This window comes from Acinetobacter sp. 479375, assembly GCF_000581715.1.
Taxonomy (GTDB): domain Bacteria; phylum Pseudomonadota; class Gammaproteobacteria; order Pseudomonadales; family Moraxellaceae; genus Acinetobacter; species Acinetobacter ursingii.
Window position 1 is genome coordinate 1 of sequence record NZ_JEZN01000021.1, and the last position, 47981, is coordinate 47981.

At 39.8% G+C, this 47981-nt stretch carries 43 protein-coding genes; 18 read left to right on the forward strand and 25 right to left on the reverse strand.

What is annotated here, in order from left to right; translation table 11 throughout:
• Positions 1-511 precede the first annotated feature (511 nt).
• Both J500_RS13745 and tyrS read right to left on the reverse strand, forming a co-directional pair.
• Positions 512-775 carry a hypothetical protein gene (locus tag J500_RS13745; RefSeq protein WP_004994615.1) on the reverse strand — a complete coding sequence of 88 codons (264 nt, stop codon included), beginning with the start codon at positions 773-775 and terminating at the stop codon, positions 512-514.
• A gap of 387 nt (positions 776-1162) precedes the next feature.
• Positions 1163-2395, reverse strand: a complete 1233-nt coding sequence (gene tyrS / locus J500_RS13750; protein WP_125625198.1) for a tyrosine--tRNA ligase — start codon at positions 2393-2395, stop codon at positions 1163-1165.
• A gap of 61 nt (positions 2396-2456) precedes the next feature.
• Here tyrS and J500_RS13755 point away from each other — a divergent pair, with 61 nt between their 5' ends.
• Positions 2457-3587, forward strand: a complete 1131-nt coding sequence (locus J500_RS13755; protein WP_004994609.1) for an anhydro-N-acetylmuramic acid kinase — start codon at positions 2457-2459, stop codon at positions 3585-3587.
• A 70-nt stretch (positions 3588-3657) separates the two neighbouring features.
• On the opposite strand, the gene erpA is transcribed toward J500_RS13755, so the two are convergent.
• From erpA to J500_RS13775, 4 genes are all read right to left on the reverse strand, one after another.
• Entirely contained in the window at positions 3658-3993 is a 336-nt protein-coding gene (gene erpA, locus J500_RS13760) for an iron-sulfur cluster insertion protein ErpA (protein WP_004986186.1), read from the reverse strand.
• A 120-nt stretch (positions 3994-4113) separates the two neighbouring features.
• On the reverse strand, positions 4114-5118 hold the full coding sequence (locus J500_RS13765; protein ID WP_004986189.1) for a putative solute-binding protein: 1005 nt from the start codon (positions 5116-5118) through the stop codon (positions 4114-4116).
• Positions 5119-5408: 290 nt separating this feature from the next.
• Entirely contained in the window at positions 5409-6413 is a 1005-nt protein-coding gene (locus J500_RS13770; protein WP_004994605.1) for a putative solute-binding protein, read from the reverse strand.
• Positions 6414-6678: 265 nt separating this feature from the next.
• A complete protein-coding gene (locus tag J500_RS13775) occupies positions 6679-7686 on the reverse strand; it encodes a putative solute-binding protein (RefSeq protein WP_010588977.1) in 1008 nt (335 codons plus the stop codon).
• Between the two features lie 262 nt (positions 7687-7948).
• Between J500_RS13775 and J500_RS13780 the strand changes: the two genes are divergently transcribed.
• Both J500_RS13780 and J500_RS13785 read left to right on the forward strand, forming a co-directional pair.
• Complete coding sequence (locus tag J500_RS13780; RefSeq protein ID WP_004986195.1) at positions 7949-9883, forward strand: ATP-binding cassette domain-containing protein; 1935 nt, start codon at positions 7949-7951, stop codon at positions 9881-9883.
• A gap of 386 nt (positions 9884-10269) precedes the next feature.
• On the forward strand, positions 10270-10506 hold the full coding sequence (locus tag J500_RS13785; RefSeq protein ID WP_004986196.1) for a DUF2171 domain-containing protein: 237 nt from the start codon (positions 10270-10272) through the stop codon (positions 10504-10506).
• A gap of 86 nt (positions 10507-10592) precedes the next feature.
• Here the strand turns inward: J500_RS13785 and gyrB are convergent, their stop codons facing one another.
• The 4 genes from gyrB to dnaA form a co-directional block, all read right to left on the reverse strand.
• The gene (gene gyrB / locus J500_RS13790) at positions 10593-13061 is read right to left on the reverse strand and encodes a DNA topoisomerase (ATP-hydrolyzing) subunit B (RefSeq protein WP_004986198.1); all 2469 of its coding nucleotides are present in this window, start codon (positions 13059-13061) and stop codon (positions 10593-10595) included.
• A 47-nt stretch (positions 13062-13108) separates the two neighbouring features.
• On the reverse strand, positions 13109-14191 hold the full coding sequence (recF, locus tag J500_RS13795; protein WP_004986200.1) for a DNA replication/repair protein RecF: 1083 nt from the start codon (positions 14189-14191) through the stop codon (positions 13109-13111).
• A 15-nt stretch (positions 14192-14206) separates the two neighbouring features.
• A complete protein-coding gene (gene dnaN / locus J500_RS17740; protein ID WP_004986202.1) occupies positions 14207-15355 on the reverse strand; it encodes a DNA polymerase III subunit beta in 1149 nt (382 codons plus the stop codon).
• Positions 15356-15446: 91 nt separating this feature from the next.
• Positions 15447-16841, reverse strand: coding sequence for a chromosomal replication initiator protein DnaA (gene dnaA, locus J500_RS13805; RefSeq protein WP_004986203.1), 1395 nt, complete (start codon positions 16839-16841; stop codon positions 15447-15449).
• A gap of 663 nt (positions 16842-17504) precedes the next feature.
• Here dnaA and rpmH point away from each other — a divergent pair.
• The 6 genes from rpmH (at position 17505) to J500_RS13835 (ending at position 22591) form a co-directional block, all read left to right on the forward strand.
• Positions 17505-17639, forward strand: coding sequence for a 50S ribosomal protein L34 (gene rpmH / locus J500_RS13810; RefSeq protein ID WP_000831329.1), 135 nt, complete (start codon positions 17505-17507; stop codon positions 17637-17639).
• Between the two features lie 36 nt (positions 17640-17675).
• Positions 17676-18068 (forward strand): ribonuclease P protein component, encoded by a 393-nt coding sequence (rnpA, locus tag J500_RS13815; RefSeq protein WP_004986204.1) that lies wholly within the window; start codon positions 17676-17678, stop codon positions 18066-18068.
• A 9-nt stretch (positions 18069-18077) separates the two neighbouring features.
• Complete coding sequence (yidD, locus tag J500_RS13820) at positions 18078-18398, forward strand: membrane protein insertion efficiency factor YidD (protein ID WP_004986206.1); 321 nt, start codon at positions 18078-18080, stop codon at positions 18396-18398.
• A 5-nt stretch (positions 18399-18403) separates the two neighbouring features.
• A complete protein-coding gene (gene yidC, locus J500_RS13825; protein ID WP_004986209.1) occupies positions 18404-20152 on the forward strand; it encodes a membrane protein insertase YidC in 1749 nt (582 codons plus the stop codon).
• A 100-nt stretch (positions 20153-20252) separates the two neighbouring features.
• Positions 20253-21608 carry a tRNA uridine-5-carboxymethylaminomethyl(34) synthesis GTPase MnmE gene (gene mnmE, locus J500_RS13830; RefSeq protein WP_034700124.1) on the forward strand — a complete coding sequence of 452 codons (1356 nt, stop codon included), beginning with the start codon at positions 20253-20255 and terminating at the stop codon, positions 21606-21608.
• 281 nt (positions 21609-21889) lie between these two features.
• Entirely contained in the window at positions 21890-22591 is a 702-nt protein-coding gene (locus J500_RS13835; RefSeq protein ID WP_004986213.1) for a DsbC family protein, read from the forward strand.
• 117 nt (positions 22592-22708) lie between these two features.
• Here J500_RS13835 and J500_RS13840 read toward each other — a convergent pair whose 3' ends face one another.
• The 3 genes from J500_RS13840 to guaD form a co-directional block, all read right to left on the reverse strand.
• Entirely contained in the window at positions 22709-22963 is a 255-nt protein-coding gene (locus J500_RS13840; protein ID WP_004986215.1) for a GlsB/YeaQ/YmgE family stress response membrane protein, read from the reverse strand.
• 172 nt (positions 22964-23135) lie between these two features.
• The gene (hpt, locus tag J500_RS13845; RefSeq protein WP_004986218.1) at positions 23136-23663 is read right to left on the reverse strand and encodes a hypoxanthine phosphoribosyltransferase; all 528 of its coding nucleotides are present in this window, start codon (positions 23661-23663) and stop codon (positions 23136-23138) included.
• A 235-nt stretch (positions 23664-23898) separates the two neighbouring features.
• A complete protein-coding gene (gene guaD / locus J500_RS13850) occupies positions 23899-25218 on the reverse strand; it encodes a guanine deaminase (RefSeq protein ID WP_004986219.1) in 1320 nt (439 codons plus the stop codon).
• Between the two features lie 207 nt (positions 25219-25425).
• Between guaD and J500_RS13855 the strand changes: the two genes are divergently transcribed.
• Positions 25426-25956 (forward strand): nucleotidyltransferase family protein, encoded by a 531-nt coding sequence (locus J500_RS13855; RefSeq protein WP_004986222.1) that lies wholly within the window; start codon positions 25426-25428, stop codon positions 25954-25956.
• 119 nt (positions 25957-26075) lie between these two features.
• Here J500_RS13855 and J500_RS13860 read toward each other — a convergent pair whose 3' ends face one another.
• From J500_RS13860 to mpl, 6 genes are all read right to left on the reverse strand, one after another.
• On the reverse strand, positions 26076-27035 hold the full coding sequence (locus J500_RS13860; RefSeq protein ID WP_004986225.1) for a TerC family protein: 960 nt from the start codon (positions 27033-27035) through the stop codon (positions 26076-26078).
• Positions 27036-27541: 506 nt separating this feature from the next.
• On the reverse strand, positions 27542-27949 hold the full coding sequence (locus tag J500_RS13865; protein ID WP_004986228.1) for a hypothetical protein: 408 nt from the start codon (positions 27947-27949) through the stop codon (positions 27542-27544).
• 11 nt (positions 27950-27960) lie between these two features.
• The gene (locus J500_RS13870; RefSeq protein ID WP_004994595.1) at positions 27961-30249 is read right to left on the reverse strand and encodes a fimbria/pilus outer membrane usher protein; all 2289 of its coding nucleotides are present in this window, start codon (positions 30247-30249) and stop codon (positions 27961-27963) included.
• Positions 30250-30254: 5 nt separating this feature from the next.
• Positions 30255-30968, reverse strand: coding sequence for a molecular chaperone (locus J500_RS13875; protein ID WP_004986230.1), 714 nt, complete (start codon positions 30966-30968; stop codon positions 30255-30257).
• Between the two features lie 138 nt (positions 30969-31106).
• Entirely contained in the window at positions 31107-31649 is a 543-nt protein-coding gene (locus J500_RS13880; protein WP_004986231.1) for a hypothetical protein, read from the reverse strand.
• Between the two features lie 754 nt (positions 31650-32403).
• Positions 32404-33765, reverse strand: coding sequence for a UDP-N-acetylmuramate:L-alanyl-gamma-D-glutamyl-meso-diaminopimelate ligase (gene mpl / locus J500_RS13885; RefSeq protein WP_034700129.1), 1362 nt, complete (start codon positions 33763-33765; stop codon positions 32404-32406).
• Positions 33766-34015: 250 nt separating this feature from the next.
• Here mpl and J500_RS13890 point away from each other — a divergent pair, with 250 nt between their 5' ends.
• From J500_RS13890 to J500_RS13905, 4 genes are all read left to right on the forward strand, one after another.
• Positions 34016-34378, forward strand: a complete 363-nt coding sequence (locus J500_RS13890; RefSeq protein ID WP_125625200.1) for a DMT family protein — start codon at positions 34016-34018, stop codon at positions 34376-34378.
• Positions 34379-34807: 429 nt separating this feature from the next.
• Positions 34808-35323 carry a 5-(carboxyamino)imidazole ribonucleotide mutase gene (gene purE, locus J500_RS13895; RefSeq protein ID WP_005005447.1) on the forward strand — a complete coding sequence of 172 codons (516 nt, stop codon included), beginning with the start codon at positions 34808-34810 and terminating at the stop codon, positions 35321-35323.
• A gap of 10 nt (positions 35324-35333) precedes the next feature.
• Positions 35334-36455, forward strand: coding sequence for a 5-(carboxyamino)imidazole ribonucleotide synthase (locus tag J500_RS13900; protein ID WP_004994591.1), 1122 nt, complete (start codon positions 35334-35336; stop codon positions 36453-36455).
• A 774-nt stretch (positions 36456-37229) separates the two neighbouring features.
• Positions 37230-38516: a lytic murein transglycosylase gene (locus tag J500_RS13905; protein ID WP_034700135.1), complete on the forward strand. Its 1287-nt coding sequence runs from the start codon at positions 37230-37232 to the stop codon at positions 38514-38516.
• Positions 38517-38585: 69 nt separating this feature from the next.
• Here the strand turns inward: J500_RS13905 and J500_RS13910 are convergent, their stop codons facing one another.
• From J500_RS13910 to J500_RS13930, 5 genes are all read right to left on the reverse strand, one after another.
• On the reverse strand, positions 38586-38975 hold the full coding sequence (locus J500_RS13910; protein WP_162897706.1) for a hypothetical protein: 390 nt from the start codon (positions 38973-38975) through the stop codon (positions 38586-38588).
• Between the two features lie 120 nt (positions 38976-39095).
• Positions 39096-39596, reverse strand: coding sequence for an FUSC family protein (locus tag J500_RS13915; RefSeq protein ID WP_004994587.1), 501 nt, complete (start codon positions 39594-39596; stop codon positions 39096-39098).
• Between the two features lie 100 nt (positions 39597-39696).
• Positions 39697-41640, reverse strand: coding sequence for a molecular chaperone DnaK (gene dnaK / locus J500_RS13920; RefSeq protein ID WP_004986251.1), 1944 nt, complete (start codon positions 41638-41640; stop codon positions 39697-39699).
• Positions 41641-41758: 118 nt separating this feature from the next.
• Positions 41759-42304: a nucleotide exchange factor GrpE gene (gene grpE, locus J500_RS13925; RefSeq protein ID WP_004994585.1), complete on the reverse strand. Its 546-nt coding sequence runs from the start codon at positions 42302-42304 to the stop codon at positions 41759-41761.
• Positions 42305-42462: 158 nt separating this feature from the next.
• Positions 42463-43356: a LysR family transcriptional regulator gene (locus J500_RS13930; protein ID WP_034700137.1), complete on the reverse strand. Its 894-nt coding sequence runs from the start codon at positions 43354-43356 to the stop codon at positions 42463-42465.
• Positions 43357-43462: 106 nt separating this feature from the next.
• Here J500_RS13930 and J500_RS13935 point away from each other — a divergent pair, with 106 nt between their 5' ends.
• Both J500_RS13935 and J500_RS13940 read left to right on the forward strand, forming a co-directional pair.
• Positions 43463-44323: an MBL fold metallo-hydrolase gene (locus tag J500_RS13935; RefSeq protein ID WP_004994583.1), complete on the forward strand. Its 861-nt coding sequence runs from the start codon at positions 43463-43465 to the stop codon at positions 44321-44323.
• A gap of 407 nt (positions 44324-44730) precedes the next feature.
• Positions 44731-44967 (forward strand): hypothetical protein, encoded by a 237-nt coding sequence (locus J500_RS13940; RefSeq protein WP_004986255.1) that lies wholly within the window; start codon positions 44731-44733, stop codon positions 44965-44967.
• A gap of 320 nt (positions 44968-45287) precedes the next feature.
• Here the strand turns inward: J500_RS13940 and J500_RS13945 are convergent, their stop codons facing one another.
• Positions 45288-45491 carry a hypothetical protein gene (locus tag J500_RS13945; protein ID WP_004994582.1) on the reverse strand — a complete coding sequence of 68 codons (204 nt, stop codon included), beginning with the start codon at positions 45489-45491 and terminating at the stop codon, positions 45288-45290.
• Positions 45492-45698: 207 nt separating this feature from the next.
• On the opposite strand from J500_RS13945, the gene J500_RS13950 reads away from it, so the two are divergent.
• Together J500_RS13950 and J500_RS13955 are read left to right on the forward strand one after the other, a co-directional pair.
• Positions 45699-46769, forward strand: a complete 1071-nt coding sequence (locus J500_RS13950) for an alpha/beta hydrolase (protein WP_004994580.1) — start codon at positions 45699-45701, stop codon at positions 46767-46769.
• Between the two features lie 153 nt (positions 46770-46922).
• Positions 46923-47489, forward strand: coding sequence for a peptidylprolyl isomerase A (locus J500_RS13955; RefSeq protein WP_004986258.1), 567 nt, complete (start codon positions 46923-46925; stop codon positions 47487-47489).
• Positions 47490-47981 lie beyond the last annotated feature (492 nt).

Genomic DNA, 47981 nt, shown 5'->3' on the forward strand with positions numbered 1-47981 from the left:
GTTAAGCCTGCCGCCAGCGTTCAATCTGAGCCATGATCAAACTCTTCAGTTAAAATCATTTTGCGTCTTTCTTAAAGAACAAGACGCCAATTCTGGCTCATCAATTACTGACAAATTCTCTCAAATAAACTTCGAGTAATTTAAACCAATTAATTAATGATAATATTTCGATCAATCAATTGGTAAAAATCCACACAAGTTGTTCTTCTATTTTCTTAATGATCTATTCCTTACCTCGTCAGTAAGAAATTCAACTCAATACAAATCCTTCAACCTTAACCCTAAAAGCCAAGATCTTCATCGTGTATCGCGTCGGGATGCTGCGTATTCTATACAGTTTTTAAAGCAACGCAAGCCCTGAAAGCATTTATTTTCAATAGATGCACTTTTTTTCAGCAATTTAGCCTTGAGCGTTCAACAAATAAACATAAATTGATTATTCTTCAAACTTGGCATTAAAAAAAGTACATGCAAGCATGTACTTTTAGCATAAATGGAATCTTAGACGTCTTCAGTGAATATGGTAATTACCGCGTACATCAATCACTTCTCGAATCATTTGCTGTCTTCCCATATAACTTTCCCCAAAGAAAAATAGTTTTGCTCGATAAGGTAATCTGGACATGACCATGCTTGATAATTGGTAATTTTCAACAACATCTAATTTATCTAGATAATAATGCGCTAATAAATACTGTTCTTCTTCAATAGCACTAGGATCTGTGTCAAATAAAAAAGTGATAAGCCAGTTGAGGTGTTGTTGATCAAATCCCATGGATAGCTCTCCTCTCGTTGTTTTTATCTACTAAGATGTAGTTTCTATTAGGTAAATATCATTTTTACTGATGAATGCGGGTTTATCTATAATGGTTCGCGAGGACGCTCTCCTTAAACTTAAACATGTCATGAATTTTTTGTTTAATCTATTTATACCGTAGTTTTTTCTGTTGTACAGGATTTATTTGCCTTTTCCCAAAAGAATGCGATTGTGATCATTTTACTGTTTGTTTGACTTATTTTTATGTATTTATGCGGATAAACAAAGTGATACTCACCATAGTTGTACAGCTCATATTCATAATTTAACAAAGCTTGAATTGGAATATAAAGAAAAAGCAGACACGAGGTCTGCTTTAGAAATATCACAAAAATTTTGTACGTATTAGTCAATGAAAGTGACTCGAGCAATGGCTTTTTTGCCTGCTTGTATAATGTAGGTCTGGTTCTCTTTGACAGAGAAATTGGCATCGACCACGTTCCAGTCTACTTTCACGGCGCCACGAGCAACCGCATCTTTAGCTTGAGCTGCATTTTTGGTGAGTCCTGCCAAGCGAAGAATAGAGGCAATAAAAATTTCTCCTCCAAATTCTTCACGAGATATCGTCACTTCTGGCGTATCTTCTGGAATTTCACCTTCAGTAATAATATTACCCGCACCTTTATGCGCATTGGCGGCGGCTTCCGCGCCATGAAAACGCTCCACCAACTCAATCGCCAGAATCTTTTTCAGCTCTTGCGGATTACGACCGTCAGCCATTTCTTTGAGCAGAGCTTGAACCTCATCCATGGATTTAAAGCTGAGTAATTCGAAATATCGCTCAATCAGGGTGTCAGGCATCGATAGGACTTTTTGATACATCGCACCGGGTGCATCAAATACGCCAATATAATTGCCTAACGACTTAGACATTTTATTGACGCCATCCAAACCTTCAAGAATTGGTACCGTAATACACACTTGTGATTCTTGTCCGTAACGGCTTTGTAAGGTACGACCCATCAGCAAGTTGAAGGTTTGGTCTGTTCCACCAAGCTCCACATCTGCTTCAAGTGCAATTGAATCGTAGCCTTGAACCAGTGGATATAAAAATTCGTGAATCGCAATCGGCTGATGGCTGTTATAGCGCTTGGTGAAATCATCACGTTCTAGCATGCGTGAAACCGTTTGCTGACTGGCCAATTGAATCAAATCTGCCGCAGATCGTTGATTAAACCACTCTGAATTAAAACGCACTTTGGTTTTACTGGGATCAAGAATTTTAAAAACCTGTTCCTGATAAGTTTTGGCATTGGCTTCGACCTGTTCACGGGTTAACGGCGGACGTGTCGCACTTTTACCCGTTGGATCGCCAATCATAGCCGTATAGTCACCAATCAAGAAGGTCACTTCATGCCCAAGATCCTGAAAAGTTTTAAGCTTATTGATCAATACGGTATGGCCAAAATGTAAATCTGGCGCAGTTGGATCAAAACCTGCCTTAATTTTTAAAGGACGATTTTCCTTGAGTTTCTTGAGCAGATCCTCTACAGAGATAATTTCATGAGTGCCTCGTTGAATGAGGGCAAGCTGTTCTTCAGCAGGCAAGAAATTTGACATCACAAAACCTAAACACATCAGTTATTCAATTTGTGCGATATACTAACACTTTTTCAGCAGATTGCAGGCGAAGTTAATCATGACATCGATCTATATTGGGGTAATGACCGGTACCAGCATGGATGGGGTCGATTTGGTTGCTGCTTCATTTGATCCTTTACATCTTCATGCCACTTTAACCATTCCTTTTGAACCTGAGTTACGTGATGAGCTGATGGCGCTGACCTTGCCGGACGATAATGAAATTGATCGCATGGGTAAAGCTGATGTCACCCTAGCGAAGTTGATTGGTCATGGGATTAATGAGCTGATTGAAAAAAACCATTTAGATCGCAGTCAAATCAAAGCTATCGGTTCACATGGACAAACCATTCGCCATCGTCCTGAACATGGCTTTACCTTGCAAATTGGCGATCCGAATATCATTACAGAAATTACAAAAATTCCTGTAATTTCAGATTTTAGGCGTCGTGATATGGCCGCTGGCGGGCAAGGTGCGCCCTTGGTTCCTGCATTTCATCAGGCCATTTTTCAACATTCCAGTATTCATCGGGTGATTTTAAACTTAGGCGGCATTGCCAATGTCAGTCTGCTTCCCGCAGGTCGTCCAGAGGATGTTTATGGTTTTGATACAGGCCCTGCCAATATTTTAATGGATGCGTGGTGCGAACGTTATACAGGTCATCCTTATGACGAAAATGGCAATTGGGCAGCCTATGGCCATCCTATTCGCGGGTTATTAGAACGCTTGCAAGCGCATGATTTTTTTTCCAAAGAACCGCCAAAAAGTACGGGCCGTGAAGACTTTAATATCGACTGGCTGGATGATCAACTTGCTGACTGGCGTAATGATGAACTGGAATATGACGAGTTAGAAGATACCCCTGAAAATGTACAGGCAACCTTACTTAAACTCACCACACGCGCGATTAAAAAAGCTATTTATCGCTCTGATCTGGATACAGGTGAAGTCTATGTTTGCGGTGGCGGTGCTTATAATTCACATTTACTGGAACAACTACGCTGGCGTTTGCGCAAACATAATTGGTCGGTGCAGAGTACCAGTGTGCTTGGATTATCGCCGACATGGGTTGAAGCTACGGCGTTTGCATGGCTGTCCATGCGTTTTATGACGCAGCAAAGCGGTAACTTGCCGTCAGTCACTGGTGCAGAAGGATTTCGGGTATTAGGAACCATGACCTGTGTTTAGAAAGGCATGATCCTTTGAGCCCTTTCTAACTAAAAAATCCCCTATTGGGGATTTTTTTATGCATCAAATTTTAGATCGAAAATGAAGAACCACAACCACAAGTCGTGGTTGCATTTGGATTTTGTACCACAAAACGTGAACCTTCCAAACCTTCAAGATAGTCTACTACTGAACCAACCAGATATTGATAGCTTAAAGAATCGACCAACATGGTGACATCACCATTTTCAAACTTGGCATCATCTTCATTGGCACTTTCAGCAAAATTAAAACCGTAAGAAAAACCAGAACAACCACCACCCGTCACGTAAACACGTAACATTAAATCCTGATTCCCTTCGCTGTCACGGAGTTGGCGCACTTTTTTGGCAGCATTATCTGAGATAACAAGAGCTTGGGCATTCATGATGGGGTCCTCAACCTAAATCTGATGTCTTATAAAGAACAAGACCATATACAGTATAACATACACAATATATGGTCAGTTCTGGAAGTTTAAACTTTATTCAGACTATTTGTATCAGGATTATTTATAATTTTCATCCTGCAACGCGCATTCAAAGTTTTTCGGATTTTCCTTACAACGGAATTGCCACAATAGTTTCATCATGCGTTTATCGTAAATGCCTTTTTTGGTCAGGTTTATACGCGATTCACGCATCAACTTTTGATAGCCAGGTTTGTCTGCCTCAGGAACATCCATCCAGTACTTTTGAGGAATATCCGCCTTCATTTTACCTAAAATAGTAAAAGAACGCGGCAACTGGGTTTTAACCCAATCACGTGATTTTTGACCAAATCCCGCAGGGAATTTATCAGGACGAATAATCAGGTTACCTGTGACCTGTAAAATAGGATAATTCACAATTGCACCCTTTGTACCCAAACCTTTATGTAGCTCAAGTGCTTTAAAGGCGGCGGCAGGTGCACCAATGATATCCACCTGATGGTTATTAAATTTTGCACCAAAATTAGTGACATCCGCACTCACCGCTTGCGCACCAATTTGTTGAACCATAATTTTTTGTGCTTCATCGTAATCTAAAACGGCAATTTTTTTACCTGCGGCTTTGGCAACCGTATTGATATTGCGGTCATTGACCAGCAAATACGCATCACCAATTGGAATGACCCCCACCACTTCATATTGACCTTGAGTCATATATTTGGCAAATGTAGGACTTGAAAGACCTTGCATGATCTTCACTGCAAGTTTTAAATCAGGAATGGCGCCAATGGCGTCTAAAGAACCCGTAAATGCATTGAACTGTCGACCGCGTAAGCCTGTGATACTGACGCCATCACATTTACCTGCTTTAAAATCATCCGCAATCACACTTTCATTTTGACTGACTTTAAGCTCGATATCCGCGCCCCAGTTTTTGGCGGCCAATTGATAGTCTTTCATTACACTATAGACATCGCCATTTTTTCCAACCAAGTCAAAAACACAAATGGTTTGTTTTGCTTGTACCCCCATAGATGCCGCCAATAATCCAGCTGTCACTGCGAGAGTTTTTGACCATTTCATATATTTACCTTCCATTATGAGCGTTGTTGTTTTTGTTTGCTGATCATACAGATGCACTCCAGCACCTGATCATGTTTCAATCCCGTTCAATCGATAAGTTCACATGTCGAGTAAATCACGTATCTAAAACCCTTTAGGTTTCAGTTTAAGTCTTCGTGATCACTGATCCATGTGAAGTTATTGTTTAATTTTAGATTATCAACTTTATACACAGTATCAATGGCTGAACTGACAGTATTTTAGAAATAAAAAACTCGGAAATTATTCCGAGTTTTTTAGCAAAATCAATATTATTCGCCAGCCATCGAACATTCAAAATTGGCTTTATCTACTGAACAGCGCGCTTTTTTCAGTACAGACATCATACTAGCATCGTACACACCACGTTTAGTCAAATCGATACGACCATCACGCAGTAGTTTTTGATATTTTAATTTGTCTTCTGGTGTCAAGTTCATCTTGTATTTCGCAGGAATTTGCGCTTCAAGACGGTTGATCATTGCAAAGCTCTTTGGTAATTGCTTCACAAACCAATCACGTGATTTTTGACCAAAATCAGCAGGGAATTTTTCTGGACGAATTACCAAATCAGCAGTGACGTGCAAAACCGGGAAGTTCATCATTGCACCATTGGTACCCAAACCTTTATTTAACTCAAGTGGCTTGTAGGCGTAGGCTGGCGCACCCACCATATCAACCTGACCATTGTTAAATTTTGCAGCAAAGTTAGAAATATCAGATAAAACAGCTTGTGCACCTACACGTTGAACCATGATTTTTTGCGCATCGTCATAACCCAATACCGCAAACTTTTTACCCGCTGCTTTTTCTACCGAGTTAATGCTCTTGTCACGTACAAAAATAAAAGCTGAACCTAATGGTGCAATCCCTGCAACTTCGTATTTTTTACCACCAAGATTCGAAGTTAATTTTGCAGCGTTACGTGCATCTAACACATAAGTAATCGCACGTTGCGCAATCTGGTTATTAGGTACACCACCTAAAGAGTCGATTGAACCAGCAAATTTATTGTATTGACGAGCACGCATTGCAGTCATGGTTACTGCATCACATTTACCTGCTTTAAAATCATTGTCTGCAACAGCTTCGTCCTGACGCGGAACCAACGTAATGTCAGCACCCCAGCCTTTGGCTGCCAATGCCCATTCTTCCATCATTTTATACGACTCGCCTGATTTCCCTAGCAAATCGAATACACATACTGTTGCAGCTTGAGCTGTTACCGAAACACCAGCTAAAGTGGTAGCGGCCAGAGCGAATGCAATTTTTTTCATATTGTTGTTCCTTTGTACATAATTTCCAGTTAGGAGTATCCTTACACGGCAAATATTAATCGGGTTATTTAAAAAAAATAGAGTATTTACTCCACTTTTTGTGGAAAAATGAATATTTATTGTACAAAATCGTGAATGATTTCTTATTTTTAGTAAAATTCAATTAAAGATACATAAATAAAATATTAAAAGATAAAGAGTTTTCTTAAAATTTATTTTTTTAATCGAAAAAGAAAACTCTTTAGGTCATTTTAAGATTTTTTGTTTATTCTCCGCCTAATGAACATTCAAAATTAGTACGCTCTACTGTACAGCGCGCCCGCTTTAATACTGTCATCATATTGGGATCATAAATTCCCTGTTTTGCCAAATCGATACGCCCATCTCGCAATAGTTTTTGATATTTGACTTTTTCCTCATTACTTAAATTAATTTTGTATTTATCTGGGATACCTGCCTCTAAACGGCGTACCATCGCAAAATTTTTCGGTAATTGATTTAGAAACCAATGACGTGATTGTTGACCAAAATTAGTCGGAAATTTATTTTGTCGAATAATCAGATCAGCCGTAATATTTGCGACAGGAAAGTTAATCATCGCCCCATTATTGCCTAAGCCTTTTTGAATTTCGAGAGGTTTATAGGCATAGGCAGGTGCGGGGACAATATCGACTTGTCCGCTGTTAAATCGAGCGACGAAATTGGAAATATCTGAAGCGACAGGAACAGCGCCCACACGCTGACTCATAATTTTTTGGGCTTCATCATAATGCAAGATTGCAATTTTTTTGCCTTTGACACGTTCAAGATTATTAATATTGCGATCACGTACAAATAAATACGCCTGACCAATCTGAACAATTCCCGCTACCTCATATTTATCTCCATCAATCGTAGTGGTTAAACGATGATTATTGCGTTTGTCCAAGACGAAACTAATGGCTTTTTGTGCGATTGAGTTATTTGGAACTGCACCTAATGCATCAACTGAGCCAGCAAATTTATTGTAAGGACGTGCACGCATGGAAGTTATATAAACAGCATCGCACTTGCCTTCGCGAAAATCTTTTTCTGCTTGGGCTTCATCCTGACGCGGTATGAGATTAATATCTGCATTCCATGCTTTGGCCGCCAGCGCCCATTCCTCTAACATTTTGTAGGAGTCACCTGCTTTTCCCAATAAATCAAAAGCACAGACATTAATTTGAGCATGAGCAGTTGTCATCCATCCAGACAACACGGTCGCCCCCAGTATCGAAAGTCCTTTATTCATCATCGCATTCCTTATCCGACTTTTTTGCTTAGTTTTTGTTCTCTATTGATTACTATACTCATTATCTTAAGCCTGACTCAATCAAAAATAGAGCTTTAGCTCTAAAAAAGCGTAAATCCTGCCAGTTTTCTGACGAAATGCATCATTTTTTCGACACAATTCAAGTTTCTGTAAAATAGATAACACTGACTAAAACTTTGTCTTATTTTGCATATCCCTTTAAAATGGTCGCCTTTCTTTATGATGTAGCGTGTTCATTTCCATGATTCAGCTTGACCAGTTTTCAATTCGCCGCGGCGGACGTGTTTTATTTCAAAAAGCATCGATGCAACTGCATCCAGGCTGGAAAATTGGGTTGACTGGCGTCAATGGTGCAGGAAAATCCACTTTATTTTCTGCATTATTGGGGGGAATGGAAGCAGATAGTGGCAGCTTAAGCCGTCCAAATGTATGGACTGTGGCTCACATGGCACAAGAAATTAAAGCCTTAGACATGAAGGCGATTGATTTTGTGCTATCAGGAGATGAAGAGTACTGGACAATTCAGCATCAGCTTGAACATCCAGAACAACTCAGCAATGATGAATTGGCGCATCTGTATAGTCGATTTGATGAAATTAATGGCTATTCTGCCTCAGCCAAAGCTTCACAATTAATGGCAGGGCTGGGGTTTTTTGAACACCAATCTCAACTGGACGTATCCAGTTTCTCAGGGGGTTGGCGGATGCGCCTGAATCTGGCAAGAACCTTGATGAGTCGTTCAGATTTACTGTTGTTGGATGAACCGACTAACCATTTGGATTTAGATGCGATTTTATGGCTGGAAGACTGGCTCAATAGCTATGAAGGCACATTAGTCCTGATTTCACATGACCGTGATTTTTTAGATGCAATTACCGATCATATTTTACATATTGAAAATCAGGAACTCACCCTATATACAGGCAACTATTCGACCTTTGAAACCACCCGTGCCGAACGTTTAGCGCAACAACAACAAGCTTTTGAAAAACAGCAAGAAACTCGCGCGCATTTACAAAAATATATTGATCGATTTAAAGCACAAGCCACCAAAGCACGTCAGGCGCAAAGTCGAATTAAACAACTGGAAAGAATGCAAGAGCTAGCACCTGCGCATGTGGATACGCCGTTTACCTTTAGTTTTCGTGAACCAAGTAAAATGAGTTCACCACTTTTGGCTTTAGAACACGCTGATATTGGCTATGCAAGCAAACTGATTGTGACCAATGTTAATTTACAAATCACCCCGACCAGTCGAATCGGTTTATTGGGGATGAATGGTGCTGGAAAATCAACGCTGATTAAATCTTTAGTGGGGGATCTTCCATTGATTCAGGGGCAACGCTACGCCTCAGAATTACTCAATATTGGTTACTTTGCCCAGCATCAGATGGATGCACTAGATGGCAATGCCAGCCCGATGCTACAACTATCCCGCATTGCCGATAAAAAAATCAGTGATGCGACTCTACGTGCCTTTTTAGGCAGCTTTGGCTTTAGTGGCGAACGCATGGACACGCCAAGTGAAAGCTTTTCTGGGGGCGAACGGGCGCGTTTGGCATTGGCATTAATTGTCTGGCAGCGTCCGAATGTGCTGATTTTGGATGAACCGACCAACCATTTAGATCTAGATATGCGCCATGCCTTAACCATGGCCTTGCAAGATTTTGAAGGCGCGGTGGTGCTGGTTTCACATGAACGTCAGTTAATTGCCAGCGTCTGTGATGAGTTGATTCTAGTTCACAATGGTCATAGTCAAAGTTTTGATGGTGATCTCAATGATTATGCCAACTGGCTACGTCAAGCACGCAACGACATGATCAAAAAAGGCCAGCAACCTGCTGCCCCTGTGATTTCAGAAGTGACTGCCTCACCTACAACCTCGAAACTGGATAAAGAAGCCTTACGTAAAGAAGCTGCTCAACGTCGTGAACAAACCCGACCGATTCGTAAAAATATTGAAAAATGCGAAACTCAGATCGAAAAATTTCAATCACGTTTAGTTGCCATTGAAACATTACTTGCAGATAGCTCACTCTATGAGGCAAATCGTAAGGATGATCTGCTTAAACTCATGAATGAACAAACTGATCTGAAACAAAAACTAGAACAAGCGGAAGAGCAACTTTTGGAACTCATGATGCAATTGGAAGAGCTGGAAAGTTCTTTTGATTAAGATATGCTCTGAGCATTTAAATATTGGGCTGTAGCTTTACAGCCCGACACATTCATTTGCCTAATCTTACAAGTCGACTATTTTTTTCAGTCTTTTAAAAAATATAGCGTTCTCTTTTTATTAAATTTTTACTTTATAAAAAAATTAATTCCTTGATTTTAAATAAAAATATAAATTAACAGACCTCACCAGCAAAGCTTGATCTTTTGATGAAATCGCTATAAAGGCTTACATAAGCACTGCACACCTGTTTTAAAAAACCCTTAGGCTGGATGTTAAGGCACAGCACTGATGCTGTTTTAAGTTTGATTTAATGACTTGCCTGCTTGATACAAAGATCAAGTCAATAACATGAAACATCATGAAATATATGAGGGACAATACTCATGGCAACTATCAATGTACAAGATATTCAACAACATGCCGAAGTCGTCGGTTCAGATCATCAACATGTTGGTACAGTCGATCATTTAGATGGTCAGGACAAGATCAAATTGGCTAAAAATGATCAATCTGCAAATGGTCAGCATCATTATATTCCAACTCAATGGGTACAACAGATTCAGGGTAATCAGGTAGTACTCAATAAAACAGCAGATCAAGTTTTCCAACAGTGGCAATAACAGGTTCAGGGAAGTCAGGTTGAATAAGGACATTCAAAAAAAACAGGCGCTTTTTGCGCCTGTTTTTCTATATGAATTTTTACAGATTAAGCATCAATATCTGCATTCAATGCATTTTCTTCAATAAAGGCACGACGTGGTTCGACATCATCGCCCATCAAGCAACTAAACATACGATCTGCTTCAATCGCATCATCGATGGTGACTTGCAGCATATTGCGGTTTTCAGGATCCATGGTCGTTTCCCAAAGCTGCTCTGCATTCATCTCACCCAAACCTTTATAACGCTGGATCATCATCCCACGGCGTGAATCCTGCAAAATTTGCTGCCAGACCTGATGGAAATTATTCACATTAATCTTGCGCTCGCCTTTTTGCAAATACGCGCCTTCTTCAAGCAACTTAAACCAGCTCTTGGAGTTTTTCAGTAAACGGGCATATTCAGCCGAATTCAGCAAGCCTGCATCTAACAAGTAATGGTGCGGCAAGTTATGCACATAAACTGTCACACGAGGCCAGCAGTGAATCGATTTTTCACCTGTCGGTATTTCACGCTCAAAGCTTTCTAAACTAATCTCTGGACGTAAACTTGGCTGCAACTTTTCAATGGTTGCGCGTAATTGTTCAGCCCATTGTTCCACATAAGGACGATCCTGACTTTGATCTGCCTTAAACGGTTCAACTTCAAGCAAAGCATCGAGCAAACTTGCAGGATAACGCTGAGTCAGACGCTGTAAGCTTTTTTGCGAGACTTGATAATCTTCAATGACTTTGGCCAAAGCTTCGCCATTGATTGCAGGGGCATCGGCACTAATATGCAATTCCAGATCATCAATGGCATTGGAGATCAGGAAGCTTTCTAAGGCCTCATTATCCTTGATATAGAGCTCTTGCTTGCCTTTTTTCAGCTTATACAACGGCGGTTGTGCAATATAAATATGACCGCGCTCGACCAGTTCTGGCATTTGACGGAAGAAGAAGGTCAATAATAAAGTTCGGATATGTGAACCATCGACATCCGCATCGGTCATAATGATGATTTTATGATAACGCAATTTATCAGGATTATATTCTTCACGCCCAATTCCACAACCCAATGCGGTAATCAGTGTGCCGACTTCCTGACTAGAAATCATCTTGTCAAAACGCGCACGTTCCACGTTCAGAATTTTACCTTTCAGCGGTAAAATCGCCTGCATTTTACGGTTACGACCTTGCTTGGCACTACCACCCGCGGAGTCACCCTCGACCAGATACAATTCTGACAAAGCAGGATCTTTTTCCTGACAATCGGCCAATTTACCCGGTAAACCTGCAATATCCAGCGCACTCTTGCGACGCGTCATTTCGCGGGCTTTACGCGCGGCATCACGGGCACGTGCGGCATCAATAATCTTGCCTGCAATGGATTTGGCTGCCTGAGGATTTTCCAGCAAATAGGCTGAAAATTCTTTATTCATCGCCTGTTCTACCGCAGGTTTGACTTCACTCGACACCAATTTTTCTTTGGTTTGTGAAGAAAACTTCGGATCTGGGACTTTGACTGAAATAATCGCGGTTAAACCTTCACGCGCATCATCACCCGTAACGGCAACTTTTTCTTTTTTCAGTAAGCTTTCATTTTCCATGTAGCTGTTTAAGCCACGAGTCAGTGCTGCACGGAAACCAGCCAAATGCGTTCCACCATCTTTTTGCGGAATATTATTGGTAAAGCAGCGTACATTTTCCTGATAGCTATCATTCCACTGCAATGCCACTTCAACACCAATGCCGTTATCAGCATCCACGGTAAAGTGAAAGATGTCATTCAGATGAGTTTTGCCTTCGTTAATGTATTTTACAAACTCAGACAAACCACCTTCATAGTTGTAAATGTGTTCCAGATTAATCCGTTCATCACGTAAAATAATCTTCACACCCGCATTTAAGAATGAAAGTTCACGCAAACGACGCGCCAAAATCTCCACATGAAAAATAGTTTGACTAAAAGTCAATTCACTTGGCCAGAAACGTACCGTGGTCCCTGTGCTATCCGTTTCACCGACCACACGTAATTTGTATTGTGGATCACCATGATGATATTCCTGCTCATGGATTTGACCCGCACGATGAATCGTCAGTTGCAATTTGCTGGAGAGTGCGTTGACCACGGACACCCCCACACCATGCAGACCACCTGAAACCTTATAACTATTGTCATCAAACTTACCACCCGCATGTAGGATAGTTAGAATCACTTCTGCAGCAGAAACACCCTCTTCTGGATGAATATCAGTTGGGATACCACGACCATTATCTGAAACACTGACCGACTCATCTTCATGAATCGTGACAATAATCTCATCACAATGACCTGCCAAGGCTTCATCGATTGCATTATCAACCACCTCAAAAACCATGTGGTGCAAGCCTGTCCCATCATCTGTATCACCAATATACATGCCTGGACGCTTACGCACTGCATCCAAACCACGTAATACCTTGATACTAGAGGAATCATATGCCTTTTCGTTTGATTGTTCTGTTGGAGAGGCAGATTGAGACTCTGAACTCATGGTTTCTCCCTAGCAAATTTATGGATCAATCCCCAGTGGGGAAAAAATCAAATGGGGACAGCCCGAACCTGACCATGTTCCACGTTGAACAATTGATAAGATACAGCCAGATCCTGTAGGTGATGTTGTACCGCTTGTTGATCTAAAGTGGTCATAAAAACCTGACTACCTAACTGGCTTAATCGTTCAATTAATCGCCGCTGTGCGGCATGGTCTAATTCTGCTGTCAAATCATCTAATAATACCACAGTTTCCTTATTACTCGCATGTAACATTGCAATCTGTGATAGTTTTAAAGCCATCATCAGGAGCTTTTTTTGCCCACGTGACAGCACATCATCCGCATCGCCCAATGGCGTTTTTAAACGCAAATCGGCACGATGAGGACCATATTCGGTATATCGCCGTTCAACATCTTTGGCATGATATTGAATCAGATCATTGAACAATCCATGCTCTTGGTGAAAACCCGCCTGATAATCTAATTCAATACGCAGCTCAGGTAACAATTGCTGTAAATCCTGCTGCAAAAAAACCTGCCATTGCTCGATCATCAATGAGCGCTGGTTATGCAACATCTCTCCATAAGCTGCCAGAAGTTTGTTCCAGGGTTCCAACTCTGCCAGTGAAATCTGGCGAGAATGCTTCAGCAAGCTGTTGCGTTGTTTCAGCGCTCTGGAATATTGCTGCCAAGTGGTATAAAACTCAGGTTCCACGTGAAACATGAGCCAATCCAGCATTTGTCGTCGTGGTTTGGCACCATGATCTAAAATATCGGTACTTTGTGGGTCGATATGTTGTAAAGGCAACAGTTTGGCCAATTGTCCCTGCGTCGCCACAGGATCACCATTCACTTTAATCAACTGCTCGCCTGTGGCTAGTTTACGCATTCCCACTTTTTCAACGGCAGATTGAGCAAATACAATCGCGTCTTGTGCGCCATGCTGAATATAATGCTTGGGCGTATAAGTTCGAAAAGAACGTCCAGTCGAAAGCAGATGGATGGCTTCAAGCACTGAGGTTTTACCCGAACCATTGGCGCCGTAAAAAACGTTAAACGGCTGCAACCCAGACAGTGCAACCGTTTTTAAATTGCGCACACGCTCGATATTTAAACGTGTTATATGCATAATCGGATCAGTTCTTTAGACACGCATTGGCATCACAACATAAGTTTGATCGGTATGTGTCGGATCCTGTAACAACACGGATTGATTGGCTTCAGTCATGGTCATACTGACGTCATCACCATCCAACACATTCAATACATCCAGTAAATACTGTGCATTGAATGACATTTCCATTGAGGTATTTTGATATTGAATGGCTAAATCTTCAATCGCCTCATCCTGTTCAGGATTATTGGCACGTAGTTGTAATACATCAGGATTAAAGTTTAAGAACACACCACGTAATTTTTCATTGCTCAGAATCGCGACACGTTGCAAAGACTGCTTAAACACATCATGCGCAATTTGAGCCAGTTTATCGCCACCACGTGGAATCACACGGCGATAATCTGGGAATTTACCATCAATCAACTTGGTGGTAAAACGAACGGTAATATCACCTTGTTCTTTATCACGACTTGGTGTTGTAATCGTCACATTGAGCAATTCTCGTCCAATCAATAACCGTAATTGCTCATCTTCGATACTCAGTAAACGCTGTAATTCGCCCACGGCTTTACGCGGTACAATAGCTTGCACCAGTTGAGTCGCATTGGATGAAGCCAAAACTTCACACAAAGCTAAACGATGACCATCAGTCGTCACTGCACGAAGTTGATTTTCATCAATTTCCAGTAAAGTTCCAGTCAGATAAAAACGCACATCCTGAACTGCCATCGCAAAGGCTGTTTTTTCAAACAAACGTTTAAGTTCACGTTGCGTGACCTGAACCTGTGTGCCCTGACTATTTTCAGTATTCAGCAAAGGATAATCTTCTGCGGGTAAGGTCCCTAGCACAAAACGACTATTGCCTGATTTTAAAATACAACGCTGGTCTTCTGTAATTTGCAGATCAATCAATGCCGCTGTAGGCAATGATTTGCAGATATCCATCAATTTACGTGCAGGCGCGGTCGTTTCACCAGATTGCAAACAAGCACCCTCAGCCAACGTCGTACTGGCTACCAGCTCCACTTCCAGATCAGAACCAGTAATGGTCAAAGCCTGATCAGTGGCCTGAATTTTAACGTTTGAAAGAATATTTAAGGTATGACGACGCTCCACCGCACCTACAACATGAGACAGAACATTGACTAAACTTTCTTTAGCGATTTTCAAACGCACAATTCATTCCTCTAACAACTGAAAGCCATTATTTCATTTTTTAGCAGTGTACTATGCGGGAGTTGATACGACTTTGCAACTGCCCTGATGCTTAACTTTGCAGTAAGCGCAACAAGTTTTTATAGTCTTCATTAAAGATCGGATCTTCATCTTTTAAACTTTGTACTTTTTCACAGGCATGCATGACCGTACTATGGTCACGCCCACCAAAAGCCATGCCAATTTCAGGAAAACTATCACCTGTAAGCTCACGTGCCAAGCCCATCGCCAATTGTCTTGGTCGCGCATAAATACGAGTACGTTTTGGCCCGATCAACTCTTTTAGTGGAATACGGAAATATTCACTGACCACGCGCTGAATATTTTCGACACTAATGGTTCGCGCGCGAATGGCTAGCACATCTTTTAATGATTCTCGAACCACATCTAAATCAATTTGCGATCCCTTAAAACGGGCAATCGCCACCACTTTATTTAAAGCGCCTTCAAGTTCACGGACATTGGCCACCACTTGCTGGGCAATGAATAGAGCGCAATTACGCGGCAAATCAACGCCACTGTTTTCAGCTTTTTTTAGTAAAATTTCGATACGGGTTTCGATATCAGGTGGTTCTACACCCACAGAAAGTCCCCACGAAAAACGCGAGACCAAACGTGGATCAAGTTCCGTTAATTCTTTAGGATAGCGATCTGAAGTGAGAATAATTTGTTTGGATTCATCCAACAAGGCATTAAACGTATAAAAGAACTCAACCAGACTGGCTTCTTTACCTGCCAACAAATGAATATCATCAACTAACAATAAATCTAATGAACGACAATTTTTCTTAAATTCTTCGACTTTGCCTTTTTGTAAAGAAGAGACAAAATCCTGAACAAAACTTTCGGCAGTCATATACATGACCCGCGCATTGGGCTTGGCTTGTAATAATGCATTGCCAACTGCTTGCATTAAGTGCGTTTTACCTAAACCTGTCGGTCCATATAAAAATAAGGGATTATGCTGCGAGGCTCCCAGTTGGGTTAAAACCTTACGACAAGTTTCAGCCGCCATTTGGTTAGAACGACCTTCAACAAAAAGTGAAAAAGTAAATAAAGGATTGAGTAAACGTTTTTTTGAATTTAAATTTTTAGCTGTGGCTGTCGATGCTACCTCAGCAACTTCTTTTTTTACTCGAGTCGGTGCTGCCACCGTATTTAAGGCAGCTGTAGTGGTTGCTGGCTGTTCCGTTGGGGATAAAATCGCGCCAGGACGTGAATCCACTAAAATATCCACCTGACGAACACGACCTTCTGATAACTGCTCCGCCAGAATTGAGATCAATTCCAGATGATGTTCCTGAATATAACGTGTCCAATATGGATTTGGCGCATATAAACGTAAGGTATCCTCCGCTTCCTCAGCAACCAGAGGGCGGATCCACATCGCAAAGACATTATCAGAGAGCTCTTGTCGCAAGCGATTTAAGCAGTCTGTCCACAGCATGTGATTCCCCTATCTCTTTTTAAATTCAAAAAATAAACTGCCCTTCCAAAAGAAAGGGTCGCCATTCTAACCAAGTTATCCACATCTGTCATGAACGAAACCATCATGTTTGTTCAAAAAGAATCCTTTCGCGCTTTAAATTTAAATTCAAAGCGCTTGTGGATAAGTTTCACCATAAGCTGGGGATAGTTTTATAAGATGAGTTATCCACAATTTATAAGTTTTATAAAAACACAGTTATTCACAACTCAACAAACTGATTTTTAAATTTAAATCATCACTTTCCACAGAAAAAACGCGCCCTAATAAGAATAAATTTAAATTTTAAAATTTGAATTTATTTAATAGCGTCTCACTCGCTGTGGATAATTTAGCGATTTATGAATTTAAATTCAAATGCGCAACGCAATCACCAAATTCATCCTAAGCTTGTTGATAAACATGAGAATAAGCTGTGGGTATATAAAAAACAAGAATAAATTTAATAGATTAGATTGTGTATAAATTTTGTAGGCTTATTTCTAGAGAAAGACAGAATAAATCTAAGGGTTTTCAAAAAATACTGAATAAAATGTAAACTTTTTGATTTTTCATTGACAGTAGGGTCGTTGCACCATAAAATCGCGAACCTTTACAGAAAGATCATATTTTGGGAGTTTCGATATGAAACGTACTTTTCAGCCCTCTGAACTAAAACGTAAACGTGTTCATGGTTTCCGCGCTCGTATGGCAACTAAAGCTGGTCGTCAAGTATTGGCTCGCCGTCGTGCTAAAGGTCGTCATAGCCTAACTGTTTAATTTATTTAAATCGTTATTACTACACGATCGGGTGTTATGGCACTTTATAGCTTCGGTACAAATGTACGCTTACATTGTGCTGCTGATTTTAAAAGTGTGTTTGATGGTGCGCTTTTTAAAGTGCATCAACCCCATTTTTTATTTTTGGCAAAACCTTCTGAACAGCCTAAAAGCCGTTTAGGATTGGTTGTTGCCAAAAAAAAAGTGCGCCGTGCGCATGAAAGAAATCGAATAAAACGACTTGCACGTGAAAGCTTTCGTTTGCATCAACAACAATTAGCACTGATTGATATTGTGGTTATGCCTAAACTTGGCATTGAAACCGTATCTAATGCTGATCTGACTCAGCAACTTCAATTGGCTTGGCGTAAGTTAAATCGTCTTGCACACAAGCATCAAAACACCATCTCTCCCTCAATTGAAAAATAGAGATGACCAATGGTATCTATCCTGCATTGGTTGATTCGATTTTATCAAATTGCCTTGAGTCCTTTGCTCGGACCGCGTTGTCGCTATATACCCACCTGTTCGCAATATGCGCTGGAAGCTGTTCATCGCTATGGTGCAATCAAAGGTAGTTGGTTGGCGGTGAATCGTGTCTGTCGATGTCATCCCTGGGGAGGGAGTGGGTATGATCCTGTACCTGCTAAAGCAATTCGTTTTATTTCATTTCAGCAAATAGATTCTCAAAAGCCTCACGTTGCTGTACCCTTTCGTGAGCGTTTATTAAACCAAAATCACTTTAACCACTTGGGATAATTGATATGCAACAATGGGCCAGGTTTGCGATTCTCGGAGCCATGTTTGTCACCGCATATTTGCTTATCTTGGCTTGGCAAAAAGATTATGGTCATAGCACTACTTCTAATCAACCAGCGCCTGCCGCTGTGGTTGAATCTCATGAAGTGTCTGCCGACCTGCCAAATAGCCAAGCTACTGCGACATCAACAGATGTGCCACAAGCAAATATTGCGACGCAACAAGTTACAGATGCGACAGCACCTGTGAATCAACAGCTTATTTCAGTACAAACTGACCTCTATCACCTTTGGATTAATCCTAAAGGTGGCGATATTGTGCGTATTGAATTACTCAATCATGATAAAGACAAAAACAGTGACCAGCCTTTTGTCATGCTGGAAAGCGATGCGAAGCGGACCTATGTGGCACAATCTGGTTTAATTGGATTGAATGGCCCAGACAGTAGTCGCCAAGGTCGTCCACAGTATGAAGTTGAAAAAACAGCTTATACATTAGCGGATGCCAAGGATAGCCAAAACAAAGACGGTAAAGCGGAAAAAGTTCTGACGGTCCCGATGGTTTACAAAACGGCTGATGGTGTTGAAATTATCAAGCGTTTTACCTTTAAACAGGGCGATTATCCAGTTCAGGTGAGCTATCAGGTCGTGAACCGTAGCGCGCAAAACTGGCAAGGTCAAATGTTTGGGCAGATCAAGCGCGATAACTCAGAAGATCCGGGTAAATCTGATCAAGGTATCTTTACCTTGGGGACTTTCCTTGGGGGTGCATGGGGAACGCCTGATGAGCATTACAACAAGCTAAAATTTGCTAATTTCTCTGATGAAAAACTAAATGTGGATGCCAAAGGCGGCTGGGTCGCGATGGTGCAACATTATTTCGTTAGTGCGTGGATTCCAGGTCATTTTGGTGATCAGGCTTATACCGCCAAGTTAGAGTCGCGTAAATCTGCCGATAATATGAATATCATTGGCTTCACTTCTCCGACCATCAATGTGCCTGCTGGCAAAACCATGACGGTCGATGCGACGTTCTATTCTGGGCCAAAAATCCAGTCTGAATTGAAAGATCTCGCGGTTGGTTTGAATCAAACCGTTGACTATGGTTGGTTGTGGCCAATTGCTAAACTGTTGTTCCTCGGTTTGCAATTTTTCCATAGCATCGTAGGAAACTGGGGCTGGTCAATTATTCTTTTGACGATTGTGGTGAAATTGATTCTGTGGCCTTTATCTTCAAAAAGCTACCGTTCAATGGCCAAGATGCGTGTGATTGCACCTGAAATGCAACGTATGAAAGAAGAGTTTGGCGAAGACCGTATGCGTTTCTCTCAGGAAATGATGGCGCTTTACAAACGTGAACAGGTCAATCCACTTTCAGGCTGTTTACCGCTATTGCTGCAAATGCCAATTTTCCTAGCCTTGTATTGGGTCTTGATGGAAAGTGTGGAATTGCGTCATGCACCGTGGATGCTTTGGATTCAGGATTTATCTGCAATGGATCCATGGTTTATCTTGCCGTTGTTGATGGGCGCAACCATGTTTATCCAGCAAATGCTAAACCCGCAACCTGCCGATCCAATGCAGGCCAAAGTGTTCCGCATTATGCCAATCATTTTCACCGTATTTATGTTGTTCTTCCCGTCAGGTCTGGTGTTGTACTGGATCGTGAACAACAGTATTACGATTCTTCAGCAATGGTTTATTAATAAAAACGTTGCGAAAAATCGTCCAGCTGCACCAGAAGTAAGTTCTTAACTGACTTTCTGACTCATAAGAGCTGATAAAATCCGCTCAGGATGCTAATCTTGAGCGGATTTTTTTATTTCTGTTTTCTTGCAATAGTTAGGTTATTGTTATGCTTGCACAAACCACCATCACTGCAATTGCTACCCCTCCTGGACGTGGTGGTGTGGGTGTGATTCGTCTTTCTGGCCCTAAAGCTTTTACGATCGCAGAGGCATTGACGAAAAAAATACTTCCTGAACCGCGTATGGCGGGTTTTCGTCAGTTTTATGATGCGGCTGGCGAGGGGATGGATGAAGGGTTGGTTTTGTGTTTCCCTAATCCGCATTCATTTACGGGCGAAGATGTGGTGGAGTTACAAGGACATGGCGGCCCTGTCATTCAAAATGCGTTATTGGCACGTTTATTTGAATTAGGCGCCAAAGCCGCGAAAGCCGGTGAGTTTTCCATGCGTGCCTTTGAAAATGGAAAACTGGATCTGGTACAGGCAGAAGCGATTGCAGATTTGATTGATGCCACCTCGCAAGCGGCTGCACGTTCCGCTGTACGCTCATTACAAGGCGCTTTTTCCACTAAAATTAATACCGTTTTAGAAAAACTCATTCATTTGCGTTTGCACGTTGAAGCGGCGATTGATTTTCCAGAAGAAGAAATTGATTTTCTGGCGGATGGTAAAATTTTGGCTTTGCTGGATGAGGTAAAACAATCAGTACAGGCGGTACAACAATCTGCAAGACAAGGTCAGTTGTTACGAGAAGGCTTACAAGTCGTGATTGCGGGCAAGCCTAATGCAGGCAAATCAAGCTTACTCAATGCCTTGGCGGGCAATGAGCGCGCGATTGTGACGGACATTGCAGGAACCACCCGTGATGTACTGCATGAAAAAATTAGCTTAAATGGCTTACCCATTACGTTGACAGATACTGCGGGATTACGTGAAACAGGTGATATTGTCGAAAAAGAAGGCATCCGCCGCGCGATTAAAGAAATTGAACAAGCTGATCTGTTGCTGTTGGTTTATGACTTAAGTCAAGGTGACGATCCTTTACAACTTGCTCAGGAGTATTTTAAAGATCATCTTGATCCGAAACGTTTAATCCTCATTGGGAATAAGTCTGATTTGCTTGAACAAAGCGCAGTGAATGACCAATATCAAGGGTTTCGTCATGTTAGGATTTCGGCCAAACAGGAAACTGGCGTAGACAGCCTCATAGAGACGATTACAGCGCATGCAGGCTTTCAGCCTGAGGAAGACACCTTTATTGCCAGAACACGTCATTTAGACGCAATGAAGCGCACTCAGCACTATCTGGATGAGGCGTGCGAACAGCTTGTAGTATTCCATGCTGGTGAGTTGGTCGCTGAATCTTTACGTTTGGCGCAAAATGCACTGGGTGAAATTACAGGGGGTTTTAGTGCGGATGATCTGCTCGGCAAGATTTTTGGTTCATTTTGTATTGGAAAGTAATCAAACAAAAATAAAAAAACACTCATGATCTTTCGGTCATGAGTGCGTGGAGAGTTTCGGAATCTATTCAGCTTAAACCTATTTCGATCAGTTTGCGTATAAGTTATGTGAAAAAGATTTTAATCTAAAGCTAAAGCAGCTTGTAGCATCATCAGAATCATCAAATCAAAAAAGGTTTCACGTGAAACATCTGATTCAAGGTCTAAGATTCAAAGAAAATATAACAGAGCTGAGCTGCGTTTCTTTTACAATACAGCTTTGTTTAGGTTGAGTATGATGCAATGTATAAAATTTTACTGGCAGCTTTAATAAGTGCATGGGCTTTTTCAAGTCAAGCCAGTGTGGAAAGTGTGCAGATTCAACTTAAACAAAAGTATCCCAAGTTAAATATTGAAAATATCCAGAAAACCGAAATGCAGGGTTTATATAGTGCGACACTGGATAATCAGATTATTTATATTGGTGAAAATGCAGAACATATTTTGATTGGTTCGATGATTCGCTTAAAAGATCAGCATAATTTAACGAAGGATCTGGTGGTCAAAAACAAAAGCATTGACTGGAAAAGTTTACCTTTACAGGATGCTATTAAAACCGTGAAAGGCAATGGTAAACGCCAGATAGCAGTTTTCTCAGATCCCAATTGTCCTTATTGCAAACAACTCGAAAATCAGCTCGATCAACTGAAAAATGTCACGATCTATACTTTTATTTATCCTATTCGCAGTCAATCGGTACAGCCTTCTAAACAAGTCTGGTGCGAAGCAAACCGTACTTATGCATGGAATAATCTGATTCGTAAGGGCATTGTTCCACAAAGTACAGTCCCCTGTGCAAATCCGATTGATCGAAATTTAAAGTTAGGTCAAACACTAGCAATTGAAGGTACACCAACTTTGATTTTTTCTAATGGATTTAAGGCGGCTGGCATGGTTTCGGCTGAACAAATAGAATCGTTGTGGAAAGAATTTAAACTGGATTAAGCTACAAATTTCGTTTTCAACTCGAAAGGCTGATAGAGATATCAGCCTTGAATCAAATTTAAAAGATGAGTAATTTTTGTAGAGAAATTACCACCTTTATTTATATCTAGAGAAAATTTAGGCAGTTTTTTTGCTAATCAGATTATAAATAAACAGAATAATAATGGCGCCTACAACCGAGGCGATAAAGCCCGCACTGGAGTTTTCGGGATAAAGTCCTAAAGCACGTCCGCCATAGGTTGCTAAAAGTGAACCTGCAATCCCAAGTAGTGTGGTAACAATAAAACCCGCTTTATCTTCACCAGGATGAATCGCGCGGGCGATTAAACCTGCAATAAAACCGACGACAATGGCAACAATAAATGACCACATAAGACGTTCTCCTTGTTTTGCTTATTCTGATTTGACAAGTGCTTGTTTTATTATAGTGAACGGTTTTAAATCAGGCTGATAGTCACGGATTGCTAAATCATGTTGCGTTTTTGTGTGGTCGATATCGTGTAAAACATCCATAAAAAATGACGCGAAAGCGCCATTTTTTTGGTTACAGACCAATTTCACCAATAAAGGGTAAATGACGATATTTTTGGTCGTAATCCAATCCATAACCCACAATAAAGCGGTCTTCAACTTCAAAACCCAAAAACTTAACTTCAAGTTCAATTTCACGGCGTGAAGGTTTACTCACCAGCGTACAGAGTTCAATAGAATTGGGTTCGCGCGTTTGCAAAATTTCAAGTACTTTGCTTAAAGTATTGCCAGAATCAATAATATCTTCGACCACGAGCACATCTTTGCCGCGAATCTCACCATCCAGATCTTTTAAAATTTTAACATCACGACTAGACGTGGTACTGCTGCCATAGCTGGAAACGGTCATAAAATCCAGTTCATGCGGTTTTTCGATGGCTCGGCATAAATCTGCCATAAAAATAAAAGAGCCGCGGAGTAAACCAATCAACACCAGATCTTTTTGGCTATTGGTATAGTGAGCATTGATTTGTTCACCGAGTTGTTTGACTTTGGCTTGAATGTCTTCAGTTGAGATCATCACGCTCATTGCAACGGTCATGGGGTAGATACCTAAAACGCAAAAGTTAAAAATAAAAAAGGTGTTGACCTGCAACACCCTGAAATCTTCAATTCATCTGTAAATTTTAAAACAAAAAAGCAGATGATGCATCCCTTCTCAAATGATTAACTGTAACTATGGCTTCTTTTTGTCAGGTTGATCACGTTTGAGCAGTAAGCTACATACTACTGCGAAGATCGTCCATTTTAGCCACGGTCTGGGTTTCACTTTTGATTTATTCGGTTTTTTGGTAGGCACATTGTCCATAAATATACGTCGCCTCGATATTGCGATCATCGCCCATAGTAAACAGCGCAAACAAGGCATCATCTATCGATTTCACGCGAGATTGACGCAGACTTTGCAAAGCAGTGGCTTTTAAATTCAGTACCACAAAATCAGCTTCTTTACCGACATTAAAGTTACCGAGTTGGTCCTGTAAATCCAGTGCTTTTGCACCGCCTATTGTGGCATGGTAAAGCGCTTCATAAGCAGAGAGTTTATCGCCTTGTAGCTGTTGAACTTTATAGGCTTCATTGACGGTTTGTAACAGACTAAAGGATGTGCCTGCCCCAATATCAGTGCCTAAGCCCACTTTAACGCCTTGTTCCCAAGTCTTTTTCAATGGAAATAAACCACTACCTAAAAATAAGTTTGAGGTCGGGCAAAAGGCAATGGCTGAATCTGTTTGATGCATACATTGCCATTCCTCTTGTTCTAAATGCACACAATGGGCAAATACCGAGCGCTGGCCTGTCAAACCATAATGATGATATACATCGAGGTAGCTTTTTTGTTCAGGATAAAGTGATTTTACCCACGCAATTTCATCTTTATTTTCACTTAAATGGGTATGCACATAGACATCAGGATATTCCTGCTTGAGTTGACCCGCTTTTTCTAATTGTTCTGGCGTCGAGGTTGGTGCAAAACGTGGGGTAATTGCATAGAGCGCCCTGCCCTTAGCATGCCATTTTTCAATAAGGTTTTTAGATTCGTCATAAGCGCTTTGTGGCGTGTCACAAAGACCATCTGGTGCATGACGATCCATCAGCACTTTACCTGCAATCAAACGCATCTGAATGCGTTCTGCGGCTTCAAATAAGGCATCAACAGATTCAGGATGGACCGTACAGAATACCAGTGCTGTCGTTGTTCCATTTTTTAATAGTTCTTGCACAAAAAACTGGGCAATGTTTTGTGCATAGGCTGGGTCTTTAAATTGAAGTTCAGTTGGAAAGGTATAAGTATTTAGCCAACTCAGAAGTTGCTCACCGTACGCACCCACCATTTCAGTTTGGGGATAATGAATGTGAGTATCGATAAATCCTGGGACGATCAGTTGTTCTGGATAATGTTGAATTTCAATATTTTCAGGAAGATGAGGCTGTGCATCTTGCCATGTGCCAAACCATTTGATTTTACCGTTTTCGCTAATCAGAACGCCGTCTTCAAGATAACGAACTTGTTCAGGAATCTGTTGAGCCTGTTGAACCAAAGACTGTATATCTAAAAATCGACCACGAACAATGGTGGTTTGAGCGGAAGATGACATCTAAAAAACCTTTAACTTGTAATTTTTTCGATTGATTGTAACGTATTTACCTAGAATTGCAGTGTTTATATGAAAAGCAAAACAAGGATTATCGTGAATTAAAGATAAGAAATTTAAGGACCCGAAGATGAGTCCTTAAATCTCAGTTTTTTTCTTAAAATAATGCAAAGAACTTGCCAAATGGTATAAATTTAACGCAATAGAATAATGGATATGACAACATTGCACCATATTTCAGGGGCTTATGATGATCAAATTCAATCATGGTTTTTGCATCAAGCCGCACTTGTTCAGCGTTTAAAAGTATTACGCACCATCAATGCACACTGTTACCTGAGTGCAGGTGTGATTCGGCAATTGATCTGGTCTGCGTTACATCATCAAAAATATGAGATTGAACAGGTAGAAATCGATGTGATTTTTTACGATCCTGATGCAGATTCACAACAACAGCAGCGCATTCAACAGGCATTACATAGACAATTTCCTTTAAACGACTGGGATGTGGTCAATCAGGCGACCGTACATCATTGGTATTTAAACGAAAATGCTGAGAAGATAAAAGCCTATACCTCTTTATTCGATGCAATTTCTGCATGGCCTGAAACCGCGACCGCGATTGCAGTACGCCTCACTGAAAATGATCTGCTTGAAATCATTGCACCCTTTGGGTTATCAGATTTATTCGAGCTAAAACTACGTTGGAATCCGCGTTTGGTGAATTATGAGACTTTTTAAAATCGAGTCATTGAAAAACAATGGCTACAACGTTGGCCCAAGCTTAAATTGATTGAATCTCGCAAATAAAAAGCCCTTTTATCTTCAAGACAAAAGGGCTGGATCAATCAGAATTGAGATTAGGATTGAGCCTGTTTTTTATTGTGGCGAATCGATAACCACGCGGTAATCCCCAGCACCAACACAATAAAGCTCAAGGAAATCCAGATTGGCATATGGAACACATCAAGCATCAACATTTTAAAGCCGATAAATAGCAAGATAATGCCTAAACCATAGGGCAGATAATGCATTTTTGATGCTGTTCCTGCCAATAAAAAGAACATGGCACGTAAGCCCAAAATCGCCATCAGGTTGGCAGTAAGGACAATAAACGGATCGGTGGTGACCGCAAAAATGGCAGGAATAGAGTCTACCGCGAAGATCACATCGGAGAACTCCACCAAGATCAGTACAATAAACAATGGAGTTGCCCAAAGGATGCCTTGCTCTTTGACAAAGAAACGATCGCCTTTAAAACTTGGCGTGATACGCATATGTTTGCGTAACCATTTCAGTAATGCCATATCTTCAATATTGGGCTGCTCATCTCCTTGACCTTTTAAGAACTTAAAGCCGGTATAGACCAAGAATGCACCGAAAATATATAAAATCCAAGAGAACTCCTGAACAAACCATGCACCAATAAAAATAAAGATCGTTCTTAAAACAATCGCGCCTAATACGCCGTAAAGCAAAATTTTACGTTGTAACGAAGGTGGAATGGCAAAAGCAGCAAAAATCATCAACCAGACAAAAACATTATCAATCGCTAATGATTTTTCCAGTAAATAACCTGCCAGATATTCCATGGTTTTTTGGTTGGCAAGCGCAAGTCCTGCGGTTTGTTGTAGGTATAGCCATAATCCACCTGCAAACAGCATCGCCACGGTCACCCAAGCAATACTCCATGCTAGTGCCTGTTTAATGGGCACGGACTGGTCTTTTTTCTGTTTAAAGCCGAGAAAGTCGATTAACAGCATCGCAAATACGATGCCAAAAAAGACCAGATACAGCCAAATATTACCGATAGAGTCCATAAATCTCTCCACATCTGACAATTGGCCATAAAAAAACCTTGACCTGTCGCCAGATGAATAAAAAAAACATCTGTATCAACATGATCAAGGTCTTGCCTACATCAAACTATATTTGATGCTCAGATACCGACTTTTTGCAAAGTGTATTGACGATATCTGACACGTTGTAAATTAACTTTTGATATTACATTAGTTTACAACGCTTGGAGGAGGCTACTCCCCTTGTCTACTTAAATTGGGTTTTGGATCAAATCCAAATGTGTCTCTAGCATCGCATATTTATGCTGTTTAAGCAAATCGGATTTTTTTCAACCTGCCTAGGTCTAAAAAAGTCATTAGAAGATTTCATAATCATCCTTGCCCTAGCGTCACACATCAAGGCAAGGGCTTGATCACGATCAAAATTTTATTTAAAAAATCACGTTTTAAACATCATGTTGCTAGATCATTCCTCAAAATATGGTGTTCAGTATCCTTTATCTTATAAATCTATTCAGATCTTTGGATTAAAACGATAAATTGACATACACCATATCACGGTAAGTACCTGCTGGAACCTGTATGGACGGACGATCTTCTAATCTGACTGAAATGATGTATTTATTATCTTTATGGGTGTTGGCGGTTAATGGCACATTCCATAAATTATCCACCGGCCCTGCTACGGTTAAACGGGTTCTTAATTTGTAGGGACCATTGGTCACAAAACTTGAACCATCTGTGCTACGCAGATTCATGCTATTAAAACGAATGGTGTAAGCACTATCACAATTGACGTGAAACGATGTCGCAGCTTGGCTTTGATAGTAACTTCCCAAACGCATACGTGGTTCGGTAATTTGTCCCATAGAACACTGGCCTGCATAGAGAGTGCCTAAAGCACAGTATGCAATGATGCCAAGTAATATTTTCATTGCCTTTCTCCTTATTTACAAGTCAACTCAATGACTTGACTGGATGTGGTGGTACTGGTTTTTTCTGGAATTTGTAATTGGCTATGACAAGCCTTGTCTCCTTGACTACTGAGTTGATAGGTTTTAGGTAAAAGACCGTAGAGATAAACGTTACCTTGTTGGTCGACTGGATAGACTTGATCTGTATTTTGATCCAGATAAACGGGTGTCGCTCTGGCCAATAAATTTCCATTTTTATCGCGTAATTTTACGATCACTTGTTGGGTATGAGTTACTGGAAAATCAATGTAATAACCGCGTTGATTTAGTGCGACCATTTTTTTGGATGAGTAATCAATTTTATCTTCAATCGGAAGTTGATCCTGATCAAAAGATAAATCGTAAGAAATATAAGGCAAAATATCATGGATAAAGAAATAGCCATTTTTATTGGTTCGACCAACAGGCGATAAAGAACGCATCACATCGACATCTTTATAATCACCAACTTTGACCAATGCGAAGGCACTATCGACAGATTTTGTTAGATTCACCTGATGATTCAGCCAAACTAGTGCGCCACGATAGGACACGCGTGAATCATAAGAGTCAGAATTTTGAGTATGTTGTAAAGTCAAATCACCAACATCAGTTTTAAATAAACCAAATCCGTTATAAGTCATTTCACCATCACGACGTTCAGCACCTACAGAATAATCAAAGCCTGTCTGTTCAGGAGAACTTTTCGCAAAGGTTAAACGTGTATCTCCATCTGTAGTTTGATCCAGATAAATATTTTTATTGTCATCCCAATTAAAAATAAGGGAGAAAAAAGCGCCAGAATCATTAAAATCCCCAAAATCTTTAAAATAGGACGCCGTAAAAGATAAACGTCTGGAAAAGCTTTTGGATATTCCGACTGTTAATAATTTTGAGTTATTTCGAGGAACTTCATCATCTGGATAATAACGCCGTTCGACATAGTTTAAATTAACACTATTGACATAAGGCACTTTAAAGAAGGATAGATACGCCAACGAATCGATACGAGGGTTTCGAAAATCTTGAGTATATCCAAGTGATTGATAGTCTTCAGAAGAGTAACGCGTGCTCAGTCCCATCGAAAAGCTATCAAAACTATTGCTTACAGAAGCACCAACCGAATAACCATCATTCCCATAAGCAGAACTTCCTGCTGCATTTACATCTAATAAGGCATAACGCCCTAATGATTGTGTCCACATCAATCCTAAATTTTTTACATCATCACTATATGATCCATTAAAACCGAGGGTGGTATCGGTGCTAAAGCCACGACGAAAATAGACATTGGTAAAGAAATCACGATAGTCATTGCTGTCATAATCGTAATTAAAACGTAATTTACCTAAAGAGACGTTATATTCATTGAGTCCAACTTTGAGTAAACGATTGTTGATCAAAACTGGAAAGTTTTGCACGGAGCGGTTGCCTAAAATATCTTCAACCACAATTTGGGCATTACCTGATTGTTGGATGTTTGCACCCGTTTGTAAGGTATAGTCTCCTGGAGTCACATTTTGTCGATAGATACTTACACCATTGATATATAAATCAATAGTTGAAGGAAGAATTGCACTCCCTCGTAAAATAGGTGTGTTCCAGTAAATAAAATCAGAACGTTCGCTAAAATTAGTCCCGAAACTAATCCCACCGAAGCGAAAAGAATCAATCAGTGAATTATATATATTGGTATTATCCCCCAATGTCAGTCTGGTGAAATGCTGAGGAAAATCAATACTCAAAGAACTATTTAGACGAATCACTCCTGTACTGTCATCGTCTGCATCATTTTTTCTGTATATCAATGAGTTATTGAGTAACCAATAATCCTTGAAAATCCCTAGTTCGTAAAAATTATTAAATTCATAGCCTTGATCAAATTTGTCATAAAAGAAGTCATAATTGAGAAATGCTCCCAAAGATGCTTTATCAGGTTGTAGCATGGTATTTTGATTGGAATACCCCAGAAAATATTCAGCCGGAAAATCAATCTTGAGTGACTGACTTGCGTTATCAAAGTTGGAGTGGATTTGATCACTACTTACTAGACAATATTGTTCTTGAGTGGCGTGTTTTTTTAATAAAAATACTTTTAAATTAAGTGAATTAAGAATCTGACATTCAACATAATATTGATTATCCTGTTGTAAAACTAAGGCCTCCGTATTCCGATCGAGTCCATTAATCCAGAGATTGGATAAGATGACATTGTCTGCCGCATGAACATGTGTAAATGCACATATCAAGCAGATATGTGCAGAAAGTGTCGATATTTTCATACAGATCACTCCTTAAGACTATATTCATAAGGCTGATCTTGTTTGTCGGTCAGAACGAGAAGTTTATATTGATTATTATGCAGATTAATTTTCTCAAAATTAAAATCTTGAGCTGTATTTGGAAGTAAATATTTCATTTGGCTTAAGTTTGCGACTTCTTTTTTTGAAGCATCTACCAACGTTAATTTCAAAATCTGAACATGTGAAGGAGAATTGTTCTTAATATTGACGACTAAATTGTTATTAATCGTTTTCGGTATGACATTGATATTGACTGGATTAAGCTTACCCACAAATAAAGGGACAGAAATATTAAATAAAAACGTTACTGAATCCGTTTCAACAGGCGGAGCTACTTCTTGAAAAATAATACGCCAGGTCTTTTCGTCATTGGTGGTGATACCTGCTAAAGGTTGATTAAATCCAACACGAATGACCTGTTTTGAATTAGGCGCAATAATAAAGTTTTTGGGGTTAATAATGATATTGGGATCTGGCTCGTAGACATCCTCTCCTTTGTCATTTTGTGACCATTTCACGGCGGTTGCTTCAAAGGTTTTAGTGTCCTCCATGTCTTTTGAGTCCATGGTGACTGTTGCGCTACGTTGTTTGGTTTTATCGGTAATATAGAGTTGGATTGGACTAATTGATAAACCTGCCCATACTATATGAGTATACCCACATAAACCAAGTATTAAGATTAAAACTTTTCTTTTCATAACCCACCCGTATATTATTTATAAGTAATTAACTTTTGTATTCAATGGTATTTTTTATAATGTGATTGGATTTGAAGTAATGAAGTTGGCTCCATTGCTAGAATAGAACCAACTTTTTGAAACAGTAAATAAAATGGATTAGAAATAAACTGAAATATTATATTTATCAGTATAAGTTCCAGCGGGTTTGCTAATACCTAAAGAACCAGAGGTTTGTACTGTAATGCTATAATCGTTAAGTGAAGAAGTACCAGCAGTCATTGGTTCATTATATTTGATTGAACCTAAATTGACATTATTGGAGCCACGTTTAGTAGTAACAGTTGTTGGAATAGAATAAGTTCCATATTTTAATGCAGAGTTATTAGTTCCTGAAGTACGATTATCGGTATCAACCAATAGGTTATATGCTGCATTTGCACCTACACTAAAACCACCAGTACCAGTGCCTGTAGTGCTATTTAGGGTGATTTTTGTAGTGACATTTTTGAGTTCGCATACTTTTGGAATTGTGATTTCAATAGGAATAGACTTGCTTCCGCAGAGTTCTGTACAACCTTCAGGGTGCTGCGAACCGCCTCCGCCACCCCATAAGCTCGCCGTTTCTACCTCTGCATGAGCAATACCAACCACTCCACCAAAAGCCATCACTGACAATATTGTTTTTACAAGCTTGTTCATAACGTATCTCCCATCTTTTATTATTAAGATGCTGTTTGTTATTTATAAATTTACAATTATGAGATCTGGATTTTGAAAAAATCTTCTATTCATAACCGCTCTTTAAGCATAGTTTAATCACACTAATAAACAATAATGTGATTTATTTCACATAAAATAAAATACTTTGATTTTTTATTTGGTTTAAATTGTTGTTATTTATTGTTTTTTAATTTTTATTCAAGCCAATCAGCATCTGAAATAAATTTGATTAATTTATTCATAAAAAATAGTTGATTTTTCATTTAAATAAAAATTATTTGAAATGAATAACTTAATAAAACTAAAAAATCAAAAAATTTTATATTTTGATATAAATTGTTACGTGTTATGAATTTTATTTGTGAATTTGTATTTATTATTGTTATTTATACTCAAAAAATATTTTTTTTAATCTCTATATCTATAAAAGAATGGATATTTCCATTATATTGTGTTTTTTACATTTACAATTGAATTTATACTTGGTTTTTAATTGATAAATGTTATATGAACAATCACATTTAAAAGAATGTTTTTATAGCCTCTTAATTTCTAAATTATTGGGATTCAGACTAATATTTAATAGAATATGAATTAAAAAATATTGATTTAGCTTATCAAATTTAATCTATTTATACCTCAATAGCATGGATAAAATTAAGGCATTAAGGACGAAAAAAAAGTAAAAAGAGTCCAAAAAGGACTCTTTATAACGCTACGATTTGAGAAAAATTTATTTTAAGGCATTTAAAAGCTTTTGATGTAATCCGCCAAAACCGCCATTTGACATAATCACTACAGCATCACCCTCACCTGCTTCATTCACAATACGATTAATAATTTCGTCCAATGAACGGCTGACTTGAGCATGATTGGTTGCAGCGTCGACCACAGGTTGTAAATCCCAGTCCAGACCTTCGGGTTGATACCAGATCACTTCATCGGCCAAACGTGCTGATTGTGCCAGTCCCTCTTTATGGCTGCCCATACGCATGGTGTTGGAACGTGGCTCAATAATGGCCCAAAGTTTACGTTCGCCCAAGCGTTTACGTGCGCCGTCTAGCGTGGTTTCAATTGCGGTTGGATGATGGGCAAAGTCATCATAAACTTCAATGCCGCGAACGGTTCCAAGCAGTTCCATACGGCGTTTGACTCCGCCAAAATTGGATAAAGCCTGACAAGCCTGTTCAATACTCACACCGACATGTTGTGCTGCTGCAATGGTTGCTAAGGCATTGGCGACGCTATGTTGCCCCGTCATACTCCATTGTACTTCACCTTTGACCACACCGTGTTCTAGTACTTCAAAATGACTGCCATCCGCGCTAAGTTGTTCTGCACTGAGTGCAACATCAGGATTTGGATTTAAACTGGTACGCACCACTGGCGTCCAGCAACCCATATCCAACACTTCATCAATATGAGTTTCAGTGATTGGCGCAATAATGCACCCCTCACTGGGAATGGTGCGCACCAAATGATGGAATTGTTTTTGAATCGCTGCCAAATCATCAAAGATATCGGCATGATCAAATTCAAGATTATTTAAAATCGCGGTTTTAGGATGATAGTGAACGAATTTTGAACGCTTATCAAAGAAAGCCGAGTCATATTCATCCGCTTCAACACAGAAATACTGACCGCCTCCCAAACGCGCACTTTCACTAAAACCAAGCGGGCCCCCGCCGATCAAAAAGCCTGGATTTAAACCTGCCTGATCGAGTACCCAAGCCAGCATGGTGGTGGTGGTAGTTTTACCATGTGTGCCTGCAACGCCCAATACATGTTTCCCTTGCAAAACATGATCAGCCAAAAATTGTGGGCCAGAGATGTAAGGTAAACCTGCATTGAGCATATATTCAACCGCATCAATACCACGTTTCATTGCATTGCCTACAATCACCAGATCGGGATGCGGCTGTAAATGGCTGCGATCATAGCCTTGCATGAGTTCAATGCCAGCATTTTCTAATTGGGTCGACATGGGTGGATAGACATTGGCATCGGAACCTGTGACTTTATGTCCTAAATCTCTTGCCAGAAGTGCCAAAGAACCCATAAAAGTGCCACAAATACCCAAAATATGCAGATGCATAACTCGCCTACTCCACTGCCCTGAGTTGGCCTTTTATTTCTATACGCCAACGTCAAAATATCAATTTAAATTGACAGCAACGATAACAAGGCTGCTTGGGAAAAGATAGTCATAAATCATGTGATTCGGGTGTTTTGCTGTTGCTTTTAGGTGAAATGACAGGGATTAAATTTTGATAAAAGAATTATTTTTTGAAATTTCGCTTTTATAATAAATTTGACTGTTCACAGACCGTTTGTGGTCTATTCTGATCAAGGATATTCATTTGAATCCAACATTGATTGCACTTGGCTGTTTAATTATCTCAAATTGCTTTATGACGATGGCGTGGTATGGTCATTTGAAGTTTTTACATCATGCGCCTTTATGGCAAGCCATCTTGTTTGGTTGGCTGATCGCGCTGATGGAATATAGCTTTATGATTCCTGCCACACGCTATCTGGATCAACAAGGTTGGACGCTAGGTGAAATGAAAATTACGCAGGAAGTGGTAACGCTGATCGTATTTGTCCCTTTCATGCTGTTTTTATTCAAGCAACCGTTCAAACTGGACTATTTATGGGCCATGTTATGTTTGATGGGGTGCGTCTATTTTGTGTTTCGTGGACAGTAAACTGATCTAGATCAAATGAAAAAAGCCCGACATCCTGTCGAGCTTTCTCATATTTTGCGCCTAGGTATAACTCCTGTCATCCCTCACGATCCTGATGCAAGAACTTATCATTTTTGTTTTCTGTTCTGGAACTTCCTGTTCCTGATGAATTCATCATAGGACAAAATAAAAAATAGACCTAGACGCTATTTTCTGAGAATTTTGTCAGTAAATGCTTACAGCAGTTTCTCGCTCAGCTTTAAATCATATTTCCTGTGATTTAATTTGGCTCAAAAACTGGGTAAAAGCATCAAACTTGATCAATTCAGATCAAATTGTCTCAGAGTTTTGGAGCTGTTGAAAAAAACCGCTATAATGCCGCGCATTCTCTTATCTTTCTTGGTGCAAACCGAGATCTCTATTTTTATCTTTGATACTTTGGAAATGCCAATGAACGCGGTCGCAGCGAAAGATGCTCAACCCTTAGTCGGAATTATTATGGGTTCTCAATCGGATTGGGCAACGCTAGAACATACTGCCAATATGCTCAAACAACTCGGTGTGCCTTTCGAAGCTGAAGTGGTTTCGGCACATCGTACCCCCGATCGTTTATTTGAATATGCAGAAACGGCGCGTGAACGCGGCATTCAGGTGATTATTGCAGGTGCTGGCGGCGCGGCGCATTTACCAGGTATGTGTGCAGCTAAAACTGATCTGCCTGTACTTGGAGTTCCTGTAAAATCTTCGATTTTAAATGGTGTTGATTCTTTACTTTCAATTGTACAAATGCCAGCGGGTATTGCTGTGGGAACTTTGGCGATTGGCCCTGCGGGTGCAACCAATGCTGCGATTATGGCAGCACAGATTTTAGGTCTACATGATCCTGAAATTGCTAAAAATGTGGCTGATTTCCGTACTGCGCAGACCGATAAAGTCGCAAGCAACAATATTCCTGGTCAAGTATAACGAGGCAATCATGGATAAAACCATCGGGATATTTGGTGGTGGTCAATTGGGTCGCATGATGGCTCAAGCTGCATTACCATTAAATATTCAATGTACTTTTTTTGAAGCCCAGCAAGATTGTCCAGCAGCGGCGCTTGGACAGGTTTTTTCAAGTCAGGCAGAACATGGTTTAAGTGCTTTTATTCAAAGTGCCGATGTATTTAGTCTTGAGTTTGAAAATACGCCGCTTGAAGATGTGGATGCTCTAAGTCAAACCAAATCAATTTATCCGCCACGTCAGGCACTCGCAATTGCGCAAAATCGTCTTTTAGAAAAGACCTTATTTAATCAGCTTGATATTCCAGTTGCACCGTTTAAAGCGGTCGATAGTCTAGACTCACTGAAACAAGCTGTGTCCGAGTTAGGTTTGCCGATTGTATTAAAAACCGCGACAGGTGGTTATGATGGCAAAGGACAATTTGTCTTGCGTCAAGCCGATCAGATCGAGCAAGCTTGGGCTGAACTAGGGCCTGCACAATCATTGATTGCGGAAAGTTTTGTGACTTTCTTGCGTGAAGTTTCTATTATTGCCGTGCGTGGCCAAAATGGTGAAGTGAAAACTTGGCCTTTGGCGGAAAATCATCATCATCACGGGATTTTATCGCATTCGATTGTGCCTGCACCGAACAGCACTGATTTGCAACCTGTTGCACAGGATTACATCACACGGTTGCTCAATCATCTAAACTATGTTGGTGTACTCACTCTTGAATTGTTTGTGACAGATCAGGGTTTATTTGCCAATGAAATGGCACCACGTGTACATAATTCAGGACATTGGTCGATTGAAGGTGCGGTGTGTTCACAGTTCGAAAATCATATTCGTGCGGTGGCGGGTTTGCCATTGGGTTCAACAGATGTGATACGTCCAACCGTGATGGTCAATATCATTGGGCAACATCCAAAATCTGAAGATGTTTTAGCTTTAAATGGCGCGCATTTACATCTGTACAATAAAACAGAGCGTGAAGGCCGTAAACTCGGTCATATCACCTTAATGCCTGTGAATAGCGAGGATTTGGTCGGTTTATGCCGCCAATTAGCGCAGATTTTACCTGAGCCATTGGCCTTAAAAGCCGATATGACGCTGTAATTTTTAAATTTTAGCTCCCAAAAAACGATCAAAATACTGGTCGTTTTTTTGTGATTTATTTTGCTAGACCGCCTTTCAATCTGATCTTTTATCTTATTCATCTCGTCAAGTCGCATAAATTTGGTTATTTTTTAACAAGCTTTGATCAGATAAAACCTATCTTTACTTCAACAATAAATGGCTAAAAATTTGAATTCAAATGGTAATAAAATCTAAGCTTTTTATTTTGAATTTAAATTATCTTTGATGACTATTTAAGGTCTCTTTATTTTTATCCATAAGGAAGAAATACAAAGGACTAATAAAATACGTCGATGATGAAGAATATTTTTGAATTCAAAAGTAGGCTTTTTATATTCTGTATTTTAAACTCAAAAACCAAGCGTAAGGTTATCCACAGATACTGTGGTGAGTGGTGTTTGAATTTAAAGTGGCGATCGGTGCGTATCCTAAAGTTTGAATTCAAAACAAGTGATCGTTATAAACTGTATAGGATGCTGTCTAAGTCATTATAAATACTAAAAAATCACGAATTCTTGGTTTTAATTCAATATTTTGACATAGCATCATGCTGAACATGTTTTGAATTTAAATGGAAAAACGATTTTTGAATTTAAAAATAATGTGATGGAAAAGTTTGAATTTAAAAGCATCGCTCGATGATGAATTTAAAATGATAAAAATGAATTCAAAGTTACCAAACTTATCTGTCATCGTGCCATCTAAATGCTAAGGTAAAATCAAACTTTGAATTCAAAAATGGTGCTGATAACAATGCGACGTTTGCCTTTCTTTCTTTCTTCCTGTTTTTTTCTAGCGACTCAAGCCCAAGCTGAACTCATTATGAATGGTGCAAGCATTTCTACAACTACAACAACACCCGCAGCGAGCAGTTTTTCACCCCAAAATGATTTTCAGGGTTGTATTGCCAATTTGCGTTCACAAGCGGTTGCTTCAGGTGTCAGTGCAGCCACTTATGATCGTTATACGCAAAATTTAAGTCCTGATTATTCGGTAATTGATAAATTAAATTATCAGCCTGAGTTCTCAACACCAATTTGGGACTATCTTTCGGGCTTAGTAGATGATGAACGGGTACAGGCAGGTCAACAAAAAATGGCGCAATATCGCGATGTGCTGAATCGTGCTTCGCAGGCCTATGGTGTACCACCAGAAACCATCGTCGCGGTTTGGGGTGTGGAAAGTAATTTTGGTGATATTTCTGGAAAATATCCGTTATTACAGGCTTTGGGAACATTAAGCTGTGAAGGACGCCGTCAAAGCTATTTTCGCAGTGAGTTTTTTGCCACGCTACGCATTTTACAGCGCGGTGACTTAAGGGAAGATCAGTTGAAAGGCTCATGGGCAGGAGCATTTGGTCATACTCAATTTATGCCGTCCACCTATGAGCGCATAGCGGTTGATTTTGATGGTGATGGTCGCCGTGATTTGGTTTCAAGTGTGCCAGATGCATTGGCATCGACCGCGAATTTCTTGAAACAAGCAGGTTGGCAAACGGGCATGCCGTGGGGATTTGAGGTCAAAATTCCAGAAAATATCTCTATAAGTGGAGAAGGGCGACGTAATAAAAAACCATTGAGTAGTTGGGAACAGCGAGGTCTGACTCGAATGGATGGATCACCTCTAATACAGGGAAATCTCACCTCATCCACACCAGCAGGTCTCATGACACCCGCAGGTGCAAATGGCCCCGCATTTTTAGTGTTTAAAAACTTTGATGCCATTTATAGTTACAATGCGGCCGAAAGCTATGGCTTGGCGATTGCCCATTTATCTGATCGTCTAAAAGGAACAGGGCCATTTGTCAGCTCATGGCCGACGGATGATCCTGGTACATCGCGCGCTGAACGCCGTGAAATTCAGCGTTATTTAGTCAGCCGTGGTTATGATATTGGTGAAGTTGATGGTTTGATTGGAGATAAATCTCGTCAGGCGATTCGTCAGGAACAAACTCGTTTGGGTCTAAATCCAACAGGTCGGGCAGGGCAGCAGATTTTAAAAGCGATTCGCACCCAGCAAGCGGTAAAAATGATGCAGTAGTTTTTAAATGTTGGTTGATAAAAACATAAAAGGTCTACATGTGTAGACCTTTTACTGTATGTAATGGTTTTACTCGATCGGGGATTGATCCAGTTTGACCGCTTCAAGAATGTCCATAATCACAGTAGTGACATCCTGACTCAGTTCACGATCATTAAAAATTTCATAGGCGGTGATGGTGACATCGGTATCACTGGGTAAGAGTTTTTGTTCTTCTTCGATCAGATGTTCAATTGGTAAGAGAGTTTGTTTCACTTCCAGATGTAAAATATCCTTAAATTCGATATTTTCATCTTCGAGTTCAATTTCCTGCTCATTGAAATAGGGCAATAAAATTGAATGGAGATAAGGCTGAATTTCAATGATATCAAGAATTTCAATATCACGTGTTTGCTCAATCGTACTGATTAGATCATTCACTTCAATCAAGATATGATAGTAACTCACGTCGATCTCCATTGCCTGTTCATTAGATTCATCTAGCACCATAACATGAATCTGAATACGATTTCGACTCTAGGTACTCTCAGGTTTTAACAAATTACAAAAATTATTGTCGGATTATTTTTATATTATAAATTATTTGTACATCCATCTACGCACAACAATATCAACGAGATAGGCGATGAAGCAGCCTGCCGCACAGAATACAATTCGAAATAATGCACCTTCAATGGTTTGATGAGCGACATCATAAATCGTCACGATCAAAAAGCTGGCTAAAGCAATTCCACAATATTCAGTATGTCTGACAATAATACAAATCAGAGTCGTAAGAAAAATTCCAAGAATTAAAAACCAATATTCCAAATTAATATACGCGACATAATGTGAGGCAGAAAAAATTAAAAACCAAATTAAAATTCCAACTATTGAGCCAATAATATTGCCCGTAATTTGATTAAAATTAACTTTAATATTTTGATCTGCTTGGAGGGTAAAGAAGCTCGTTAACGTTGCCCATAAGAAGAAATTTGAAGTTTTGTCTTTATCAAAAATGATTGAAATTATGCTGATAATAATGGTGCAGGTCAGAATTTTAATAATGTATTGAATTTGAGCTGAACTACTTTTATTCATTTGAGAATTTAAAATGGTCTATTCTTTTTAAAATAATACATCACTTTATTTAAAATGAATAAAAAACCGCGCTTTCGCGCGGTCTTCTTAAAGAGACAAATTATTTTTTGTCGTCTTTTACTTCTGTGAACTCAGCATCTACCACGCCATCGTCCGCTTTTTGTTGTTGACCAGCATCACCACCTTGGAAGGCATTTGGATCAAAACCTTCTGCGCCGCCAGCACCTTGTGCTTGCTCATAAGCACGTTGCGTGATTGGCATCAAGATGTTTTGTAATGCTTCGGTTTTTGCTTTGATATCATCCACATCGTTTTCTTTAGTGGCTGCTTCAAGCTCAGAAACCGCAGTAGCGATTGCAGTTTTTTCATCTTCAGTGACTTTATCACCCAGATCTTTGACTGCTTTGTTTGAGCTAGACACTAAAGCATCCGCTTCATTACGTGCTTTTGCTAACTCTTCAAACTTACGGTCTTCTTCAGCATTCGCCTCAGCATCTTTGATCATGGCATCGATTTCAGCATCAGACAAACCTGAGTTTGCTTTGATCTGGATCGATTGCTCTTTACCCGTGCTCTTATCTTTCGCAGATACTTTCAAGATACCATCCGCGTTGATGTCGAACGATACTTCAATTTGCGGTACACCACGTGGAGCAGGTGGGATATCGCCTAACTGGAAATTACCCAACAATTTGTTTTGTTGAGCCATTTTACGTTCACCTTGGTAAACCGAAATGTCTACAGCAGGCTGGTTGTCAGCAGCAGTAGAGAACACTTGTGATTTCTTCGCAGGAATCGTGGTGTTTTTCTCAATGATTGGTGTTAATACACCGCCCATTGTTTCGATACCTAAAGTTAATGGTGTTACGTCTAATAAAAGTACGTCAGTTTTGTCACCAGACAACACTGCACCTTGAATTGCCGCACCAATCGCAACTGCTTCATCAGGGTTCACGTCTTTACGTGGCTCTTTACCGAAGAATTCTTGTACTTTTTGTTGTACAAGTGGCATACGAGACTGACCACCGACCAAGATTACGTCAGAAATTTCAGAAGTTGATAAACCTGCATCTTTCAATGCAATTTTACAAGGTTCAATGGTACGGGCAACCAAATCTGCAACCAAACCTTCAAGTTTTGCACGTGTTACGTTGATCACTAAGTGTTTAGGACCAGTCGCATCAGCCGTGATATATGGCAGATTGATTTCAGTGGCATTTGATGAAGAAAGCTCGATTTTTGCTTTTTCAGCCGCTTCTTTCAAACGTTGTAATGCAAGTGGATCATTTTTCAGATTAACACTTTGTTCTTTCTTGAATTCTTCAACCAAGTATTCAATCAAGGCATTATCAAAGTCTTCACCACCCAAGAATGTATCACCATTGGTTGATAACACTTCAATTTGCTGATCGCCATCAAGGTCTGCGATTTCAATGATTGATACGTCGAATGTACCACCACCCAAGTCATAAACTGCAACTTTACGGTCGCCTTCTTTTTTGTCCATACCGAACGCAAGTGCCGCAGCCGTTGGTTCGTTGATGATACGTTTAACATCAAGACCTGCAATTTTACCAGCATCTTTAGTCGCTTGACGTTGCGCATCGTTAAAGTATGCAGGAACAGTAATCACGGCTTCAGTAACCGTTTCGCCCAAGTAGTCTTCGGCTGTTTTTTTCATCTTTTTCAAGATTTCAGCAGATACTTGTTGTGGAGCAAGTTTCTTGTCGTTGACTTCAACCCAAGCATCACCATTGTCTGCTTTGATGATTTTGTAAGGGACAAGACCGATGTCTTTTTGTACCGCAGCATCATCATAACGACGACCAATCAAACGTTTGATCGCGAATAATGTATTTTTTGGGTTAGTCACAGCTTGACGTTTTGCAGACTGACCCACCAAGATTTCACCATCTTTATACGCGATAATCGATGGAGTGGTACGTGCACCTTCTGCATTTTCGATGACTTTAACTTTATCGCCTTCAAGTACCGCAACACATGAGTTGGTTGTACCTAAGTCAATACCAATAATCTTTGCCATTTGGTGTATTCCTCAAATTTTTTTGCAATGTTTTTGCTTGTTATTCGATATGAGAGTTAATTGTTTTTTTTCAAGGATTTTTATGAAAAAAAATCAAAAAACGCTCAACTTTTATTCATTATTGACCAACCATGACCATTGCTGGGCGTAATAAACGACCAGAAAGGGTATAGCCTTTTTGTAAAACAGTACCGATCTCACCTGACTTGGCATTTGGATCAATACCCACAGCCTGATGAAGATCTGCATTAAAACCATGCTCAGTATCTACAGCGACAATATCGAACTTCTCTAAAGTGTTTAATAATGATTTTAAAGTGAGCTGCACACCTTCTAATAAAGGTGATGGCTCATTGCCTGCTGCCTGAATCGCGCGTTCCAGATTGTCCACTGAATCAAGCAAGCTTTTAGCAAATTTTTCCAGCGCAAATTTTTTGGCTGTATCTGCTTCGCGCTCAGCACGCTCCTTGACTTTTTCAGCTTCATACATCGCATTGGCTGCACGTGCTTTTTCAAGTTTTAGGCTTTCTTCGAGTTTAGTGATTTGAGCTTGTAAATCTTCAACGCTAAGTTCGTTTGCTTGCTCTACACCTTCAGCTTGAGTTTGTTCAGTTTGTTGCTCATTTTGAATGTCTTGAGCTTGCTCGTTTTGCTCATTAGCCATTGATGATCTCCGTTTAAATGGGTTTTTAAACATGTACAGTCCTTTTGGCATCGGTGTTTAAAACAGCATTATGCTGAACTGCCATGAGTTTTGATTCTTGATGAATGAAGTAAGGTCATCCTTTATAAATTCAAGCATGCTGTTATATTTAAATCTCTTTAATTTTCTTTATTTAAGTAAAAATCGAGGTGTTCGATTAAAAAAGCAATAAATTGCTGAATGATTCTGGGTAAATGTTGACGAGACACATACACCAACGAGAGCGTCAAATCTGGTGCAGAAAAATCAGCCAACACCTGAATTAATCGCCCGCGAATCAAATCATTTTGCACCAATCGTGCAGGTAACATCGCAATTCCTTGCGCATTGATACACATATCATACAAAGCATTTACGTCATTGCTTTTAAAGGTGCTATTTAAAGGGTAATTCTGGGGCTGCTGTTCGACATTAAACAACGTCCAGTACTGACTGGCATGTTGATGGGTAATACAGTCATACTGTAAAAGTTGGCTGGGATGTAATAGAGGAGGGTGTTGAGCCAAATAATCGGGATGTGCGCAAAAAATTGATTTGATCTCGTGTACGGGGCGCGCAATTAAACCATCAGCCACCTTTTGAGTGATGCGAAGCGCCAAATCCATCTGATGATCAATTAAATCAACAGTATTTTCAGTGAGAATTACTTCAAATTGAATATGCGGGTGTTGTCGTTTAAACGCTCGTAGACACTCATTCAACCCCATTTGATATAAAAATAAACCGCAGGTGAGACGGATTGTACCTGTTTGTTGTTCATGCGCAGCCAATTCAAACAGTAACGCCTGCTGCTGTAAAATATTTTCACAATACAGTAAAGCTTTTTCACCCGCAGGGGTCAGCGAGATTTTACGGGTGTTCCGCTGAAATAGGCGTACGGAAAATGTTTGTTCCAAATGATCCAGATAACGTGACACCATGGCTCGAGAATAATTAAGTTGCTCGGCGGCACGGCTCAGGCTGCCTTGTTCTGCAATACGAACAAAGACTTGCATGGCTTTTATAGTATCCATCATGACATCTGATTGTTGCATTATTTGTAATAGCTTATCTTGAATTAGCGGCTTTATCTGATACAAATTGCAATTTAAAGTGCTATTTATTTATCTGGATTTAGTCATGCGCAGTTTAAAAGCACCTATTTTAGCCGCAGTCACCTCAGCTTTATTTTCTCAAATGGTACTGGCTAAACCGCTCATCCTCAAAAACTTTTTAGCTCAACCACAACATTTTGGTGTGACTTCGACTTTGATTGAAGGGGAGAAAGAAGTGATCTTGGTGAATGCACAATTTTCCAAATCAGAAGCACTGCGAGTGGCTGCTGATATTCTGGATAGTGGTAAAACTCTAAAAACCATTTTTGTTAGTTATGGTGATCCAGACTTTTATTTCGGTCTGGATGTATTTAAGCAGTATTTTCCAAATGCCAAAATCATCGCAACGCCAGAAACAGTAAAGCACATTCAAGATACTCAGGTCTTAAAAGTGCAGTATTGGTCTCCTAAAATGGGCGTCAATGCACCTGAGAGCATCATCATTCCACAAGCATTCACTGGCAAAACACTCCAACTGGAAAATGAACAGATCGAGATAAAGGGAAATCATGAATTGACTTATTTATGGATTCCGTCAATCAAAGCCGTGGTAGGGGGGATTCCCGTATCTTCTGGCATTCATTTATGGATGGCAGATACGCCTAGAACCAAAGATCGTGCTGAAGTCATTGGTACACTGCAAGCGATCAAGGCTCTTCAGCCGCAAATAGTCGTACCTGCACATATGCTCGAAAATGCGCCAGAAAATTTAGCTGCCGTGAATTTTTCATTGGACTATTTAAACAATTATGAGAAAGCAGCAAAAACCACAAAAACTGCACAACAACTTTCTCAAACAATGCAACAACAATATCCTGATCTCAAGGAAACAGATACTTTGGATTTGGGTGCAAAGGTAGTTAAAGGTGAAATGAAATGGCCTTAATTTGAGGCATAATTTCAAAACTCTGTGAAATTTCATCTTTGCAAAATGGGCTCATTCAAAAAGAATGGGCCTGTATGCACGATAAGTACTGCAAAAAGCCCTCAATTACGATGTAACAATTTATTATGGTTTTAGGTGATTTATATAACGTTAACATCCAGATTTATGATCATTCTCCTGCAATTTAAAATTAAAAAATAAAAGTTGAATAATAAGTTAGCACAGCTTTTGTAATTTAAAGCTCTGTTTTTAGCAAAATGGCGTTTAGTTAAAAAAAATTGCAGAACATGTACGTCTAACTCTATAAACACCAACCAATGATGTGAGTTTGACCAGAAGAAATTGTGAATCATAGGCAGCGCAAAGTTGGACTTTGCAAATTTTCGTCATAATGAAAGGAAAGAAACATGAAGAAACTTGGTCTATTATCATTGGTATTTGCAGGTGTAGCATTCACAGCAGTAGGCTGTGCTTCGGAAGCTGGCTTAAATGCTTCAGGTTCTACACAAGCGTCTGCAAGCCCAGAAGCAACGGGTGTGCAGGGTGGTGTAGCAGTACAAGCGGATACTTCAACACAGGCTCAACCTGTACAGGCATCTCCTGAACAACCACAAGTTGCCCCTGAGTCTGCACCCGTTCAATAATATTTTTTGTCTGCGATGCGGTGAATGAAAGTGATCATTGGATGCCACCATAACACTCAGTTTTAGATGAGCTGCTACTCATTTGAAACGTTCAAAGCCGACATTCAGCGAAGATATGACGTACAGATACTTCGGTCGATTGCCCTCAGGCAAGGCTTTAGTCATCAATTATAGTAGCTCCATAGCAAACAGGATGTTTGTTGCAAATGGTCGTACAGTAAATAAGGCAGGATGCTTGAGTACGAACCAAATCAAAGCCTAAATCTCCGTAGATTTAGGCTTTGATTTATTTGAACGACGTTATTTAACGAGTATAGATATTAGGGACGATCCGCATATCTCCAACCCCCATTAGCATGATCCCAGCGACCATGATCTCTGTCCCAGTGACCTTTTCTGTTATATCCATCATCATTTCGATCATGGTCATATCGATCACCATGCCGATGATTGTGATCTTCAGGTAAAACTACACATCCAACTGCAAGCAATGCAGTGACAAGTGAGATCAAAATTACTTTCATTTTACTGCTCCTTATTTTTGATCTAACCAATGACAAAACTATCCAATGCCATTTCAGGTTTGAGTCAATGACTTTTATTGTGGTTGCGATTAGCGTAGGAAAAATTAAGGAAATGTAACTTGATTAGGTGTCTTGTATGCGCATATAGTCAAGACACGATTGAATATGTAGAAAAAATGAATAACAGCAATTTGAAGGGAGAAATCAGTGAATCTATCGCAGCAAAAGCTTCAGGCATTATTAGAAAAAGGGCAGGGACCAGCAGCGCGCGCATTAGACAAACTCCCTGCTTTTATTCAGGAGTCCATTGTTAAATTACTGGGCTATCCCTATCAGTATCCCCAACTTGATAGTTTCACAAAATGCTTGATGGCGGTGCAGTACAAACAGGGGTATTCGGGTTTTATCGATGAAAATGTTGACCGTTCCCGCCAAATGTTTGAACTACAAATGCAGGCGATTCGACGCAAACCAACACCATTAGAGTTTGTAGAAGATATTCGTTTACCTTTACAAAGTGGTACCATCTTTGCCAGACATTATCATCCGCATCCAAATAAAAAGCTGCCTATGGTGGTGTTTTATCATGGTGGTGGTTTTGTGGTTGGTAATGTCGATACGCATGATGAAGCTTGTCGCCTGATTGCTAAATCAGCCAATGTGCAAATATTAAGTATTGAATATCCGCTCGCTCCAGAATTTTCTCCTAAGCATTTAATTCAGTCCTGTGAAGATGCGTTGGCTTGGGTTTATCAAAACCGCCGCTATTTTAAAATTCTAAAAAATCGTATTGCAGTGGCAGGCGATAGCGCAGGCGGCAATATCAGCACCGTGGTGGCTCAACGAACCATTGGTAAGTCTTATGCACCACAAGCTCAATTCTTGATTTATCCAGCGGTAGACTTTAAAAGCCGTCATCCCTCTTTTTATGCCTATAAAGATGGTTTGGTATTGACAGGTCGTGATATCGATTACGTCACAGATTACTACGCAACCCAACATCATATTGAATTAACAGATCCAGTGATTTCACCTACTTATGGAAATTTGAAAAAAATAGCACCCGCATATGTAGTGACGGCTGGTCATGATGTGCTACACGATGAGGGTGAGATTTATAGTCATAAATTGCGTCAGAATGGGGTTAAGGTTCAATATGATGAATATTTGGATCAAACCCACGGTTTTATTAATCTGACACCTGTTTCGCGTAAAGCCAAAGCCAATTTGATACAAATGAGTAAATCATTTAGAAAGTTTTGGGATAAACACACCTAATCGAAATCAAGACGATAAATCAAAGATACAAAGGTGTTTCACGTGGAACACCTTTTGATAATCCAAATAACAATATTATAAAAATAGACCATGAACATACTATGCTAGTCTGGCTAGCAATTTGGTCGCTATAGAGATAGAAAAGGAAAAACCATGTTAAAGAAAGTCGCTTTAATGGCAACGGGGTGTTTAATGAGTATTAGTGTATTTGCAAATACACTCGTTGAAATGAAAACCTCTATGGGCAATATTGAGATTGAGCTTTTTAATGATCAAGCTCCAATTTCTAGCAAAAATTTTGAAACTTATGTAAAAAGCAACTTTTATACAGGGACGATTTTTCATCGCGTTATTCCTGGCTTCATGGTTCAAGGTGGTGGCATGGATGTCAACCTCAAAGAAAAAGCGACTCGACCAGCAATCAAAAATGAAGCAAGTAACGGACTTAAAAATACACGTGGTACTTTAGCAATGGCGCGTACCAGTAACCCAAATTCTGCAACTAGCCAATTCTTCATTAATGTTGCAGATAATAACTTCCTGAATGCTTCTCCAGTAGATGCAGGGTATGCAGTGTTTGGTAAAGTCACAAAGGGCATGGATGTGGTCGATAAAATTGTTAAAGTTCCAACAACGACTATAGGTTCTTATCAAAATGTGCCTAAACAACCGATTAAAATCCTGAGTGTGCAAATCAAGCCACAAAAAAGTGCTAAATAACAAACAATAAAGCAGAAATGTGAAATTAATATTTCTGCTTTATAAATAAATAGTTACATTGGTTTTGATTATAAAATAAACTAGATCGATGCACAAAAATAGAACACTCAATAAAACAATGAGTTAAAGGGGCTTGCTTGTGTAGGGAATTGCCCTATAATGCACTCATCCCGACGCGATACACGATGAAGATCTTGGCTTTTAGGGTTAAGGTTGAGTGGTTTGTATTGAGTTGAATTTCTTACTGACGAGGTAAGGAATAGATCATTAAGAGAATAGAAGAACAACTTGTGTGGATTTTTACTGATTGATTGATCGAAAAATTATCATTGATTGATTGGTTTAAATTACTCGAAGTTTATTTGAGAGAATTTGTCAGTAATTGATGAGCCAGAATTGGCACCTTGTCTTTAATAAGGTGCGAAATGATTTTAACTGAAGAGTTTGATCATGGCTCAGATTGAACGCTGGCGGCAGGCTTAACACATGCAA

Bases quoted from the DNA above. Each gene is read 5' to 3' on its own strand.
- J500_RS13880 (WP_004986231.1), bottom strand. From the start codon at position 31,649: ATGAACAAGCTTGTAAAAACAATATTGTCAGTGATGGCTTTTGGTGGA.
- yidD (WP_004986206.1), top strand. From the start codon at position 18,078: ATGGTATCTATCCTGCATTGGTTGATTCGATTTTATCAAATTGCCTTG.
- J500_RS13785 (WP_004986196.1), top strand. From the start codon at position 10,270: ATGGCAACTATCAATGTACAAGATATTCAACAACATGCCGAAGTCGTC.
- J500_RS13840 (WP_004986215.1), bottom strand. From the start codon at position 22,963: ATGTGGTCATTTATTGTTGCCATTGTCGTCGGTTTTATTGCAGGTTTA.
- J500_RS13745 (WP_004994615.1), bottom strand. From the start codon at position 775: ATGGGATTTGATCAACAACACCTCAACTGGCTTATCACTTTTTTATTT.
- purE (WP_005005447.1), top strand. From the start codon at position 34,808: ATGAACGCGGTCGCAGCGAAAGATGCTCAACCCTTAGTCGGAATTATT.
- guaD (WP_004986219.1), bottom strand. From the start codon at position 25,218: ATGTCATCTTCCGCTCAAACCACCATTGTTCGTGGTCGATTTTTAGAT.
- J500_RS13765 (WP_004986189.1), bottom strand. From the start codon at position 5,118: ATGAAATGGTCAAAAACTCTCGCAGTGACAGCTGGATTATTGGCGGCA.
- erpA (WP_004986186.1), bottom strand. From the start codon at position 3,993: ATGAATGCCCAAGCTCTTGTTATCTCAGATAATGCTGCCAAAAAAGTG.
- J500_RS13910 (WP_162897706.1), bottom strand. From the start codon at position 38,975: ATGGAGATCGACGTGAGTTACTATCATATCTTGATTGAAGTGAATGAT.
- J500_RS13930 (WP_034700137.1), bottom strand. From the start codon at position 43,356: ATGGATACTATAAAAGCCATGCAAGTCTTTGTTCGTATTGCAGAACAA.
- J500_RS13870 (WP_004994595.1), bottom strand. From the start codon at position 30,249: ATGAAAATATCGACACTTTCTGCACATATCTGCTTGATATGTGCATTT.
- dnaK (WP_004986251.1), bottom strand. From the start codon at position 41,640: ATGGCAAAGATTATTGGTATTGACTTAGGTACAACCAACTCATGTGTT.
- J500_RS13860 (WP_004986225.1), bottom strand. From the start codon at position 27,035: ATGGACTCTATCGGTAATATTTGGCTGTATCTGGTCTTTTTTGGCATC.
- rnpA (WP_004986204.1), top strand. From the start codon at position 17,676: ATGGCACTTTATAGCTTCGGTACAAATGTACGCTTACATTGTGCTGCT.
- hpt (WP_004986218.1), bottom strand. From the start codon at position 23,663: ATGACCGTTGCAATGAGCGTGATGATCTCAACTGAAGACATTCAAGCC.
- J500_RS13935 (WP_004994583.1), top strand. From the start codon at position 43,463: ATGCGCAGTTTAAAAGCACCTATTTTAGCCGCAGTCACCTCAGCTTTA.
- rpmH (WP_000831329.1), top strand. From the start codon at position 17,505: ATGAAACGTACTTTTCAGCCCTCTGAACTAAAACGTAAACGTGTTCAT.
- J500_RS13865 (WP_004986228.1), bottom strand. From the start codon at position 27,949: ATGAAAATATTACTTGGCATCATTGCATACTGTGCTTTAGGCACTCTC.
- J500_RS13775 (WP_010588977.1), bottom strand. From the start codon at position 7,686: ATGAATAAAGGACTTTCGATACTGGGGGCGACCGTGTTGTCTGGATGG.
- dnaA (WP_004986203.1), bottom strand. From the start codon at position 16,841: ATGCTGTGGACAGACTGCTTAAATCGCTTGCGACAAGAGCTCTCTGAT.
- gyrB (WP_004986198.1), bottom strand. From the start codon at position 13,061: ATGAGTTCAGAGTCTCAATCTGCCTCTCCAACAGAACAATCAAACGAA.
- J500_RS13940 (WP_004986255.1), top strand. From the start codon at position 44,731: ATGAAGAAACTTGGTCTATTATCATTGGTATTTGCAGGTGTAGCATTC.
- J500_RS13875 (WP_004986230.1), bottom strand. From the start codon at position 30,968: ATGAAAAGAAAAGTTTTAATCTTAATACTTGGTTTATGTGGGTATACT.
- J500_RS13755 (WP_004994609.1), top strand. From the start codon at position 2,457: ATGACATCGATCTATATTGGGGTAATGACCGGTACCAGCATGGATGGG.
- J500_RS13900 (WP_004994591.1), top strand. From the start codon at position 35,334: ATGGATAAAACCATCGGGATATTTGGTGGTGGTCAATTGGGTCGCATG.
- J500_RS13915 (WP_004994587.1), bottom strand. From the start codon at position 39,596: ATGAATAAAAGTAGTTCAGCTCAAATTCAATACATTATTAAAATTCTG.
- recF (WP_004986200.1), bottom strand. From the start codon at position 14,191: ATGCATATAACACGTTTAAATATCGAGCGTGTGCGCAATTTAAAAACG.
- J500_RS13945 (WP_004994582.1), bottom strand. From the start codon at position 45,491: ATGAAAGTAATTTTGATCTCACTTGTCACTGCATTGCTTGCAGTTGGA.
- J500_RS13835 (WP_004986213.1), top strand. From the start codon at position 21,890: ATGTATAAAATTTTACTGGCAGCTTTAATAAGTGCATGGGCTTTTTCA.
- J500_RS13770 (WP_004994605.1), bottom strand. From the start codon at position 6,413: ATGAAAAAAATTGCATTCGCTCTGGCCGCTACCACTTTAGCTGGTGTT.
- yidC (WP_004986209.1), top strand. From the start codon at position 18,404: ATGCAACAATGGGCCAGGTTTGCGATTCTCGGAGCCATGTTTGTCACC.
- mnmE (WP_034700124.1), top strand. From the start codon at position 20,253: ATGCTTGCACAAACCACCATCACTGCAATTGCTACCCCTCCTGGACGT.
- grpE (WP_004994585.1), bottom strand. From the start codon at position 42,304: ATGGCTAATGAGCAAAACGAGCAAGCTCAAGACATTCAAAATGAGCAA.
- mpl (WP_034700129.1), bottom strand. From the start codon at position 33,765: ATGCATCTGCATATTTTGGGTATTTGTGGCACTTTTATGGGTTCTTTG.
- J500_RS13855 (WP_004986222.1), top strand. From the start codon at position 25,426: ATGGATATGACAACATTGCACCATATTTCAGGGGCTTATGATGATCAA.
- J500_RS13905 (WP_034700135.1), top strand. From the start codon at position 37,230: ATGCGACGTTTGCCTTTCTTTCTTTCTTCCTGTTTTTTTCTAGCGACT.
- J500_RS13780 (WP_004986195.1), top strand. From the start codon at position 7,949: ATGATTCAGCTTGACCAGTTTTCAATTCGCCGCGGCGGACGTGTTTTA.
- tyrS (WP_125625198.1), bottom strand. From the start codon at position 2,395: ATGTGTTTAGGTTTTGTGATGTCAAATTTCTTGCCTGCTGAAGAACAG.
- J500_RS13955 (WP_004986258.1), top strand. From the start codon at position 46,923: ATGTTAAAGAAAGTCGCTTTAATGGCAACGGGGTGTTTAATGAGTATT.